Origin of the sequence: Romboutsia timonensis (genome assembly GCF_900106845.1) — a bacterium.
GTDB classification, from domain to species: Bacteria; Bacillota; Clostridia; order Peptostreptococcales; family Peptostreptococcaceae; genus Romboutsia; species Romboutsia timonensis.
In genome coordinates, this window is record NZ_LT629850.1 from 2,275,833 (window position 1) to 2,328,391 (window position 52,559).

Consider the following 52,559-nt stretch of genomic DNA (forward strand, 5'->3'; position numbering starts at 1 on the left):
GAGCTCCAAGTATAGATCCAGTTGTTTTAATAAAAATAGTTTTAATTCAATATTTATTTGGTATACCTTCAATGAGGCAAACAATCAGAGAAATAGAAGTAAATGTAGCGTATAGATGGTTTTTAGGTTACTCATTGACCGAAAAAATTCCTCATTTCTCAACATTTAATAAAAACTACGAAAGACGATTTAAAAATACAGATTTATTTGAATCTATATTTAGAGAAATTCTAGCGAGAGCTACAAAATGTGGATTTGTAGATTCTTCTAATATCTATATAGATTCAACACATATAAAAGCTAGCGCTAATAAGAAAAAATATACTAAAGTAGAGGTAGATATTCAAGCAAAGCATTATCAGGAAAAATTAGAAAAAGAGATAAATGAAGATAGAGTAAAACATGGAAAAAGTCCATTGAGTGAAGCAAAAAACGAAGAGGTAAAAAAAAAGAAAAAATAGAGAGTAATACAGATAAGGATAGTGGAATGTTCTTCAAAAATGAAAAAGAGAAATGCTTCGCATATCTAGCGNAAAAGAAAATTTTAGAGATGATGAAATAAATGTTATATTAGATGGATTGGTTCCTGAAAACCATTTAGTAAGAAAAATAGAAAATGCAATAGATTTTAGTTTTATTTATGATAAAGTAAAAGATTTATACTCTCCGTTAGGAGCTCCAAGTATAGATCCTGTTGTTTTAATAAAAATAGTTTTAATTCAATATTTATTTGGCATACCTTCAATGAGGCAAACAATTAGAGAAATAGAAGTAAATGTAGCGTATAGATGGTTTTTAGGTTACTCATTAACTGAAAAAATTCCTCATTTCTCAACTTTTAATAAAAACTATGAAAGACGATTTAAAAATACAGATTTATTTGAATCAATATTTAAAGAAATTTTAGCGAGAGCTACAAAATGTGGATTTGTAGATTCTTCTAATATCTATATAGATTCAACACATATAAAAGCTAGTGCTAATAAGAAAAAATATACTAAAGTAGAGGTAGATATTCAAGCTAAGCATTATCAAGAAAAACTAGAAAAAGAGATAAATGAAGATAGATTAAAACATGGAAAAAGTCCATTATGTGAAGTGAAAAATGAAGAGGTAAAAAAAAAGGAAAAAATAGAGAGTAATACAGATAAGGATAGTGGCATGTTCTTCAAAAATGAAAAAGAAAAATGCTTCGCATATCTAGCGCATACAGCTTGTGATAACAATAATTTCATATTAGATTTTCATATTACATCTGGTAACATACATGATAGCGTAGCTTTTTCCGATTTATATCAAAAGATAAAAAATAATAGTAAACAACATACAACAGCGATAGCTATAGATGCTGGATATATAACTCCTTATATTTGTAAAACTATTTTAGATGATGGTATAATTCCTGCTATTCCATATAAAAGACCTATGACTAAAAAAGGATTTTTTAAGAAATATGAATATGTATATGATGAGTATTATGACTGTTATATTTGTCCTAATAATAAAATTTTAAAATATTCAACTACCAATAGAGATGGGTATAGAGAGTATAAATCTAATCCAAGTGATTGCAAATCTTGTGAACACTTAAATATTTGCACTAATAGTAAAAATAAACAAAAGTTAGTTACAAGGCATATATGGCAAAATTATTTAGAAGAAGCTGATCATCTTAGACATAAGCCATATGTAAAAAAAGTTTACAGTAAACGTAAAGAAACAATTGAACGAGTTTTTGCAGATGCAAAAGAGAAACATGGTATGAGATATACAAAATTAAGAGGCTTGTCGAAAATTGAGATGGAGGTAAGCCTTATTTTCTCATGCATGAATCTAAAAAAATTAGCCAATTGGATGTGGAAAGATACATCCAATAATCTAAGGCTTTCGCCTATTTTTAGTATATTATCACTAAAAATCTTTATAAAAAAGAAAATAGCCATTTTATATAAGTTGAAAATGGCTATTTTGTCTACAATCTGACATTTAGATATTCATCTAAATTTATATTATATTAATCTATTATGCTAATTCTTTTACTAAATATATTGAAATTACTATTATAAAATTTTTTTACTATGAAAATATAACCTATTATAATCTAATATTTACAATAATTGTAATTAACTAACACAACGAGTTATATTATAATTATTTTAGGACATAATAATATTATTTGAATATTATTTTGTTTAAAAGTATACTCTATGGGTATAAATTTTTTATGTATATCGTTAATTTTTTTAGGAGGACTTATTATGAGTAATGTATTTGAAGTAAAAAAAGATATTTACTTTACAGGTGTTGTTGATAAAGATTTAGAAGTTTTTGATATAATAATGGAAACTGAGTTTGGTACAACTTATAACGCTTATATAATAAAAGATGAAAAGACTGTTTTATTTGATACTGTAAAACCAAACTTTAAAGATGAATTTTTAAATAATATATCTCAAGTTACTGATGTGGCTGATATAGACTATGTAGTAGTACATCACACAGAACCTGACCATGCTGGTAGCTTAAAGTATATATTAGATTTAAATCCAAACATAGAAGTATTTTGTACAAAAGCAGCTAAAATGTACTTAGATGAACAAATAAATAAGCCATTTAAATGTCATGTTATAACTGATGGTGAAGTTTTAAATATAGGTAAAAGAAACCTTAAGTTTATAACTGCTCCTTTCCTACATTGGGCTGATACTATGTTTACTTATGTTGAAGAAGATAAAACATTATTTACTTGTGATGCTTTTGGATGTCATTTTGCAAATGTTGATGCTAATTCTGTTGAAAGTGAAGATTACTTAAAATCAGCTAAGCACTACTATGATTGTATAGTTAAGCCTTTTGCTAAACACGTATTAAATGCTATTAATAAAGTTGTTGAATTAGAATTAGATTTTGACACTATATTAACATCACACGGTCCAATGCTTACTAAAGACCCTATGGCTCAAGTTAAAAGATATTTAGATTGGTCTACAGAAGTAGTTAATACTACTAATCAAAACCAAGTTGCTATATTCTATTTATCTGCATATACTAACACTCTAGTTATGGCTAAAAATATAGAAAAGGGCTTACTTGAAGAAGGATGTAAAGTTACTTTATACGACTTAGAAAATATGAACTTAAAAGAAATGCATGACGCAGTAGTTATGTCTAAAGTAATATTATTAGGTTCTCCAACAATAAATAAAACTATGGTTAAGCCAATGTGGGATTTATTCTCTGTTATAGACCCTATGGCTAATGTAGGTAAAATAGGTGGAGTTTTCGGTTCTTATGGTTGGAGTGGTGAAGGTATAACTATGGCTGAAACTTTAATAAAAGCTATGTCATTCAAAATGCCTGTTCCAACTCTTAAAAAGAAATTCTTCCCTTCAGAAGAAACTCTTCAAGAATGTGTAGACTTTGGTAAAGAATTTGCTAAATTAATAAAATAATTTATAAAAAAAGCATCTGTAATTTCAGAGTCTCAGAGCGTAGACAAAGTCTACGCTCTTTTATTTTTGTCAATACTCTTTATGAGGTGATAAATATGTTAACTATAAGAAAAGAAAATTTTAGAGATGATGAAATAAATGTTATATTAGATGGATTGGTTCCTGAAAACCATTTAGTAAGAAAAATAGAAAATGCAATAGATTTTAGTTTTATTTATGATAAAGTAAAAGATTTATACTCTCCGTTAGGAGCTCCAAGTATAGATCCTGTTGTTTTAATAAAAATAGTTTTAATTCAATATTTATTTGGCATACCTTCAATGAGGCAAACAATTAGAGAAATAGAAGTAAATGTAGCGTATAGATGGTTTTTAGGTTACTCATTAACTGAAAAAATTCCTCATTTCTCAACTTTTAATAAAAACTATGAAAGACGATTTAAAAATACAGATTTATTTGAATCAATATTTAAAGAAATTTTAGCGAGAGCTACAAAATGTGGATTTGTAGATTCTTCTAATATCTATATAGATTCAACACATATAAAAGCTAGTGCTAATAAGAAAAAATATACTAAAGTAGAGGTAGATATTCAAGCTAAGCATTATCAAGAAAAACTAGAAAAAGAGATAAATGAAGATAGATTAAAACATGGAAAAAGTCCATTATGTGAAGTGAAAAATGAAGAGGTAAAAAAAAAGGAAAAAATAGAGAGTAATACAGATAAGGATAGTGGCATGTTCTTCAAAAATGAAAAAGAAAAATGCTTCGCATATCTAGCGCATACAGCTTGTGATAACAATAATTTCATATTAGATTTTCATATTACATCTGGTAACATACATGATAGCGTAGCTTTTTCCGATTTATATCAAAAGATAAAAAATAATAGTAAACAACATACAACAGCGATAGCTATAGATGCTGGATATATAACTCCTTATATTTGTAAAACTATTTTAGATGATGGTATAATTCCTGCTATTCCATATAAAAGACCTATGACTAAAAAAGGATTTTTTAAGAAATATGAATATGTATATGATGAGTATTATGACTGTTATATTTGTCCTAATAATAAAATTTTAAAATATTCAACTACCAATAGAGATGGGTATAGAGAGTATAAATCTAATCCAAGTGATTGCAAATCTTGTGAACACTTAAATATTTGCACTAATAGTAAAAATAAACAAAAGTTAGTTACAAGGCATATATGGCAAAATTATTTAGAAGAAGCTGATCATCTTAGACATAAGCCATATGTAAAAAAAGTTTACAGTAAACGTAAAGAAACAATTGAACGAGTTTTTGCAGATGCAAAAGAGAAACATGGTATGAGATATACAAAATTAAGAGGCTTGTCGAAAATTGAGATGGAGGTGAGTCTTATTTTCTCATGCATGAATCTAAAAAAATTAGCTAATTGGATGTGGAAAGATACATCCAATAATCTAAGGCTCACGCCTATTTTTAGTATATTATCACTAAAAATCTTTATAAAAAAGAAAATAGCCATTTTATATAAGTTAAAAATGGCTATTTTGTCTACAATCTGAGCATCTGTAATTTCAGATGCTTTTTTCTATAATTTTAATCTATATTTTATTAGAGTTAAACTCTTTGGCTAGTAGTTTTTCTAACATCTCTCCATGAAAGCTCTCCTCTATTTAATGCATTAATAAATATTTCAGCTGAAGCTAAATTTGTAGCTATAGGTACATGATATACATCACATAATCTTATAAGTGCTTGTATATCAGGTTCATGGGCTTGAGCAGTATGAGGATCTCTTAAAAATATAACTAAATCTATATCTTGAGACACTATTAAAGCCCCTATTTGTTGATCTCCCCCTAGAGGCCCAGATGCCAATCTATTTACATCTAGAGATGTTTCATCCATTATTCTTTTTCCTGTAGTACCTGTACCATATAAACCATAGTTTTTTAATATTCTTTCATATGCTATACAAAATCCTATCATTGTATCTTTCATTTCATCATGTGCTATTAATGCTATATTCATATTACGCTCCTAATTTAAAAGTTTATTTTTTTTCTTCTCATGCCTACATTTAGTACTAATCCAAGATTAGCTAATGATGTAAGTAAAGAACTACCACCATAGCTTATAAATGGAAGTGTTACTCCAGTTACTGGAATTACAGCAACAGTCATACCTATATTTTGAATAATCTGATAAGCAAACATACTCATAACTCCAATTACGATAAGGGTTCCATAAAAATCTTTCGCTTCTCTTGATAAGATTATCATTCTAAGTAAAAATAATGTGTAAAGCAGTATTACAACTAACATTCCTATTACACCTAATTCTTCCCCTATAACAGCAAATATAAAATCACTTTCTTGTACTGGTAAAAATCCTTCTTGGTTCTGAGTCCCATTATATAATCCCTTACCTGTTAAACCTCCAGAACCTATTGCTATCATAGATTGCATAACTTGATAGTTACCCTTATATGTAGGATCATCTGGATGCAAGAATGCTTCAATTCTTTCTTTTTGATGTGATGCCATCATCATATACATTAGCGGAAGTGATACTATAGCTATAATGATAACTCTTTTTATTAGTTTTATATTAAGTCCTGCAGTAAATAACATACCTGCAATTATACAACAAAATACTATAGCTGTACCTAAATCTGGTTGGGCAAATAATAACCCTATAAAAGGTACTGCATAAATAACAACTGGTATTATCTCTTTTAAAGTATTTAACTTATCTTTTTTAGACTCTACTATTTTAGCATAACTCAATATAAATGTTAGTTTAACTAATTCAGATGTCTGAAAATATAAAGGTCCTAGTTTTAACCAAGAACGAGCTCCTCCCATTTGGGCACCTATACCAGGTATTAAAACAATGCCCAATAAAATTAAACTAATAACATATAAACCTTTATAATATTTGCCTAAAAAATTATAGTCAAACATTAATATTCCTATTATCATTAACATTCCTAAACCAAAAGCAGCACCTTGTTTATAAAGTTGGAAGTAGTTACCTGTCTCATTTGCATGAGTAGCACTACTTAATATTAATAACCCAAAAGAAAATATACAAAGTACTATAATTATAAGCTTCCAATCTAGTTGTTTTATCAATTTAATCATCGATTTACGTTCAGCCATATTTTCACCGTCTTTCTAAAATCAATAAAAACCACAAAGGGGGATAATAATCCCCCTTCACCTTTACATTTTTCTCTCTTTTATATTTTTTAGCGGTATATTTGCAACTAGTGCAGATACCGGCATATCATCATTATCTCCTCTAGACTTTGACATTTTTATTTCAAGTCCGTCTTCTTCTATTTCAGCATAATTAGCTATAACTTTAAGAATATCCGTCTTTATAAGATCTAGAAGCTTAGGAGAACAGTCAACTCTATCATGCACTAAAACTAATTTTAATCTTTCTTTTGCTACAGATTTACTAGTTTTAGATTCATTAGAAAAAACTTTAAATAAATCTAACATAGATATATCCTCCTTTACTATTTAGCCATACCAAATATTTTCTTTATTTTAGTGAAGATATTAGCTTCTTCTTCTAACTCTAACATTGGTACATCATCTCCTAGTATCCTTCTTGCTATATTCTTATATGCTTGTCCAGCAAGAGACTTATTGTCAAGTATAGCAGGCTCTCCTTTGTTAGTTGAAACTATTATACTTTCATCATCAGGTACTAAACCTAACAATTTAATGGCTAGTATCTCTATAATATCCTCTTTATTCATCATGTCGCCACGTCTTACCATGTCGTGTCTTATTCTATTTATTACTAATCTTATATCATTTATTTCATTAGCTTCTAATAGTCCTATTATTCTATCAGCATCTCTGACAGCTGATACTTCTGGATTTGTTACAACTATAGCTCTATCTGCTCCTGCTATAGCATTTTTAAAACCTTGTTCTATACCTGCTGGGCAATCTATTATTATATAATCAAATGATTCTCTAAGTTTATTACATAAATCATTCATTTGTTCAACTGTAACTGCATTTTTATCTCTAGTTTGAGCAGCTGGTAATAGGTATAAATTTTCAAATCTTTTATCTTTTATTAATGCCTGTTTTAGTCTGCATGTACCTTCAACAACATCAACTATATCATAAACTATTCTATTTTCAAGTCCCATAACTACATCTAAGTTTCTAAGACCTATATCTGCATCTACTATAACTGTCTTTTTATTTTCTAAACTTAGTGCAGTTCCTAAGTTAGCCGCGGTAGTAGTTTTTCCAACTCCACCTTTACCTGATGTTATAACTATAACTTCACTCATAACACTACCCCCTGTATAATTAATACTTCTTTATTTTATCGTTTTTGGCAAGTAACTCTCTATAACAATTATATCATTACTTACAAATGCTATTTCTGGTATATTATGTTTATTTTCTTCATAATTTTCATCGTCTGGTGCTTCTGCAATGTTTCCAGCTATCTGCAACACTTTAGGATTTAAATTTCCAGCAACTACATATGCATTTTTATTTCCATGTGCTCCTGCATGTATAAATCCAGATACAGATCCCATAACAATAACATTTCCACTTGCTACAACTCTAGCTCCAGAACTTATATCCCCCATAACTACAACATTGCATGTAGCACTTACCTGTGACCCAGATTTCATATCCGTCATTACAATTATATCTCCATCAAACTCAATATTTTCACCTGATCTTAAATTCGTTACGTATTTAGTTTGGAAATTTGTAATTTCTTTTTTATTGTATTCTTCAATAAACTCTACGTCAAATTTAGATGATATATCATCTTTTAACATCATAATTTGTATATCACTTAAATACTCACAGTTTATAGAACAAATCTTTGCTCCATTAAAAAATCCAATAGATGATTCTAATTTATCTATTATGCTATTTTTTATTTCATCAAAAGTCGCTTTTCTTTTGATGTTTACAATTATACCTTTTTTGCTACCTTTAAATTCTACTAATTCACCTGTTGTAAATTCATTCACAGACATAACAACCTCCAGAATGATATATCATTTTATATATTCTTTAAAAAATCTCTAATTCCTTTTTATTTTTTCATTTGTGATACAAAGTTTATGTTTTCTTTTTCTATTGTACCAGTATTTTCATCATTTTTATTATTTTTTTCGCCCTTATTATTGTCTAAATCAAAATATGACCCTAATACCTCTCTAATAAGTAACATTGCATTACTACTACTTTCTCCTTGAGGAATCATAGCAACTACTGCTATTTCAGGATCATCTGCTGGTGCAACTGCTACTGCCCAAGCAAATGACTTATAACTTTCTTTATATGAATCTATTTTTTCATCAGTTATTTTAGGATTTAGTTCTTTTATTGCTTTTCTTAAATACGAAGCATTTACTTTATCAGTGTCTTCTAATTTAACATTGACACCATCTTTTAACTCTTCTTCTAATGACTTTCGTTCTTCCTCTTTTAAATCTTTTCTTTTTAATTCTTCTTTTATTTCATTTATTCTTTCTTCTGTCAATTCCTTTTCTCTTGCTTTTTTCATTTTTTCAGCAAGTTTAACAGCTTCATCTAAAGATACCCCATATGATGACATATGGCTCTTTAAATATTCAACTTCATTTTCAGTAGGTATTTTACCACTTTTTTCTGCAGTACCAGTTTTAGATGCTACACTTATAGGATAATTAGGTCCAAATATTCCTTTTCCTGAACCTTGTGTAGAAACTCTTTTCATACCTTCAATTAAATCTTTTAATTTTTCAGGATTATTGAAATCTATTTTTTCTACTTTATTTTCATCTATATCTACATTATTATAATCATTTGATATAACTCTATCTACTACTGATAATTCTACTAAATTTCCTCCGTTACCAATAGCTGCAACATATCTTGCCATCTGAGCAGGTGTATATTGATTTTCACCTTGACCTATAGATATATTAAATGTATCTGCAGTACTCCATTTTGCAAAATTTAAATAACTAAATACTATAGAGTCTGCTAAAGTTTCTACCCTATCTTCTTTTACCTTCATTTTAGTAAGTCTTTCCATAGCTTCTACTCTACCTACAGTTTTTGTTTCATCTGCCCAAGAAACTATTTCTTCTATCCTACTTTCATATTCTTTAGGATTTTTAGATTTACTTATATCGGTAAAATCATTTGCCATCTCTTTTGTAAGATAATCTCTTAATAAAGTTTTTGTAGTTTCAAGCTTAGCTGCCATATTAGGGACGCTACCTTTTCTTTCGTCTATTTCTTCATTTAATCCAGTATAATCATCAAGACCAAATTTCTTAGCATATTCTATTATGCCTTTTGCTCCAACTTTAACACTTGGGTCTTTCCCACCTGTATAATTTTTACCTGATCCTATAGTGTAAAAATATATATTACAAGATTCTTGTATTGCTTTATACAAATCTGTATATCCATGATTACTTCTAGACTTATGCCATATTAAATCTGCAAAAGGTCTACTTTTAGGTCCTCCTAATCTTATTACTCCAGTATCTTGTATTGCATAGTTTGGGCTTAAACCATTATCTATAGCTGCCATCCCTGTTACCATTTTAAAGGTTGAACCAGGTTGGAATACACCTTGTGTAGCTAAATTAACTTGTGGATTTGCTGCTAAAACATCATTTTTATTTTTAGGCTGTAATGCTTGATAATCTTCATATGATATCCCATTAACAAATTTATTCGGGTCATAATTTGGATAACTTGCCATAGATAAAACATCACCATTTTTAGCATCTATTGCTATAACTGCACCCGATGCAGCATTTTTAGCTGCACTTGAAAAAGTTTTGTTTCCATATTTACTTTTATATGTTCCTCCAACTCTAAGTGCTTCTAATACTCCTTTTAGTGCATTTTCAGTATCTTCTTGCAAGTCCTTATCTATACTAAGGTATACTGTATCTCCTGACTTTGGCTCTGATACATCTAATTCCCTAGTTATTCTACCTAATGCATCAACTTGTACCTTTTTATATCCATCAACTCCACGTAGTTGTTCTTCATAGCTTTTTTCTATACCAGATATACCTACAGTATCTCCTTTAGAATAAGTTTTACCTTCTTCTCTATTAAGATACTTATCCTCTTGTCCAGATGGCATTTTCCCCATATGTCCTAATATATGAGATGCTAAAGTTGTATTAGGATAATATCTAACTGGTTCTACAGCTACTGATACCCCAGGTAATTCTATAGCACTTTCTTCAAGTTGAGATATAGTCTTTTGACTTATATCTGTTGCTATAGTTATTGGATTATACTGAGAATATCCTTGAGACTTTATAAGATCTCTAACTACTAATATTTTTCTTGCATCTGAATCGCTTAAGTTTTTATCAATCTTATAATTTTTGTTATTTCTTATTTCATAAAATGCTTTTTTTGCAGTTATTTTACTATCTTCTATACCATAACTTTCTAACCAGTCTTGCTTATTTTTTTGTTCTGTAAATAGCCACTTACTAACTAGAATCGGTGGATAGTATCCATTTTCATTTAGTTTCTTTTGAAGTTTGCTTACCTCTAATTTTCTATCATCTTGAGTAAGTACACCTTCAGACACCAATTGGTCAACTAAATAATAAAAACTTTCTTTTGCATCTAGCTCTTGAGGTATATTGTTATTATTCTTATACTCTCTTATGTTTTTATCAAATGTATAGTAATATTTTCCATTTTGAATATATATAGGAAATTCATCTATGTACTCTTCATTATTTTTTTCTAATAAGTTTATAAGTTTTAAACATATATCATTTGCCATAGACTTGCCGTTAGAGTCTTTTCTTTTTATTTCATCGCCTGATACTTGAACAGTAAATAAATTTTTATTTCCTGCAAGTAACCTTCCATATCTATCTTTTATTTCACCTCTAGGTGCTTTTATTAAAAGTTGCTTATACGTTTTATTCTCAGCTAACTCAGTATAATGTTCATATTTAAAAGTTGTCATATATAATATCTTTACTAATATAACTACAAAAGCTACTAATATAAGATTCTTTATTATAGATAATCTATCTACTTTTTTTCTTTCTTCCATTCAATCACCAACTAATCTTCTTTAAGTTTAAGTATCGATGTTTTAAATAGGTTATATAGTAATACACTCAAAGTTGAATTAATCAAAGGTATAGTTAATATACCTTTAGTAACTAAATTTAATATTCCATAAGTATTATAAACAGGTATTACTGCAACTATATTTACCATAGAATCAAATAAACTAGCTATAAATACTAATGCAAATATGGTTATATTGCTTTCTTTATATATTTTATTTTTTAAGAAGCTGATTCCATATCCTATTGTAAATAAGATTAATGCATTAACACCAAATATACCACCTACAGCTATATCTTTTACAAGACCTATTATAGCACCTATTATACTCGCATCTGTCTCGTCTAAGTAAAGTGATATTATCGTTATGTAAATTGTAAGTAAGTTAAAACTCACATTGAATATGTCTATATAGTTAGTAATACTCATTTCAACTAGTACTAGCAAAATTCCTAAAAGACAAAGTAAAACCTTCTTCATAATTATAATCACCTTTACCCTATATTCCTTGGTTCAACAATAGTCACATCATCTATATTTTTGAAGTTTACATATGGTTTAACTACTACAAACTTCATAGATTTATTTTTATCATCTATAACTTTATCAACTTCTCCTATAGGTATTCCCTCAGGGTATAATCCAAGACCAGATGTTGTTACTACATCACCAGGTAATACGTTATACGAACTATCAAACATATATCCATACAGGTAACCTTTGTTTTTATAATTTTCTTTATCATCTAGTGTAGAGTTTTGAGTTATGACTCCCTTAAGATTAGAGTCTTTTAATAACTTAAAACTTACAGATGATTTTGTATCTAATAAAGATATAGCTTTACTATAGTTATCAGAAACTTCATATACAATTCCTACCAAACCATTCCCATTTATAACTATACTGTCGTCTTTAACACCTTGCTTTCTTCCAGCACCTATAACAAATGAATCATACCAATTTCCATCATTCTTTCCAACTACACTTGTTGAAATACTTTTAGCTTGGTATTTTTCATCTATATAATTTAAAGCTTTTTTTAGACTATCAAGAGATTGAACATCATCTAATTTATTATTTAATGCTATTACCTCTTCTTTTAATTTTTCATTTTCATCTTGTAAACTCTCTAACTTCTTAGAGTTACTTTTATAATTTATTATATCTTTAAAGTTGTCTCTTAAAAATATAAAACCACTATTTAAATTCTTTCCTATAGGTTCTATTATATCTAAAACAAACTTATCTCCTATAGGATTATTTCCTCCATATCTCCCTATAGATATTCCTACAATTCCAATTAAAGTGATAGCAACTACACCTGTTGCTATCACTTTAAAATTAATCTTTTTTTCTTTTTTATTCTTATCGAATCTCAAAGATATCACCAACTTTTAATTACTTTCTAGCATTCATCATTAATACTTTTTCAAATATTTCTTGATCTTCAACTGACTTACCTGTTCCTAAAGCAACACAATCTAAAGGATTTTCAGCTATTTGTACTGGCATTCCAGTTTCCTGCTTAACTAATTTGTCTAGACCTCTAAGTAATGCTCCCCCTCCAGTTAACATTATTCCGTTTTCCATTATATCTGATGCTAACTCTGGTGGTGTTTTTTCTAAAGTTGACTTTATCGCATCTACTATTGAGTTTATAGGCTCATTTAATGCATCTCTTACTTCTGCTGAACTTATTTCTATTGTCTTAGGTAATCCTGATATTAAATCTCTACCTCTTATTTGCATGTTTTGTTCTTGATCATCCTTAAAAGTAGATCCTATGCTTATCTTTACATCTTCAGCTGTTCTTTCACCTATAGCTAGGTTATATGTCTTTTTAACATAACTAACTATAGATTCATCAAATTCATCTCCACCGATTCTTATTGATTTAGCTGTAACTATACCACCTAAAGATATTATAGCTATTTCAGTAGTACCTCCACCGATATCTACAACCATATTACCTTCTGGCTCTTCTACTCTAAGACCTGCTCCTATAGCTGCAGCCATTGGCTCTTCTATAAGATAAGCATCTCTCGCACCTGCTGTTCTTGCAGCTTCTTCTATTGCTCTTTTTTCTACTTCTGTAACTCCATAAGGAACACATATAGCTATTCTTGGTGTTACAACACCTTTTTTAGCTGCTGCCTTTTGTATAAAGTATCTAAGCATAGATTCAGTAACATCAAAATCAGCTATAACTCCATCTTTCATAGGTCTTATAGCTACTATATTTCCTGGTGTTCTACCTATCATTTTTTTAGCTTCTTCACCAACTGCTAAAACTTCCTTACTGTCATCTCTTATTGCAACAACAGATGGTTCTCTTACTACTATTCCTTGTCCTTTTATGTAAACTAACGTATTAGCTGTTCCTAAGTCTATCCCCATATCTTTTGTCATTTTTTTGAATCCAAACATAGACATGAATCCTTTTTTTTCTTTTTTATCTTTCTTTTCCTTAGTCATAATTGTGCTCCTTCCTATTTTTCAAATTAAATTATCATATTTTCTTTAAAACTAAAATACATTCCGTCTCCAATTATTATATGATCTATAACTTCTATCCCTATTATTTCTCCACAACTAATAAGCCTTTTAGTTATATTTTTATCCTCTACTGAAGGTTCTATACTTCCAGATGGGTGATTATGTATTAAGATAATTTTATTTGAACTCCTTTTTATTGCTTCTATAAAAACTTCTCTCGGATGTACTAGTGATGAGTTTAACGTTCCTACTGATACATCCACATCCGTTATTATTTCATTTTTTGTATTTAAAAGAACTACCTTAAAAACTTCTTTTTTTAGGTATCTTAAACTATCCATATAATATTTATATATATCCCAAGGGTTTTTAACCTTATACTTATTAGGTTTAAAACTTGCGACTCTTCTTCCTAGCTCTAATGCTGCCTTTATCATAGTTGCTTTTGTTAATCCTACACCATCTATTTCGCATAACTCATCAATAGTTATATCTTGTAGATACCTTATGCCTTGAGAATCTTTATTTATTATATAATTTGCTAGGTCAATTACATTTTTTTGCTTGGTTCCGGTTCTAAGAATAATTGCTAATAACTCTGCATTAGATAAACTCTTTTCACCCTGAGCAAGCATTTTTTCTCTAGGCCTTTCTTCTAATGCCATATCTTTAACTGTCATATTTGCATTAAAAGTTTTATTCAGATACATCGCCCTCCATAAAAAGATTTATGTTAAAATATTTTTTTAATAAGTCACTTAGTCTAGATATAGGTAATCCTACTATATTAAAATAATCACCTTGAATTTCCTCTACTAATAGTGCCCCATATCCTTGTATTCCATAAGCTCCTGCCTTATCTAAAGACTCTTTAGTTCTTATATAATCATTTATATCTTCTTCAGATAAATTTTTAAATTTAACATTGCTAATTACATAATCTATTATCTTTTTATTGTTATCTAAATTTATTAAGCTAATTCCAGTTATAACCTGATGAGTTCTGCCAGATAAACTTGTTATCATTTTCCTAGCTTCTATCTCATCTTTAGGTTTCCCTAATACAGTATTGTCTAATACAACAATAGTATCTGCACTTATAACCAAATCACTTTTTTGTCTAGACGCTATATCTATTCCTTTTTCAAATGCAAGCCTCATCACCATCTGACAAGGAGACTCACCTTCTAATCTTAATTCTTCTATGGAACTTGCCATTATTTTAAATTTAACATTAGTATTTTCTAAAATTTCTTTTCTTCTAGGAGAGGCTGATGCCAAGATTATATTCATTGATTCACCTCATTACAGTACTTAGAATTTGTACTTATTAAGTCTATCATTATATTGTAAAAATTTCAACACAAATGTCGAACGTTTATATATAGTATATATCTAATTTACAATAAAAATTAGTTACATTTTAGTAATATTTGAAATTTGCTAACAACAAAAAAATAAAGGTATGAAAACTCATACCTTTATTCTAACCATATTATATAGTTTTAATAGCTTTTTTAGGACATTTTTGCATACATAAGTGGCAACCTACACATTTAGATTCATCGACAATATGCTTTTGTTTCAATTCACCTTGTATTGCATTAAATTTGCATTGTTTTTTACATATTGTGCATCCAATACAAATATCTTGATCTATTGTTACCTTTTTATTTTTGCTAATATCACCCTTTATTACCTTAGTAGGGCATTTTCTTACACATTCCATACACTCAACACATTTTACATAATTTATCTTAGCAATTTTATTTTCAAATTCAATAGCTCCAAACAAACAAGCTTTTTTGCATAATCCACAACCTATACATCCAACACTACATTTTTCTCTAACAGCTTTACCAAAATCTTCACTGCTACACTCAACTACTACTTCTTTGTTAGCTGGTTTTATATGTATTATAGATTTCGGACAAACCTCTATACATTTACCACACATTACACATTTTTCTTCATCTATTATAGCTAATCCATCTATTACAGAAATAGCATCAAACTTACAATACTCCTTACAAGTTCCAAACCCTAAGCATCCAAATCTACAATCCTTTGGCCCTGAATTTAACATACTTGCAGATCTACAATCTTGTATTCCTTCATATTTATATTTATCTTTAGCGCTTTTGCAATCACCCTTACATAATACTTTTGCTACTTGCTTTTCTTCACTTTCAGAAGATACCCCCATTATATCTCCTATTTTAGTTGCACAAATCTCTCCACCTACAGGACAAGCATTTACTGCAGCTTTTCCTTCTACTATTGCATTTGCAAGACCTCCACAGCCTGGAAATCCACACCCACCACAGTTAGCACCTGGAAGTACTTCAATTATAGATTCTACTCTTTCATCTACATCTACTGCAAATTTTTTAGAAGCATATGCTAAAATTGCTCCAAATATTAGCCCTAAAGCTCCTAGAACTAAAACAGAATTTAGTATCGACACTACATACACCCCCAATTTATAGATTTATGAGACCTGAAAATCCTAAAAAAGCTATTGACATTAAGCTTGCAGCTATCATAGTTGCTGGGAACCCTTTAAAACTTTCTGGTATGTCTGCTAATTCTAATCTTTCTCTTATTCCCGCAAATAAAACTATAGCTAAAGTAAATCCTATTCCTGCTCCAAATCCATTTACCATTGTTTCTACTAAATTATAGTTATTTTGAACGTTAACAAGTGCTATACCTAAAACTGCACAGTTTGTAGTTATAAGAGGTAAAAATACTCCTAACGCTTGATATAACGATGGACTCATTTTTTGTATAACCATCTCAACAAATTGAACTATAGATGCTATTACTAATATAAATGCTATTGTCTGTAAAAATTGATTATTAGTTATTTCTAATAGTTTTTGAACAAAGTATGTTATAAAAGAGGCTAAAGTTAAAACAAATGTAACTGCAGCACCCATTCCTATAGCTGTATCAACTTTTTTAGATACACCTAAAAAAGGACATATCCCCATAAACTGAGAAGTTATAACATTATTTACAAGTACTATACTTAAAAATAAAAGGATTAAATTCATTATTTCTTCCCCCCTATGCCTTTTTATTTCTTAACTTATTAAACCCTGCAAGTAAAAATCCTAATGATAAGAATGCACCTGGAGGTAGTATAAATAATAGGGCTGGTTGGTACGATGCACCAAATAAGCTCATTCCAAATAAAGTCCCATTACCTAATATTTCTCTTACTATACCTAGTGCAGTTAATGCTAATGTAAATCCAAGACCCATTCCGATTCCATCTACTGCTGATTTTATAGGTGTATTCTTAGAGGCAAAACTTTCTGCACGAGCTAATATTAAACAATTAACAACTATTAAAGGTATAAACAAACCTAGGGCATCATCTAACGCTGGTATATATGCCTTAAGTAACATACCTACCATAGTAACAAAGGTTGCTATTACAACTATAAAAGCTGGTATTCTTATTTTATCTGGTATAAATTTTCTCATTAGGGATATTACTATATTCGAACAAATTAAAACTGCAGTTGTAGAAAGTCCCATTCCTAATCCATTTATAGCAGATGTAGTTACACCTAGAGTAGGACACATACCTATTACTTGTACAAGTACTGGGTTTTCATCTACTATTCCATTTTTCAATAATTTCGTAAACTTCATATTCTACCCCTCCATCTTATTAAATAGATTAACAGCTGCATTAACAGCGTTAACTATTGATTTTGATGATATCGTAGCACCAGATACAACTTGTATATCATTTTCTTTTTTACGAGCCTCTGATACTAGTTCAACTTCTTGAGCTTTTATATTTTCAAATTGTTTTTTAAGACCTGTATCAAATGTAGACGCTAAATATTGATTTTTTCTAGTATTTATACCTAGTTCAACACCTTTTATTTGACCATCAGTAGTGATTCCAACTAAAACTTCTGTTTTTTCACTATATCCATCTGTTTCAGTATCAAATATATAACCTATTATTTCATCTCCATTTTTAGCTTCATAAACTCTTAAAACTTCCCCTTCTGCTTTACCTTTTAATTCTGTAAATGAAGCTGATTTAAATATTTTTTCCTTTGGATCTATATTTTCATCATAAGCCATTTCATTATCATTACCTGATAATTTTTCATTATATATTTTCATTGCGGCATTTACACCACTGGTAACTCCATTAGAAGTTATAGTTGCTCCAGATATTGCAGATATTTCATTATCATTATTTGCACTTCCTTTTACTACTAAAAGTGAATTTGATACATCTTTATCTACATATTGATTCTTAAACATAGGTTCTGTAGCTTTTGATCCTAATCCTGGAGTTTCACTATGATTACCTATCTCTACACCTGTTATTTTGCTATCTTTAGATATCCCAACCATTAATTCAATAGCTCCACCATATCCTTTTGATGATGTTTTTATTGTATAACCTATAACTTGTCCATCTTTTATACCTTCATAAACCTCAAGAACTATATCCGAATTCATACCTTCTAATTCTTTAAATTCATCAGCCTCTGGTAGTACAGTTTTACGTGCTTCATTACTTGCTTGAATATTTCTTTCTTCTATAACTGGTGCTGTAATATTATTTGTGACACCTAATACTAATGCTGCAACTGCACATATTGCAAATAAAGTTACCCCTAATTTTAATATATCTTTCATTATTTAGACACCTCCCCAAATACTTTTGTCTTAGTGTACTTGTCTATAAGAGGAGTCATTATATTAACTAGTAGTATTGAGTATGATACTCCCTCTGGATAACCACCATAGAGTCTTATTACCGTTGTAATTAAACCAGCTAAAACTGCATATATAATTTGGCCTTTTTTAGTCATTGGTGAAGTTGTATAATCAGTTAGCATAAAGAATGCACCTAACATTAATCCCCCTGCTAATAACTCATATATTACAAAGGTAAAATTAAATCCACCTAATATAAACATTAAAATAGCTACTGTACATATATAAAATGTTGGTATAACATAATTTATAATACCTTTATACATTAAATATAATCCTCCTAATATAATTAGTACAGCTGATGTTTCTCCTATACATCCACCTATATTTCCTATAAGCATATTACTAATACTTATTCCACTATCTGCTAAAGATGAAACTCCATTTGATCCTGCCTTTAAAAAACTTAACGGTGTTGCTGTTGTATAAGCATCTATATTTCCTGAACTTACCCAATTTACTCCTGTTCTTGTCCACAGTGTCATTGCAACTGGGAAAGAAGCTAATAAAAATGCTCTCGCTGCAAGTGCAGGATTTACAAAATTATTTCCTATTCCACCGAATACCATTTTTACTACTATTATTGCAAATGCTGCCCCTAATAAACACATCCACCATGGAAGTGATGCAGGAACATTAAATGCTAATAATAATCCTGTTACAACTGCTGAAAAATCTCCTATGGTACTTTCTTGTTTAGAAATTTTTTGACATAAAAACTCTGCCCCAACTGAGCCAGTTACACAAAAGAATATTACATTTAGTGCACTTAATCTAAAAAAGAATAGTGCAGCTAATGTAGCAGGAAGAAGTGCTATCACAACTTGCTTCATTATATATGATGTATCTTTATTAGTTCTCACATGAGGAGACGACGATACTATCAGCTTATTTTCCATCATTTTTCCCCCTAATTTAACCTATTTGTTAATAGGTTCCTTTTTTATTTACTATTATTTCTCTTTTTGCATTTCTTATTGATTGAAGTAATGGTCTCCTTGCTGGACATATAAATGAGCATGACCCACATTCAATACAATCTAAAGCTCTATAACTTTCTGCACTTTCATAATCATTTTTCAATGAATAAGCACTTATATATAATGGTTGTAAAAATGCTGGACATACATCTAGACACTTTCCACATCTTAAACAGTTTTGTGGCTTTGGAGTTTTTGATTCCTGCTTATCTAAACATAATATTCCTGACGCACCCTTATTTATAGGAATATTTATAGTATACTGTGCTATCCCCATCATCGGACCACCTATTATAATTTTTCCAACAGTTTTACCTTCTTTGAAACCACCACATTGTTCTATTATTTCAGATACTAAAGTTCCAACTCTAGTTACTAAGTTTTTAGGCTCAGTTATACAGCTGCCTGTTACTGTAGTTATTCTTTCAACTAAAGGCATCCCTGTTTTTATAGTTCTTGCTATTTGAGCTGCGGTTGCAACGTTATTTACAACAACACCTACATCCATAGGAAGACCTCCTGATGGAACTTCTCTTTTTGTACATGCATATATAAGTTGCTTTTCAGCTCCTTGAGGATATTTTATCTCAAGCCTTGAAACTTCAATATTTTCATATTTTTTAACTTCTTTTTCTATAGCTTCTATAGCATCTAATTTATTTACCTCTATACCTATATAACCTTTTTTTACATCTAATGCCTTCATAAGAATATATAATCCATAAACCACATCTTCTGGATTTTCTAACATAAGCCTATGGTCAGCTGTTAAATATGGCTCACATTCAGCTCCATTTAATATAACAGTATCTATATTCTTGCCTTGAGGTGGAGATATCTTAACATGAGTTGGAAATGTAGCTCCACCCATACCTACAATTCCAGCTTCTTTAACTATATTTACTATTTCTTCTTTCGTTAAATTTTCTATATCCTTATTTGGTATAACGCTTTCATGAACCTCATCTTTAAAATCATTTTCAATTATTATACACATACCTCTACCACCAGGTAACTCATGTTCTTCAATTCCTATAACTTTACCTGACACAGATGAATGAACGTTACAAGATACAAAACCTTGTTGCTCCCCTATCTTTTGCCCTAATTTTACTTTCTCCCCAACTTTAACAATTTCCTTTGCTGGCGCACCTATATGTTGTTGAAGAGGTATATATACGACTTTTGGACTTTCTACTTTCTCTATAGCCTTTTTTTCTGAATACTCTTTATTGTATTGAGGATGTACTCCCCCCTTAAAAGTTAAGAGCTTCATTTTCTTACCCCCTTATCTAAAAAATAAATAATTATTCTATTTATTTTTATTATACTATAGTATTATCCAAAATTTAACATAATCATTTTTTATCAGTACTTAAGTTATTTACTTTTAAAACAAAAAAGGTTGTATAAACAACCTTTTAAATTTATTGAATAGAGTTTATAAAAGTTAAATACCCTTGTAAGCTATTTAAAAATATACCTTCGCTTATATTATAATTTTGTTCATTTGCAGACTTAGAAGCTTCTTCTATATTTTTATCTACATTATTTAGATATGTAGTCAAATTAGACTTAAATACCTCTGCTCCTTTATAATCAATTTTACTAACTTCTTTTTCTATGTTTTTAACCATCGTTTTTCTATTAGTTAATATAGTATTATACTCTTCCAAATTTATATTATTCTTATTATCTGTCCATAATTTAGATTCTAATTCAAAGTTATCTATAAGACTACCTAACTGTTCTGATATTGTTTCTAAGTATGAATATTTACTAGTATACTCCAAAGATAAAACAGGCATTTTTACTTCTGCTAAAAATGCATCTGGATATAATACTCTTATACCTTCTAAATGATTTCTTATACTTTCTTTATCAAATGATACATATGTCTGAACTTTATTTACTCCCTCTATATTTATAGTAGAAAAAGGAACTTTTTCTTTACTTAATACCTCTTCTATTTTGCTAATTTCATCTTTATCTTCAACTGAGGCAACTTGTATTGTATATACATTCCAACCTTTTACTTTTGCAACTTTTACATCCTCATTGACCTCATCAGTTTTTGCTTCATTATTCTCTTCTTTAATTTTATCTATTTCTTTAGATATGTCATTATAATCAACAGTTTCTAATCCATTATCATTTGATTTTTTTAAATCAAAAAATGGTGCTTTTAACTCAATAGATGCAACTTTTTCTTTTATACTATTAAACATATTACTATTTTTAAATTGTATATATCCATATCCACATATTAAACATATACTTGCTCCAACTATATATATCTTTATTACCCTATTTTTTCTTCTTTTATTAAATCCTTTGTATATCGATCTTCTTTTATTCATTAGTTAATTCCCCCTTAAAAGTGTTCTTACTAATGTATATTTAACTTGTCTAATATTTATGAATATAAATTTTAGGGTATTATATTTTTATTTTTGCAAATACAGGATAATGATCCGACATATCTTTTATAATAACATCATAATCTATAACTTCTATATTCGATGATACGAATATATAATCTATTCTATCTAATCCCGTTGGAAAAGTTAAAATATTTGATTTTCCTAACTCTTTTGCAACATCTTTTAATATATCTTCCTCTACAGTTACGCCTCCTTGATTAAAATCTCCTACAACTATATAAGGTTCATCTCCTAATTTTTTTATAAAATCTAATAATTCTCTTATTTGTATTCCTCGCTCTTCATCATCTAAGCCTAAATGTATATTTATTATATTTAACTTCCGATAATCAACTTTAACTACAGTATGTAACATACCTCGTTGTTCACGAAAACTACTTAAATATATATGCTCTTCACCCTTAATTGGGTACTTTGAATATGTAACAAGTCCATAATTAAATCCTAAATCTACAACATTTGCTCCAAAATGAGAGTTCATCTTTAACTCTTCTTTGAAGCTACTTACTTGAAATCCCGCTCTAGCAGACTCGTTTACTTCTTGTAAACAAATTATATCTGCATTAGATTGTTTTAAAAAGTCAATTGTATCAAAAAGTGTTGGAAACATATTCTTATTAAGTCCACTATGTATATTGTAACTTATTATATTAATTTCCCTTCTAGGAGGAAATAACTTTATCTCTACCATTAAAGATATAAACATTATAATTATTATCAAACTTACTATGATAAAATTTCTCTTTTTTATAGTATATCAACTCCTTCTGTCTTTTCATTTATATTATATGCGAATAAAAAAATTAAAGACACTTATATAAGCATCTTTAATTTTTGAGTTTTATTTTTTCTTTGTAAGTTTTTCTTTCATAATATAATTTATTACTTTTCGTCTTATATCTTCAGCACTTTCCTCGTCCTCTACATTTATATCTAATAGTCTAGCTATAGATTTCATATCTTTTCTTGTTTTAGATTTATAACTTTCTATCAAATCTAATTTTATCTTCTCCGGCTCTAATATACATTCTTCATCTCCATTTCTATAAAGTACATATTTTTCAGAGTATTCTTTTCTATTTAAATATATATAATTAGATATTCTTTTCAAAGTTTGAGTATATGAACTTTTCGCATTAACATTAATCCCTAAATATCTAGCAAATTTAACTAGTTCATTTTTTGATTTAAACAATTCCTCTGATTTTATTACTCTAGCCACAGATTGAACATTTTCTTGACTAGAACCTCTCTTTAATATTTTTGAATATATTTTATTTACACTTATGTCGTCTAAGTAATTTTTTATATTTTCATTTATAATTTTATCTATATTACCTTCAAAATATTTTTGAACACCCTTTTGAGATGAGTAATTACTAATTTCGTCTTGGGCCATTTCTAGTATCATTCTTTTTAAATTTTCTTTATATACTCTCTCTTCCAAGATACTCCCCCCCTGATTATTTATATTATATTCAATAAATTTTCAAATGTGAGTTAAGCGCTTGAACAACTTTAAATATGCATCAAAAAAATTTATATATTTTTTCATTTTATATGTATATAAAAATCAAACATGGACATAATATTAATGTAAAATCAAACATACTCAATCTCCCCCATTAGACTTCTATTTTCCCCCAATAGAAGTCTTTTTTTATAAAAATAAAGACACCCATTAATTTGGATGTCTTTATCTTTATAATTCTATTATATCTTTTAGTTCAAAATCTAATTCTTCTATAACTTCTTTCAACTTAGTTATATCTATATCATCGTTCATATCAACTACTGCATATTTGTTCTCTAAGCTAATTTCTATAATTTCAACTCCTTTTATATCTTCTGTAAGAGCTGTATTTAAGTGATTAGCACAGTGGTTACAACTCATGCCATCTATTAATAACTTCTTTTTCATATTAATATACCTCCTTATACCCTATATAGGTATATTGTATCATAATATTTATTATATATATATATTAAAGTTAAAAATAGAGGTATTATTTCTAATTTAAATATTATCAATAAAATTTTTAATTGTTGTAAAATAAAAAATAGAATTCTAATGAATTCTATTTCATTGGTTCGGAAAGCGGGACTTGAACCCGCACGAGTACATACTCGCTACCCCCTCAAGATAGTGCGTCTGCCGATTCCGCCATTTCCGCATATTTTACTTATACTATAAGAATAATTAACTTATAATAGTTAGTCAACATTTTTAATATAATATTAATATAAAAGCACCTAATAAAATTATTAGATGCCTTTATATTTATTTAGCTATATCTAAATTAGTAATACCTTCATATATATCAAAACTATTAGGACTTATTTTACCTTCTATTCTTCTATTAGTTACTATATAATCATATCTAATAACTAAACTCATAAATAATGCATTTTCATTTACATATTTTTGAATTGATTTGTATATATCTCTTATTTGAGATTCTGTAGTTGCATTTTTTAACGAATTAATATAATTAGTTAATTTTTCATCTTCATATCCTATACTCTCAAGTATATTAGTTGCATCTGGCACTAAAGATAATTCCCATCCAACTAATGCTAAATCATAATTTTTCTCATTTAAAGCTTTATTCATATCTTCAATTGATAGCTCTTCAATTGTATTTTTGATTCCTATATCTTTTAAATTATCACTTATTATATAAGCTGACTTTTTTCTTTCAGGATTATCTTTATTTACTATTATTTTTAAATTTAATTTTGATATTTGCTCCTTTATTACTTTCTCTTTATCCTCTTTTGTAGTTGTTTCATTATCAGTTATATTATCTTTTTTATTATTTGTTTCTAAATTTGATTTATTAAGATCTTGTACTGTATTTTTATTATTTTTTGTATTCTTATCTATATTATTAATATTTTCATTTGTCTCAAGAGTTACTTCTGATAAATATTTTTTAGCCTTTTCTTTACTATACTCTAAAGTCTTTATATCTTTATCATAATATTTTGACTTAGAATTAAGTGGAAATTTTACTAAAGTAGCATTATTTATATACCCTTCCTCAAGTATCTTATCCTTATTAATCGAGCTTATTATAGCTTTCCTAAAGTTTATATCTTTAAAAAATTCATTATTATAATTAAAAAGCAAGCATTCATAATCTCTACTTTCATATGTAGTTGTTTTAAACTCTTTTTCATAGAATTTACTTAAATCATCTAATGAAATTTTGGCTATATCACTATCTAATGATATAACCATAGATACTTGCGCTTCTTCATCTGGGACAATTTCAACCTCTATATTTTTTGCTGTTGATGGAAGTTGATCATAATAACTATCATTAATAATTAATGATATGTTTTTTCTTTCCTCATAATTTTTTATTTTATATGCTCCATTACCTACTAGATTATTTTTGTAGTTATTTATATTCTTATCCTTCTCTAGTTGTTTTTCTGATACTATAGGAAATATTAATGTATCTATAGAAAAAGCATATTTATCATTAAAATTTATATTAAACTCTTTATCATTAATTATTAATATAGATGATATGTTTTCAACTAATTCATTATATGGACTATCTATATTTTGCTTAATTAAATCTACAGTAAATTTTACGTCACTAGAAGTTAATGTAGTTCCATCATGCCATTTAATATCTTTTAGCTTAATATTTATACTCATACCATCATTTTCTATTTTATATTCTTCTACTAACTGAGGAACTGTATCATAATTTTCGTCTATAGTAAATAAACTATCATATATTAAGTTCATTATATAACCGACTGACTTATTTTTATTAGTTATCGGATTTATAGTTTCAGGTTGCATCATAGTTAAATTTATAGTTTTAGAAGTTATTGCACTAGGTTTATTCTCTAGAACTTCTCCACTTTCTTCCTCCATGCTGCATCCAACTAAGCTAGCTACCATAACTAGAATAATCGTCATAAATTTTATCTTATTCATTGATTTAACCTTCCTTGCTATATAACTTGTTGTACATTTTATAATTCTTAGTTACTTTTTTTACATACATTGAAGTCTCTTCAAACGGTATCAAATCTAGTGATTTTCCATCTTTACTATAGCTATAATCACTTAGCCATTTATTAACATTACCAGAACCTCCATTATATGCTGCTATAACTAAATCCAATCGCCCAAATTCTTTATATAATTTATTTAAATACCAGCAACCTATTTTTATATTAGTCTTAGGATCAAATATATCTATATCTCCTAAATTCATTTCTTCTTTTGCCCATTCTCTTGTTATATCACTTATTTGCATAAGTCCCTTGGCACCTTTGTGAGATACAGCATCTTTTCTAAACTTGCTTTCAACTTTAATAACACTATATACTAAATTTTCATCTAAACCAAATTCCTTCGAATATATTTCAACATATTCTGAATACCTTCTAGGATATAATATTTTATTAATCGTATCCTTTTCTATAAGTAAAGAAGTAAATAGTATTATAATAATAGCTAAAACAAAAAATATTTTTTTCTTAGCCACGCCAATTCTCCTTCATATATAATAAAAATTCTTTTGTTTTCTCTTTAAGTTCTTCTAAGTCTCCAGAATTGTCTAATACATAATCTGCATACTTTACCTTATCTTCTTGACTTATTTGAGAGCTTATCCTGCTTAAAGCTTCTTCTTTGCTGCAATTATCTCTTTTTTGTATTCTTTTTATTTGAATATCCTCATTACAAGTTATAACTAACACTTTATCAACTATCTCTAAATAACCAGCTTCTATTAATAAAGCTGCATCTATTACTATTATATTTTTATTAAATAATTTAACTTTTTCTATTTCACTTAGTATCTTTTCCTTAATTTTTGGATGTGTTAAGTTATTTAGCTCTATAAGTTTATTATCATCATTAAATACGATATTGCCTAAAGCTTTTCTATTTAAACTTCCATCTTCATTTTTTATACTATCACCAAAATGTTCAAATACTGAAGCTAAAAGTTTTTCATCTTCAAAAATTTTTCTAGATATTATATCAGCATCTATTATATTTATATTGTTATCTCTTAATATATTAGATAGGCTACTTTTTCCGCACCCTATACTTCCTGTTAATCCTAATATAATCATAAAACACCTACTTTGTATCGTACCAAGAATCACCTATGTTTAAATCTACATCTAAGTTTACATCTAAACATACTGCATTTTCCATCTCATCTTTAACTATCTTTTTAACTATATCTATTTCACTATCTACAGCCTCTACTATAAGTTCATCGTGAACTTGAAGTATAAGTTTAGATTTTAAATTATTTTCCTCTAATTTTTTATATACATTTATCATAGCTATTTTTATTATATCAGCTGCACTTCCTTGTATAGGTGCATTCATTGCTGCTCTTTTTCCTGCATTTCTTAACATGAAATTGCTTGATTTTATCTCTGGTATATATCTTCTTCTATTTAATATGGTAGTAACATATCCATTACTACTAGCATCCTCTATAATATTATCCATAAATTCCTTTATCTTATTATATTTATTAAAGTAATTTTCTATATACTCTTTTGCTTGCTTTACTGGTATATTTAAGTCTTCCGATAATCCAAAGTCACTTTTACCATAAACTATTCCAAAGTTTACAGCCTTTGCATCGCTTCTTTGTTTACTAGTTACCTCATCCATACTAACATTAAATACCTGAGATGCTGTTTTTGTATGTATATCTTCATTATGTTTAAATGCATCTATCATAGTCTCATCTTGACTCATATGAGCAAGTACTCTAAGTTCAACTTGAGAATAATCTGCATCTACCAACTTACATCCTTTATCTGATATAAATACTTTTCTTATATTTCTTCCCATTTCAAGTTTAACCGGTATATTTTGTAAATTAGGCTCTGTTGAAGAAATTCTTCCTGTTGTAGTTATCGTTTGATTAAATGATGAATGTATTCTTCCATCTATAGGATTTATTATAGATAATAACCCTTCTACATAAGTCGAATTTAATTTTACTATTTGTCTATACTCTATAATTTTATCAATTATTGGACTTTGATCTTTTAATTTATCTAATACTTCTGCATTAGTTGAGTAGCCAGTCTTCGTCTTTTTAATTACTGGTAGACCTAGTTTTTCAAATAATATTACTCCTAATTGTTTAGGAGAATTTATATTAAATTCTTCTCCAGATATTTTATATATTTCACTTTCAAGTTTTTTTATTATTTCTTTAAATTGTGAACCTAGTTCATTTAGTTTTTCCTTATCTACTTTTACTCCTTCATACTCCATATCTGCTAATACTTCAACTAAAGGCATCTCTACATGATATAGTAGTCCATCCATATTGCTTTCTTTTAAGTTTTCTTCCATTATTGGCATGACATTTTTCACAGTGTCAATTATCTGAGATATATGGCTACTTAGTTCTTCAAAGTCTAAATCTTGATATTTTTTAGCTTTTACGCCTTTACCTAATAATTCTTCCTTTGTTTTTACTTTTTTAGTTAAATATTTCATTGCTATTGCACTACATTCATATGATGTCGATGACATAGAATCAATTAAATACTCAGCAATAGTTATATCAAAATATATGTTTTCTAATTTTATACCATATGGTTTAAGTGATATGTAATCATCTTTTAGATTATATCCTAATTTCTTTATTTCATTACTTGTAAATATGTATTCTAACTTATATATGCTATCTTCTTCTACATAATATATTTTTTTACCATCCACACTTAAAAATATATATTTTATCCTTTTATCTAATATGTTACCTTCTCTTGTTACTGTCTTTATTATTAATTCATTATTTTCTTTTACCTTATTTATAAATTCATCTATATCCTCTAACTTGGATATTTCTACATTAGCTTCATTAACTATGTCTTCGCTCTCATCTAAACTTCCTATTCTTGGAATTAAGCTCGTAAATCCTAAATATTTAAATACATCTAAAATATCCTTTGTATTATAATTTCCATACTCCAGTTCTTCTAAATTAAATTCTACAGGAACATCTCTTATAATAGTTGCTAATTTTTTACTCATTATTGCTAGTTCTTTATTTTCTTCTAGCTTCTTCTTTGTACTTCCTTTTATACTATCTATATTATCAAATATACCTTCTATACTAGAAAACTCTTTTATAAGCTTTATACCTGTTTTTTCTCCTATTCCTGGAACACCAGGTATATTATCTGATTTATCTCCCATAAGACCTTTTAAATCTATAAATTGAGTAGGCGTCATTTCATATCTTTCAATAACCGAATCATAATCATATTCTTCAACTTCCCCAACTCCCTTTTTAGTTATTAAAGTAGTTGTTTTATTAGATGCAAGTTGTATAGCATCTTTATCTCCTGTAACTATATATACTTTAAACCCATTATCTTCCGCTATTTTAGAAACTGTTCCTATTATATCATCAGCTTCATATCCATCAATTTCTAGCCTATGTATATTAAATTTGTCTAGTAAATCTTTTAACGGTTCAAATTGCTCTCTTAATTCATCTGGCATTTTCTTTCTTCCTGCTTTATATTCCTTAAATTCTATATGCCTAAATGTAGGAGCTTTTCTATCAAAAGCAACACTTATGTGTGTAGGATTATATGTATCTATTATTTTAAGAAGCATATTAGTAAAGCCATATATAGCATTAGTTTTTAATCCTTCTTTATTACTCATTTCTGGTAAAGCATAAAATGCTCTGTTTATTATCGAATTTCCATCTATTATAACTAATGTTTTATTCAAATTTATCACTCCTATTGTTTATATAATTTAATTATAGCTATTATATACCAATGTCTATTATTTAATATTACCATAACATATTGTGAATATTAAGACTAATATATATTGCTAGTAATTTATCAAAGTGCTATAATATTTATATAGCACATGCCGGATTGGTGGAATGGCAGACGCGACGGACTCAAAATCCGTTTCTAATTATAGAGTGTGGGTTCGAGTCCCACATCCGGCACCACTATAAACACTATCTGTTATAGATAGTGTTTATTTGCTTTTTAATGTAATTTCAACTATTTCTGGTTTACAGTTCACCCTAGGTAACACTTTTGATCCACCTAATCCCTTACTTAATATCATGGTAGATTTACCCATATTATACTCTCCTAAATCATACTTAGGAAAGAACTCTCTATTTGGAGAAAGTAATCCTCCTTTAATTGGAAGCCTAATTATTCCTCCATGTACATGACCTGCTAATACTAAGTCTGCCCCCCATTTTGAGTATCCATCAAAGAAAAATGGTGTATGTACCAATAATATGTTATATTCTCTATTATCTATTTTTCCTAATCTTTTTTCTACATCATATTTATTAAAATCTAAGCTCTTATTTTTATAATTTCTATTAAATAGATATGGATAGTACTTATATGGAATCACTAAACCATATATGTTTATACATTTACTATCTCTTTCTATTTTAACCATTTCATTCTCTAAATTAATAATATTTTTGGTATTTAGTTGTTTGAAATATTCCTTATACAATTCTTTATATTTATTGAACATTACCTTTTGTTCATGGTTTCCAATTATATGATATACTTGGTATTTTCTACTTAACTCATCTATTAATTTTAGTGCAATGCTAAAATCTTCATTTGCACCATCAATCAAATCTCCAGTTATACATACTATATCTGGCTTTAATTTATCTATTTTTTCTAATAAAATACTATTGTCTATTCCAAAACTTCTATTGTGTAAATCACTTATCTGAACTATTTTAAATTTATCAAATACTTTAGGTATTTTTCTACTTTTTACTTCATAACTTACACACTCTATATCTTCTGATTTATGCATATAATATCTATATCCACTAAGTAGCACAATAGCTCCACTTATAAGTAATTCTTTAAACATTATACTCCCTACCTTTTAAGAACTATATTTAACTAATATAAATCTTAAACTAATTATTTATAATTATATCAGTTTCTTAAAGTATATTAATATTATAATTAAAAAGAGACTATACTTGAAATAGTATAATCTCTTTTTTTACTATTAATCATCTTTTTTTACTTTATGATAAAGCTTTTGTGTCTTTGTTTTATTAGATCCACTATCTTTAGCTCCTATGTGTAAACCATTTTCTATTCCTAACTCAGAACCATGTTCAAAGTACATTTTTCTCATCTCTGCTTTTGATTTAGGTCTATCTTTAAGTCTATTTTTATTATTATCCATGATAAAATTAATCCTCCTCTAAGTCTTTCTTAAGATTAATTTATCCAAAGTTTTAATTCATATTCTTTTTTCAATATTACATTATTTTCTATTAATAGAATACTATAAACATTATTTTAAATTTATTTAAAGAATGAAAAGTCATTTAATAAATTTAAACCTTCACTTATTTCCACTATCTTAATATTTTCTATCTTATTAGAATTGTTATATACTAACATAATTTCATTATTTGAAGAATTTATTTTATTTAATAAATATACTTTTATATTTTTTTCTCTTTTATTATCATAAATCTCAAAATTTGCTGTGATATATTCTATGTCTTTTAAAAAGATTTCTATATCTTCTCCTATATATTTATCTAATTTTATATTTTCAAATTTATCTGGTAATAAATTAGTTTTCTCGCTATATCTATCTACCACTATATCTACACTTGATTTAATATTTTCTTTTTCATCTTTAGATAAAAGTTCATAAGTTTGAACATCCTTTACTATATTATTATCAAGTTGTATATATAAAGCACTACTTTTTGACTTGTCCACATTAGTTTCTTTTGGATATATCAATCTAATATTTTCTATATTATTAAGTTCTTCTATATTACTTATATCTTTCACTTTATCCATATCAATATAATAAGTAGTGCAGTATGGACGACCCATATTCTCTAATACATATTTATAATCTTTTCCAATTATTTCATTTACATTATTTTGTACTTTAGTCATAGTTTTTTGACAAGTAGCTTCATCTGCTATTTGTTGTACAGAATCTATACCTTTACTACTACATCCAGTAACTAAAAAAGCAAATGAAATAAAGCTAATCATTAATGCTTTTCTTATATTCATCATCTGCCCTTTCTTATTAATTATTTTAAAATTTAATTTACCTTTAATTCATTTTATTACTATATAATAGATTATATACTATTTTTTTTAATCTTATAAATACATACTTACTATTTGTAATGTTTTTGTAATAAGATGTAATATTAACTGAAATTATAAATTTAATTATATATATAAATAATTTAAAGGAGGTATTACTAATGGATGTTAAACAACTTGAAGCCTTTGTAGCTGTTGCTAAATACAAAAGTTTTTCAAAAGCTGCTCGAGAACTATTTTTAACACAACCTACAGTAAGTGCTCATATACAAAATTTAGAAAAAGAGTTGGACGCAGTTTTATTTAATAGAAATAACAAATGTATAACATTAACTAAGTCCGGAGAAATACTCTTAGAAAATGCAGTTTCTATATTGAATAATTGTAAAAAAGCTATATATGATATAAAAGAATATTCTGGTAAAATAGAAGGTTTGATCGATATTGCATCTAGTTCAATACCTGAAACCTATATCCTTCCTGATTTTATTAAGTCATTTTCTAGTAAATATCCAGATGTGAAGTTTAGTATAAGTCATTATGACTCTCAATATGCTCTATCTGAAATTTTAAATGGAAGAATAAGCTTTGGATTTGTGGGTTCAAAAACTTCTAATCCTCAAATAAAATATTTTGATTTAATAAATGATGAATTAGTTCTTATAGCTCCAATTGATTTAAATATAGATAATGATAATGGATATATAGATATAGATGAACTAAATAAACTTAAATTTATAATGAGAAAAGAAGGTTCTGGAACTAGAAATTTAACTTTTAATATACTAAAAGAACACAATTTTAATATTAATAATTTAAATATACTTGCTTATGTTGAATCTAATGAAACCATAAAAGAGATGGTTAAGATAGGTCTTGGTGTTTCTTTTATATCATACAAATCTGCTAAAGACTATATAAAAAATAATAAATTAAAATTCTATAGAGTAAAAAATATTAATTTTGCTAGAAAGTTTTATTTTATTTATTCTAAGAAAAAGGCATTTAGTCCTCTAGAAAATAAGTTTTTAAGCAGCTTATGTGAATATTTTGATATAAAAAGAGAAATAGACTAAAAAAGTCTACTTCTCTTTTTATATTATAAATTTATATTAAAAAATGCTTTATATCCCTTATACATTTCATACATATCTACCTTTGAAACTATTTCATAAGGTGAGTGCATATTTAATACTCCTATACCACAGTCTATAACCTCTGCACCGTAGTTAGCTAATATATATGCTATTGTTCCACCACCACCTTGGTCAACTTTTCCAAGTTCAGCAGTTTGCCATACTACATTACCTTGATTAAATATTCTTCTTACTTCAGCCATAAATTCAGCATTAGCATCATTACAACCACCTTTACCTCTAGAACCTGTATACTTACTTAAAACTAATCCATGTCCCATATATGCAGAATTTCTTTTGTCATATACTTCAGAATAATTTGGATCATATCCTGCTGAAACATCAGCAGATAATACTTTCGAATTTGCCATAGCTCTTCTTACTTTTAATTCAGAGTAATTTCCTTCTAATTCTATAAGTTCAGCTACTGTATTTTCAAAAAACTTTGAATGCATTCCCGTATTTCCTTGAGATCCAACTTCTTCTTTATCTACACATAAAGCAACAGCACAATATTCAGGGTCTTTAGTATCTATTAAAGCCTTTACTGCACCATATGAACAAACTCTATCATCATGTCCATAAGCTAATACCATAGATCTATCAAGGCCTAAATCACGAGCCTTTCCAGCTGGTACTATTTCTATTTCAGCACTTAATAAATCTTCTTCTATAATTCCGTATTTACTATTTAGTATTTTTAATATATTTTCCTCTATAGCCTCTTTTTCTGAACCTTCTAATGGTATACTACCAATTAGTAGGTTAAGTTGCTCTCCTGTTATACCATCTGCAAGCTTCTTTTGCATTTGATCCTGTGCTAAGTGTGGTAATAAATCAGTTATACAAAATACTGGATCATTTTCATCTTCTCCAATACAAATGTCTACTTTTTGTCCATCGTTTAATATTATTAAACCATGTATAGCAAGTGGTATTGTAGACCATTGATATTTTTTTATTCCACCATAGTAATGTGTCTTAAAAAATCCTAAATTTGCTTCTTGATATAGTGGGTGTGGTTTTAAATCTATTCTTGGAGAATCTATATGTCCTCCTATTATTTTCATACCATTTTCTAATTTATTTTTACCCATTATAAATAAAGCAACTGCTTTATCTTTATTAACTGCATAAATTTTATCTCCTGGATTTACCTTTCCATTGTTCATAGCTTCATCTATTGATATATATCCATTTTCTTTAGCCATTCTTACAATTTCTCTAGCTGATGTTCTCTCTGTTTTTCCAACATCTAAAAAGTGCATATATCCTTTTGAGTAGTTCATTACATCTTCTAGTTTATTATTTTCTCTTTCAAATTCCCAAGCATTTTTTGCTTCGTACTTTAATCTCATATTATTTACCCCTCCTGATTTTATTTTTAATTCTTTTTATTCTTCATTTCTTGTTCATATTCCTCTGGAGAAACCACTTTAATGTTCTCTAATCTTGATTTAAAATGAGATCTAAAATGTGCTAAGTACTCTTTTCTTAAAACTTCTCTTTCTGCTAATTCCTCAGCACTTAAACCCTCTGCTTTATTTTTCTTTGCTAATTCGTTTATTCTGTCTAGTTTCTTTTGATCAAACATGTATTAATTATACCCAAACTAATTTGAGTATTCTCCTTTCTTTGGTTATTTAGTAAAATAATATATTACTTTTATCATTTAGTTTATATTTGTATTTTTCTAAGAAATCATCTATATTATCACTTATTATAGATATTCCCTTTTCTATTTCTTGTATACTAGGGTTGGCTATATTTATTCTAAAAAATCTGTCATCTATCAAATTATCAAAAAAATAAGTTCCTGGCAATACAGCCACACCTTTATTTAACATATATCTAGCAAATTCATGAGAAGAATATCCTCTTGGTAATTCTAGAAAGAAATTCATTCCTCCGTCTAAAGATTTCATTTTTAACTTATTGCATAACTTATTACTTATTAATTCTTTTGCAAATAAATATTTTTTAGTATATACTTCCTCTACACTTTTTAAATATTTTTCTAAGCTAAAGTTTTCTAAATAATAGTACATAGATTTTTGTATTAGACCTGGAGTAGATATATCCGATGAGTGCTTTGCCCTTAAAACAACCTCTAATAATTCATTAGGTATTTCAACTATACCCATCCTAAGTCCTGGCATAAATATTTTAGAAAAACTTTTTATATATATTACTCTATTTTTATCATCATAACTTCTAAGAGGTCTATTATCTTTAGATTCAAATTTAAAATCACTTATAAAATCATCTTCTAGTATATAAAAATCATATTCTTGCGCTAACTCTATCAATTTTTTCTTCTTATATGTAGAATACGATATTCCTGTTGGGTTTTGAAAATTGGGCATAATATACATTAATCTAGGTTTAATTTTTTCAAGTTTTAACTTAAGTATACCAATGTCTATCCCATCATCTAGCATAGGAATAGATACCACTTTAGCACCTCTACTTTTAAAAACTTGTATCGCTCCATTATATGTAGGTTCTTCTATAAACACAACATCAGAATAATTTATAAGTCCTTTGCATACTATATCAATACCTTGCTGTGCTCCTGATATTATTTGTATATTTTCTTTATTTGTATATATTGAGCTAGACTTCAAATATTCTACCATCTTGACTCTTAGTTTTTCAAATCCAAGACCATCTTCATATTCAAACATGGATGAATCTTCTTTATTTAAAGCTATATTTATAGCATTTTTAAAATCTTGTATTGGAAAAATATCAGTTGAAGGATTTCCATTATCAAAATGTATTATTCCATCTTTTTTAATTTTAATATCCTCATTTTTATTTCTTGATGATACAAATGTTCCACTACCAATAACCTTATATATATATCCTTCATTTTCTAAAAGTTCATATGCCTTTACTACAGTAGTATTGTTTACTCCAATAAATTCAGATAATTTTCTTATAGGCTGTAGTTTTTCATGAGCTTTAAGCTCTTTTTTTAATATCATATCTTTTATATGATTATATATTTGCAGGTATTTTTTAGTATTATCATTAAACTTTATATTATATCTTTCCACTTTATCACCACTTACGTATACATTAATTTATTGATGGTTATATTTATATTTGTTAATATGTAGTATGTATATATAATACCAAAATTTCTATAAAAAGGGGAAATATTTATGTTTTATGATTACCACATGCATTCTAACTTTTCTAATGATAGTAAGGCAGATATGGAAGATATGATAAAAAGATCTATAGATCTTGGTCTTAAAGAAATTTGCTTTACAGATCATGTTGATTACGACCTTGATTCAGATGATAGCTTTGGAATAGATTATAATAAATACTTCGATAAAATACAGTCTCTTCAAAATAAATATAAAGATAATATTTCTATAAAAAAAGGAATTGAGATAGGATTACAAAAACAAATAATTGATAAATGTAATAATGATATAAATAAATATCCTTTTGATTTTGTAATATGCTCTCAACATGCTATAAACCGTTCAGAGTTATACTTTGGAAATTTCTTTTTAGATAAAACTCAACATGAAGCATATGAATATTATTATAAAGAATTATATGATATTATAAAGGTTTATAAAAATTATTCTGTATTAGGACATTTAGACTTAGTAAAACGATATGGTAACTATGGTAAAGTACTCGATGATAAACCATTTGATGATATAATCGAAGCAATATTAAAGCAAGCTATATATGATGGTAAAGGAATAGAAGTTAATACGTCTTGTTATAGGTACAATTTACCTGATTTAACACCTTCTAGACATATATTAAATATGTATAAAGACCTAGGTGGTGAAATTATAACTACTGGTTCTGATTCCCATAATCCTGCTCAAATAGCGTATAATTTTGATTATATTTATTCTTATCTACAAAGCATTGGATTTAAATATGTATGCTCATTTGATAAAATGAATCCACAATTTATAAAGATATAATTATTTTTTCACCCCCTTATGAATATATTTAAACATAAGGGGGTGATTTATTGAGAGTTCCTAATCTCATATTATCTACCATTATATTATTTGTATCTAACTTTATAGTCAGGATTCTTGGATTTATATATAAAATATTTCTTTCTAGAGTAATTGGTGAATCTGGGTTGGGTATTTATCACGTATTATTTAACTTTCTAATGGTGTCTATTGCATTAACTACCACCGGTATCCCCACTACATTAAGTTGTCTTGTAGCTAGCAAAAATGCTACTAAAGATAAACATAGTAAAAATGTGTTATTTATATCAACATTGTATGTAGCCTTCTTTATCGCTTTAATTATCTCTTTAATTATTTCTTTTAATGCTAAGTATTTATCTATTAAGCTTTTAAAAGATATTAATTTGTATTTACTAGTTTTAGGAATATGTCCAGCTGTAGTAGTAATAACTATCTCTAATGTACTAAGAGGATATTACTATGGTTTAAAAGATGCTACAGTTCCTGCTATAGGTCAAGTTATAGAACAACTAGTTAGAATCTTATTTGTATATATCATCATTAATTGCATAAAGAAAGATTATTTGAATTGCTATATAGCTTTATTAGGAATATCAATAGGTGAAGTTGCTAACATATTCTTTATAACTTGTTGTTTATATAAAAATTCAAATCTATCTAATAGATATACAATAAGTATTAAAGATTTCTATAACTCATCTATAGAAACATTAAAAATGTCAGTTCCAATAACTTGTAATCGTATGTCAAACATATTTATTAATTCTATCAGCTCTATGATAGTGCCATCAAGATTAGCATTATCTGGACTTAGTTATTATAAATCTTTAAGTATATACGGAGTAATAAGTGGAATGGTTATGCCTTTTATATATCTACCATTTACACTAGGATCGGCTTTAGTTGTTAATCTAATTCCTAGTATTTCACAAGAAGTCACTTTAAAAAATTATAAAACTATAAAGTTAAAAACTACCTATGCCATATTGTTAACTTTATTTGTCGGTGGATTATGTTCAATTATTTTTTATTTCTTCGGTGATAAATTATGTTTATTAGTATTTAAGAATAAATCAGCTGGCATATATTTAAAATCAATGTTTTTATTGCCTTTATTTACTTCTTTAAATCAAACTTTATCTGGAATACTTCATGCACTTAGAAAGGAAGTTCAAGCTAGCTTAATTACAATATCTACTATGCTAATTCAATTAGCTTGCTTATATATACTTCTTCCTATACCAAGCATAAATATAAATGGATACATCTATTCTACAACTTTAACAGCAATATTAGCATCTTTATTACATACTATAGTGCTTTATAGAGCTTTTAAATTCCCAAATATTAGGAGGTTAAAATGAATACTAATATTAAACCTTTTTATATATACACAGATAGAAATTCTTTATATATAAAAAATATAAACGAAAGTGCAGAAAGATTAGCTAGCAATATTTATGCTTACTCAGCTAATATTGATAAGGATAACAATATTCATATATTAGCTATTGATAGTATTGGTAGAGTTATTCATTTTTTCAATAATGATGGTGTATGGAAAAGAAAGATAATACGTAAGTGCTTTAATAGTGCTAGAAATATTAAAGATATGAGACTTTATATATTAAATGATTATTTTAATGTTTTTGTGGTTGAAAAATATCCTTTAGATGATAATTTATATAAAATTTCACACCTAAATTTTAATATTTCAAACTATAATATGTTTAGACATACAATTGATAAAGTTTTTAAAGATAGCTCATCTATATATAAATTAAATATAGATGAATTATCAAATATAATATTCCAATATAAAACCATAGATATTTTATCTAGAGATATATGTGATAATGTTATAATTTTTAATAATATATCTAGAAAATGGATAACAAGCACCCCATTGCTTCGTAGCAATCAAATATCCCTAAATGAAAAAAATATTTCATCTAATATAAAAAGCGATATCTTTGAGTACTGCTATAGCATAAAATATAAGTTATAATCAATCAAAAAGAGGCTATATAAAATAGCCTCTTTTATCTATATATTTATCTGATACAATTGCATCCTTTTCTCTTTCCATTATTATCATTATCGTTATTTCCTGTATTATTTGTAAAGTCACAAACCTTAGCAAAAGTATCTACTACCCTTGGATCTACTGCATTTGGAGATGCTAATACTACTATTTGTTCACTTACTAAAATACTAACTGTTTCTTCTAAACAAAGTATTAAGTCTATTCCATTTGGAATACAGAAATCATAGTAGCATTCACAACAATTTTCATCTACTAATTTTAATAATGTTTTACCTATACAATCAACAGTTAATGCAGTTTGGAAATTTTGTCTTAGTGTAAATGATGTTCCATTTGCTGGTACACACATAGGTGCTGCTAAAGTATTAAAATTAAATACTACTTTATTAACTAACTCTAAATCACCATTACTTGTTCTTCTTGCTGGATATGCAAGCACTGTAACTTCTGTACATCCACATGTTCCTCTTAATTCTAAGACTAAATTTTTAACTATAACTTTTAATCCCTTTTCTTTATATACTGATCTTTCGCCTTTTCCTTGATCAGAGCATTCTCTATTTTTATTTCCACATACATTATATTCAAAAGAAGTTTTGCAGAATTCTCCATCTATATCTCCAAATTCTGGACAAAGATTTTCTTGCTCATAAGGTTCTTTTTCAACTTCTTTTATAGGTCTTACTACATGATCTTCTAAAGTTGTAGTCCCAGGTTTTATTACTACGTCTGTATAGTTCATACATACTTTATCTATGTTTACATTTACAACACCTGATCTTGGTATAGGACCATTAACTGATACAACTTCATATTCAAAGAATAAGTCTTCTCCATTAGGAGCATCTGCATCTGTAAATACTTGGAATTTTATACTATCAAATACTCTATTTGTTTCTATAGCAAGTGGTACACTATTTGCTGTTGAAAATTTAGGTGATGATAAAGGATTGCAGCATTCTTCACCACATACATTATCTACACATTCATCAGATTCTACTTCACAAGGTTCACACTCATCATCATGTTTATGATTGTGGTTATGTTTTGGTTTGCATACACAATCGCACTCAAGCTCACACTCATCATCATGTTTATTACAGTTACATCCTTTTGATTTACAAGATCTAGCTATATCTTCTTGTAGTTCTTCATTTAAGCTTTCTTTAGCTTCATGTTGTAAAGTTGATTGATTAATTCTTCTTTTATTTTTTTTAAGGTCTTGCATTTTTCATTGTCCTCCCCTTAAATGAATTCTAAAACCAAGTGGCTTTTGTTGCCTACTTAATAATATGCATATAAATTAATATTTGTTACTTAAACAAGTAGTCTACTGATATAACTAGAATAAAAATTTTTATCTTCAATATATATTTATTATAAAAACTTTTATAAGGAGGACTTTTATGAGTTTCATTAATAAGTGTTCTACAATTATAAGGAGATCTGATAAAGAAATTTTCAAATTCTACATCGACAATATTATAAAGATCGATCATTATGATAAAGATAATAATTTAATTTCAAGTAATAGCTTTGATAAGCTAAATGGAATGGACTTTACAAATTGTTCCTTTTGTCTAAATAATAATGATATATATGGTATATATAAAAATGATAGTCTAAAGATGATTCATATTCCTAGAGGGTCTTCTATTATCTCTAAAAAAGATATTTTGACTTATGACTCTAAAAAATTTGATATTATATTTCCGTATATAAACGTAATAAATAATTCTATACATATTCTTTACTATGTTTATAACAATAATTCAACAAATACTTGTGCTTTATTCCACCATTATTATAATAATGGTGTTTGGATAGAAAATAAAATCGACTTTATTAATCATATAGTATTAGATAATTTTACAGTTTTATGGATTCAAAACTCTCCTATAGTATTTTATTTCAATCTGGTAAACGGGTGTGAAGAAGTATTCTTTTCTAGATTTAACTCTAGCACTTTATCATGGTCTAATCCTTGTCAAATTACTAACTCTAATAAAAACAAATTATATTTATCTGTTCTAAAAGACAGTATGAACTTTTATCATTTAACATTCTGTGAGTGTATAGATAATGGATATGCTGTAAAGTATATGAATGGCTACCTAAATGAAAATAAGTTAGATATAGGTACTTCTATTTATGTATCTGGACCATCCACTTGTATATATCCTAGTCTAGTTAAGCAAAAATCAACTATTTACTTGATGTGGGTAAATTATAACAAACTTTATACATCTATATCAAATGATTTAGGAAAAACATGGAGTGAACATGAAATAGATGAAACTAGTATAGATGAGGATTTTTGTAGAGCTAGGTTTTTATCAAACTACTCTGGTGACTTATCATATAATTTAACATCCATCTTTACTGTTAATGATGATATAACTATAATAGGATTTTAAATAATTAGTGTTGCAATATTTGCAACACTAAAAAATCCCAAAACACCGGTGGCTCAATAAATTCATACCCGAGATACTCCCAGGTGGGTGACCTACTACTAACCTTTAACTTCCTATATAAATACAGGCATGTTATATTTTAGTAGACACAGTCTCCCGTTCAACATTTGTCGGTTGAATTTAAATAAGCCGTATCGAATGCTTCAGGATTTTATATTCTTATTATATAATAAAAAACAATATTTTTAAAGTAGTTTTGTATGACAATTAATGCAATTTTATTATTTTTTCCCATTTTTTTCACTCTCTTTATCTATGTATTTACAATAGCTGTCGTTTTATTCATCATCTTCTTCGTATTCATCTTCATAATCATCATATTCATCATAGTATTCTTCATCGTCATACTCTTCATACTCTTCATACTCTTCATCATCATAATCATATTCTTCATATTTTTTATCATCATCTGTTCTTAATAGACTTCCTAGTAACTTAAGATTATTCATACTTCCTAAATTATTTATATTTACTAGTGAACTTAAACTAAATCCACCATCTCCGAAATCATCTGGTAAAAATAGTTCTGCAAATAAATCTATTTTCTTCTTCAGATCAATAGCCTTATCAAGAGATTCTCTTCTCTTTTCTGGAAATACTTCTAAAATTTCTTTTATCATCATATTTTTTTTATCTTCTTCATCCATACTTCTAAAAAAGTTTGTTTCTTCATAGTCATCAAAATCAATACTGCTAAGTTTTTTTATCCCCTTTACTAAATCTAATAAACTTTCAACTTTTATTAATATTTTTCTTTCTTCTGGTGACATATATTTTTTAGTCCTTGTTATTATTTCCATACCTCGTTCTAAATCTTCATCGCTTAAATCCATCATTTTCATACCCCTATTTATATCATTCATATTAAATTTAAACAAATCACTTCCATTATTATTTGAAATTTTTTTCTTTACTTTTTTTCTTATATTATCTCTTGTTTTTCGTTCCCTAGACCGTTTATTCTCGATATTTTCTCCTTTAGAATTTTTTTTATTATCAAATAAAGGTAAATTACCTAAAGATATATTTCCATTACTCAATGCAATCATTCCTATTATCAATAGTAGATTATTCAAGCATAGTCACCCCTTAAATTATCTTCTCCCTCATATATAAGTATGTTTTATTTAATCTTAGTGTTACTTTTTTTTTAACTAAGTGCATATACATTATCTATAAGAAATTTAATTAAATTATCTTTCACCACTTCAAAATTATTTCTATATATAAATAATATGAATAAAATTTAATTTATATTATAAGAAAGGGGTAAATTTATGAAAAAAGTAGATACAGAAATTTTAGAAAAAATGGCTAAAGAAAAAAATATAGACAAAGACAAAATAGAAAAAATAGCAGATGGATATAAAGGCAAATCTGAAGGAGAATTAATGGATGAGCTTGTTAAAATAGGTAAAACTCTTGAAGGAAAAGAACAAGTCGTTTCTAAATTAAAGGCTTTTTTAAACGACGAGCAAAAAAAGAAACTAGATGCTGTTATGGATAAAATATATGATGCCGAAGTTAAAGATAAAATAGAACACAAGAAAAGTAAATCTAAAAAGCACAATCCATCAAATGATTCAAATGCACCTTCTTCTAATACAAAAAAAGTTAAGAAAACTAAGCCAACAAAACATGTTCAACCTGCACCTAATGATAGTTCCAATGAAACAAATCCACATAAGAAAACAAAAAAAGTTGTTAAAAAGGTAAAAAAAGTTCCTAAAGGTGAATAATAAAAAAAGCTAGAGTACATACTCTAGCTTTTTTATTACAGTATATATAATAAAATATGCTCTTATATCGCATTATTTCATCTTTATATATATTCATATTCTTGTAATAATTGTTAAAACCATATAAGGTACATATTCTAAGTCTATATAAAAATTATATAGTTTGTCTTTTTTATTTATTTTCTAGGTATTACACTTTCTCTTTCTATGATTTTATATGGTAATTCTATTTTTTTACTTTCTAAATGTTCTTTATTTATTAATTTTATAACCATTCTTATTGCAACAGCTCCCATATCGTATAGTGGTTGATATACTGTTGTTAACTTAGGTCTATACATTTTAGCTATTTTTACATCATTGAACCCTGCAACTGATATATCTTCAGGAACCTTATATCCTTTATCACAAGCTGCATTTATAGCTCCTATTGCTGCTTCATCTCCAGTTACAAATGCAGCTTGAGGCACTATTCCTTCTTCTAATAGTTCTTTCATACTTTCATAACCTGCTTCATATGTAGTACCACCATACTTTATCAGACTTTCGTCTAATTTTATGTTACTTTCATTTAATGCTTGTTCATATCCTGAAAGTCTTTCTCTTTCTAAAACAGTGTCATCTTTACTTGTCATTATAAATGCAATTTCTTCATGACCTTTATCAATAAGATATTTAGTCATATCATACGTTGCCTCTTTATTACTTGTACTTACAGTATATATATCATAATCTCTTGCAGTTTTACTTATATATGTTGCTGGTATTCCACAGTTTTGAATATAGTTTATATGATCTTCTTCTACCTTCCAGCATACCATAACAATACCTTCTACTTGCTTTGCTCTAAGCAAGTTTATACTTTTTAATTCTTGTTCTTTATCTGAATAAGTATTTGCTAATAATATTTCATAATCATACATCTTAGCTACTTCTTCTATTCCATTTAATACCTCATTTACAAAAGAATCTGAAACTTCCGGTACTATAACTCCAATTAATTGACTTCTTTTAGTTACTAAACTTCTTGCTAATGGATTTGGTATATATCCTGTTTCCTTTATTACATCTAAAACTTTTTGTTTTACTTCATCTGTTACGGGTTTTGAATCATTTATTACTCTCGATACTGTAGATATAGATACCCCTGCTTTTTTTGCTACATCTTTTATAGTTATCGTACTTTTCATCTTTACACCATCCTTGCGTAATACTATTTATTTTCAATTCGATATTTTCCATTTAAATCTTAATTATACTATTCTTATATAATTATGTAAACACACTTATCTCTATTTTTAAAATCTTCTTTAACTTAATTATTCATTTTATTATATAAATTTATACAATATAAATAAAAAGTACTGGTATAAAACCAGTACTTCTTACGATAGCTAATTATTTTTAGCAGCATCCATCATCAAATAATCCACCACAAGAACAAGTTATTAATAATAATATTAAGAATGGTATCCATGCCATTATATCTATATCTACCCAAGTGTCTCCAAATGCTAAGAATAAGAAGAATAATATTATTATCCACCATCCTGTACCAAAGAATCCATCACATCCACCAAATAATCTATCTAGCATGATAAAAATCCCCCTTTATTTATCTTATAAATTTTAAGACTATATAAAACTTTTATGATTTTAATGTTTTTAGTGTTACACTAAAATTTAATTTCTAGTCAAAGAATCCTCCACAACTGCAAAGTATTAATAATACTATTAAGAATGGTATCCATGCCATTATATCTATGTCTACCCAACTATCTCCAAATGCTAAGAATAAGAAGAATAATACTATTATCCACCATGCTCCTGCTCCAAAGAATCCATCATTTCCAAATAATCTTTCTAACATTTTGCTACCTCCTGATGATATTTTATATTGAGCTTGCGCTCTTAACATATAATATGCAACTAAGGTAATTTGTGATATTAAATTTATTTAGTTTTTATTTTTTATAGAGTAAGAATTGTATAGTATAAAGAAAAAGGATGCACAATTGCATCCTTCTTCTTTATATACTAATTGTTATTAGCAGTCATAACCATTATCTAAGCATCCACAATCTCCATCAATGCCTCCGCATGAGCATACAATTAGTAATAATATTAAGAATGGTATCCAGTCAGTTATACATATTTCACTCCAACATTCTTGGAAAGCTAAGAATAAGAAGAATAATACTATTATCCACCATGCTCCTCCACCAAAGAATCCATCGCATCCACCGAATATTCTACTTAATTTACTACTCACAAAGATCCCCTCCTTGAATATATATACAAGTTAGATAGTACCTAGCTGTCAATAGGGTTTTTCACCCTTCTAATTATATACTATGTAAATCTTTATAAAGTGTTATTACTTTTTTTAAAATTTTTTATTTTTTTAAAGAGGCTAAAATTAGCCTCTTTAAATTTGTTTATATTAACAGCAACCACCATCAAATCCAAAGTTAGTTAAAAGTAAAATTAATAATACTATCCATATTAGAGCCATATCATCACAGAATAACCATTCTAGTAAATCATCTCCTAGTAAAAGTATAGCTCCTATTATTAATAATATTATTAATCCACCTCCTCCAAATCCACATCCACATCCACCAAAGAAACGTTGAATTCCTTGTTGTTCTGACATCTTTATGCCCCCTTTTTTATTTATAGGCAACTGTTTTTATTACCTATTTAATAAATAATATGTATTTATGCATTAAATTGTTACATTTTATTATTTTTTTAGAGCAAATATTTTTGCATAAAAAAAGAAACCATATAGATTTCTTTTCAGATTAGATTAATAGCAGCTATCATCAAAATTAAATAGTAATAGAATTATTAATATTACCCAAATCCACATACTATCATCTTCAAAAAAATTATCTAGTATATCTGTACATAAAACCAAAAAAACTAAAACTACTATTATTAATAATCTATTACCAAATATACCATCATTTCCTCCAAAAAATCGGGATATCGTATCTTCTAGCTTTGCCATGACATTCCCTCCCTTGAACTTGCTCATAAATTAAGTATATGTATTAATTGGTAAATAAGTTACCTCAATTAAGCTCTTATTAAGAATTTTATCTAATTCTTTCTCTGATAAATTATTGTACTTTTCAACCTCTTCTAAATATTTTAAATCAGATTCTGAAATACTTTTTATCAACCCTTCTATAGACTTTATCTTATACTCTTTATAGTCTTTTACTAAAAATGAGGTTTTAGAATTTTTTATTCCTTTTTTTAAATTGATTAATCTCGTTATATACTCATCTTTTTTCTCCATTACCTGTTCTTCTTTTTTAACTATATCTTCTAAAATTATATTACTTTCTACAATATAGTCTTTTATCTTTTGCATATCTAATGTTATAGAATTATAATAAAAATTTGTTAATATAACTAAGAATACTACAACAGATGATACTAATAATCCTACGTATTTCATAAAATTTCCTCCTAAGTTATAGTTTGTATATTAAATTTATATTCATATTTTATAACTTTATTACTTTTTATTTAAATGTATATTGAAAAATTGTCAAACTTATATTAAACTACAATTAAAATTATCAATTTATTTATAGGAGGATAATATGTTTGAAAAAATAAGATCAATAATTTCAGAACAATTATCTATAGATGATGTAGATACTATAACTTTAGATACTTCTTTAACAGAAGATTTAGAAGCTGATTCTTTAGATGCCGTTGAAGTTATAATGGCTCTTGAAGATGAATTTGGAATAGAAATACCAGATGAAGAAGCTGAGCACTTCAAAACTATAGGCGATATATGTAAATTCATAGAAAATAATAAATAAAAACCGAGAATTAATCTCGGTTTTTATTTATTATTAACAGTAGCAATCATCATTGTTATTATTAAATAAAAATAATATAAATACTATTGCTATAATCCAAATTAGTGAATTGTTTTGCTCAAAAAAACATGCTAAATCTCCGTTACTAAGTATTAATAAAACAACAAGCCCTAATATAAGAAATACTAATGTAGGATTATCGTTAAAGAAATCAAATCCTCTAAACATATCCCTTAATTGATCCATATACACTCCCCCTTGGTATGTAGACAGTTTATCTATTAATAATATATATGAACAAACCTATATTTTAGTGCTTGTATAAAAAAATTCACTTCGCTTTAGCTACGTGTCGGCGAAACACTTCATTTTACCAATGATATATCCTTGCTACTACTAGGTATACATCTATTACTCAAAATAATCATTGAATTACAAATTATATAAAGCATGTATATTTTATAATATAAAAATAAGCACCAATATCTAAATATTAATGCTTACTTTTATAATTATTTTTCTTCATAGAATCTTACATTTTTTATAACTATGTCTATACTTCCATCTGGATTTTGCCTTACACTGTATTTCATTGGATCTTCAAAATCTGTTAAGTCTGCTTTTATATCAAATCCATTATCTGTTTTGATACCTCTTTTTTTAAGTTTTTTCTCAACCCATTTCTTATCTATATTAAAACTTTCATCTAAGCCTTTATCTTCCATATGTTCTTTAAAGCTTTCTTTAAGTTCATCACTTTTTATAGAGTTTTCTACAAATTCATTTAAGTCAATTTCATGTTTTTCTTTTAATGTATAGTTTAATATACTTCTTACTTCTTCTGCTTGCTTTATATCCTCACTTAAAGCATTTGTTATCCAATTTTCAGCTGTATTTTTAAATACTTTTGTCTTATATTTATCATCATCAACTCTTTCTGCATTTAAAAATTCTGTTATAAACTTAGACTCTGTTTCTGCTTTTTCTGCATCTTTATCTAAAAGTCTTAATTGATATTCATCATTCATTCCACTTACACCAATCAATGCACATTGCTTTTGTCTTCCAGTCTCTGGTATACCTATTTCATTAGCAACCATTTGTATATTAAATTTTTCATCTACGAATTCTATAGAGTGAGTATATAATTTTTTATAATCTAGCTTTAATATAGCTACATACTTTTCATCCTTTACTGTATATAAACAAATAGCTAAATCACAAGATTCCAACTCTGAATTTATTTTCATAATATCAAATAAGTATGCTGCTATCTCTTTTGAATTTTCTAAAAATGTATTTTCATCATATATAATTTGTTCACAACAATTTCTAACTACATTGTCATTATAATTTTTAAAAACACCTTTTCTTAAATCATCATCTTTTGTAACTCTTTTTATAATTTTTTGAAAAAACTTATCTACTTCTGGATTAATTTTTCCTTCAAAATCATTTAATATAGGTACATCACTATTCTTATCTAAAACATGTACAATAAATTTGTGTATTATCATAATTCCCACCTCAAATTAATTATTTTTTCTTAGTTTTTCAATTAGATTTTTTATATCATTTGGCAACTCTGCTTTAAACTCTAAATTTTCCTTAGTTCTTGGTTGATTAAATGATAAACTATATGCATGTAAAGCTTGTCTATTTATAAGATTTTCATCTACATATCCATATAACTCATCTCCAATTATACCATGTCCAATATGTGACATATGTACTCTTATTTGATGTGTTCTTCCAGTTTCTAGTTTTACTTCTACCACAGTCGCATCATTTAACCTCTCTAAAACTTTATAATGTGTTATTGATGCTTGTCCTTTTTCATCAACTATTCTCTTTATACTATCTTCAGTTGGCCTATATATAGGTTCATTTATAGTTCCTTCATCATTTTCTACTATACCTTTAACTACTGTTATATATTTTTTTTCAACAGCATCATTTCCCATATCAACAGATAGTGTATGATGTGCATAAGCATTCTTAGCAACTATAACAAGTCCTGAAGTATTCATATCTAATCTATTCACAAATCTTACTTTTACCTTTTCATTTTTTTCCTTTATATAGTATGTAATTCCATTTGCTATTGTATTATCAAAATGACTTTTAGTTGGATGTACTACCATAAAAGGAGGTTTATTAACCATTATTATATCAAAATCATCATATAATATATTTAAGTTTAAATTTTGCGGCTCAAAGTTTGCCATTTCCTCTTCTATCTTTACTTCTATTAAATCACCTTTTTTAAGCTTTGTACTTGGCTTTTTAAAAACTCCATTTACAAATACACTCTGCTCTCGTTTCATCTTCGATATTGACCTTACAGAAAAATTTAATTTATCCAATAAAACTTCCTTTAGAGTTAATTCTTCTTCATTTGTATATGATATAAGGTTGTATTTTTGGTCTTCTTTTTTAAACAAATTTACACCATCCTTCATTAATAATAACATTATCTATTTTATACTATTTTTTTAAAATAGATAAGGATTTTTTGTAGCTATAAAAATTATATTTATATAATAGTACATATTTTAATTATAAAGTAACTAATTAACTTTCCAAATTATGCTATAATACAAAGTATAAAGGGGTGTAGAGATGAGAAGAATTATAACTATAAATTCAAATCAAGTAAATAAATCTGTTGAGACAAAAAAAATACTAACAGAAAAACTAACCAATGCTGGATTTGAAGTAACATATGAGTTTTGTCAAGATGCCGAACTTATAATATCAATTGGTGGAGATGGTTCTTTTTTAAAGACCGTTCATGATTTTGACTTTACTAAAACTCCTATAATAGGAATAAATACAGGTCATCTTGGTTTTTTCCCAGAAATATCACCTAACCATATAGATAGTTTTATTAAATCTTATAAGAATAATGATTTTTTAGTGCAAGATATATCCTTACTCAAAGCCAATATATGCACTAATAATTGTAACTCTCATATGTATGCCATAAATGAGGTTGTAGTAAAAGGGGATAAATCTAGAACTATACACCTTAGTTTAGATGTTAATGGTAAGCATATACAAAATTTTAGTGGCGATGGAATGATTATATCTACTCCGACTGGCTCTACAGCTTATAATTATGCTGCTGGTGGAAGTATAGTAGACCCTGGATTAAACCTTATGCAACTTACACCACTTTATCCTATAAACACAAATGCATATAGATGCTTTACATCTAGCATAATTTTTTCTAGTGAGTCTATAATAAAAATAATACCTGAATATAGATTTGAAGATTCTATTCTAATCGTAATAGATGGAGTTGAATATAGATTTAATCATATGTCTAATATAGAGGTATCTATCTCTGATTTAAAAATAAAACTACTTAGAATGTTAGATTATGAATTTTGGAGTAGAGTTTCAGAAAAATTTTTATAATATCTTGGAGGAAATACATATGAAAATTGGAGTAATGAGTGATACTCATGGAAGTTTAACTTATTTTGAAAAAGCATTAGATGTATTATCTGATTGTGATGTTTTAATCCACGGTGGAGATATACTTTATCATGGTCCTAGAAATGATATACCTGAAGGGTATAATCCAAAAGGTTTAATTTCTAAAATAAATTCTTTAGATAATATAATCATAGCTAGAGGTAACTGCGATGCTGATGTAGATCAAATGGTAATAAATCATCCTATACAAAGTCCTTATGTTATGAGCCAATTTGGTGAAACTAGAATAGTTACCACTCATGGTTATACAGATTCTAAAGAAGATACAATTAATAAGGCTAAGAGTATGGGAGCTGATATACTTATCCTTGGCCATACACATGTTAAAGAATTATATCTTGACGAAAATTTAGTAGTTCTAAACCCTGGAAGTACTTCTATACCTAAGGATGGTACTCATTCTGTAGCTATAATAGATATTATTCAAAGTGAAGACGAAATTGATATGAATTTTAATTTAATAGATATTAATACTAAAAATATAATAAACCTTGACTAATATATAAAAATTTTAAGGAGTGGTATACTTACCACTCCTTATTTTATTATTAATCATCTGAAGTTTTTATATCATGGACACTCTTACTCTCTTTGCTACTTTTACTATCACTAATGCTCTTACTATTATTTACTGGTTTATGTTTAATTACTTTCTTTTTATCTTTAGCAGGCTTATTAATATGAGAATGTTTACTATCATTTGAACTTTTACTATTGTGCGAATGATTTGTTTGTTTCATAGTATTTGTGCTCCTTTAATATATTATTAATCGTCGTCTTCTTCATCTTCTTCGTCACAGTCTCCATTCATATCATCTATTCTACATTTATGTTTCTTACCACAGCAACCGCAAGTAACATAAATATTTATAGGAGTATGAACAGTTATTGGTCCAATGTTATTAGTTGCATTTGATTGGTTATCGTTATTAGCATTTGATGTAGCTGTTGCATCTGCATCTGCATCTGTATCTACATCAGTGTCTACATCTGTGTCTGCTTCGGCTTCTACTTCTACATCTGTATCAGCTTCTGCATCAGCTTCTGCATCAGCATCTGCATCTGCGTCTGCTTCTGCTTCTGCTTCTGCTTCTGCTTCTGCTTCTGCTTCGGCTTCTGCTTCTGCTTCGGCTTCAGCGTCTGCTTCTGCTTCTGCTTCTGCATCTGCGTCAGCTTCTGCTTCTGCGTCGGCATCAGCTTCTACTTCTGCTTCTGCTTCGGCGTCTGCGTCTGCTTCTGCTTCTGCTTCTGCTTCTGCATCTGCATCTGCGTCGGCATCTGCATCTGCTTCTGCTTCTGCTTCTGCTTCTGCATCTGCTTCGGCGTCTGCTTCAGCGTCTGCGTCTGCTTCTGCATCTGCTTCTGCGTCTGCGTCAGCTTCTGCGTCTGCTTCTGCTTCTGCTTCTGCTTCTGCTTCTGCTTCTGCTTCTGC

Annotated in this window: 57 protein-coding genes, 1 tRNA gene, 1 other RNA gene and 1 pseudogene; 14 read left to right on the forward strand and 46 right to left on the reverse strand. The window is 27.6% G+C overall.

The genetic code is table 11. From position 1 onward, the window contains the following. The 4 genes and pseudogenes from BN7997_RS13480 to BN7997_RS13495 form a co-directional block, all read left to right on the forward strand. Nucleotides 1-526: pseudogene (locus BN7997_RS13480) on the forward strand (transposase); the annotation flags it as partial. Beyond that, nucleotides 514-1,983, forward strand: a complete 1,470-nt coding sequence (locus tag BN7997_RS13485; protein WP_143023216.1) for an IS1182 family transposase — start codon at nucleotides 514-516, stop codon at nucleotides 1,981-1,983. The pseudogene BN7997_RS13480 and the gene BN7997_RS13485, both read left to right, overlap by 13 nt. A 275-nt stretch (nucleotides 1,984-2,258) precedes the next feature. Continuing rightward, nucleotides 2,259-3,452 carry an FprA family A-type flavoprotein gene (locus tag BN7997_RS13490; protein WP_071121263.1) on the forward strand — a complete coding sequence of 398 codons (1,194 nt, stop codon included), beginning with the start codon at nucleotides 2,259-2,261 and terminating at the stop codon, nucleotides 3,450-3,452. A 95-nt stretch (nucleotides 3,453-3,547) separates the two neighbouring features. Then, nucleotides 3,548-5,011 carry an IS1182 family transposase gene (locus BN7997_RS13495; protein WP_071119372.1) on the forward strand — a complete coding sequence of 488 codons (1,464 nt, stop codon included), beginning with the start codon at nucleotides 3,548-3,550 and terminating at the stop codon, nucleotides 5,009-5,011. A 55-nt stretch (nucleotides 5,012-5,066) separates the two neighbouring features. On the opposite strand, the gene BN7997_RS13500 is transcribed toward BN7997_RS13495, so the two are convergent. The 25 genes from BN7997_RS13500 to polA all read right to left on the reverse strand — a co-directional run bounded on the left by BN7997_RS13500 (nucleotide 5,067) and on the right by polA (nucleotide 30,015). Further along, nucleotides 5,067-5,480 (reverse strand): methylglyoxal synthase, encoded by a 414-nt coding sequence (locus BN7997_RS13500; protein WP_071121264.1) that lies wholly within the window; start codon nucleotides 5,478-5,480, stop codon nucleotides 5,067-5,069. Nucleotides 5,481-5,494: 14 nt separating this feature from the next. Continuing rightward, nucleotides 5,495-6,613 (reverse strand): rod shape-determining protein RodA, encoded by a 1,119-nt coding sequence (rodA, locus tag BN7997_RS13505; RefSeq protein WP_071121265.1) that lies wholly within the window; start codon nucleotides 6,611-6,613, stop codon nucleotides 5,495-5,497. A gap of 63 nt (nucleotides 6,614-6,676) precedes the next feature. Further along, nucleotides 6,677-6,961, reverse strand: a complete 285-nt coding sequence (gene minE, locus BN7997_RS13510) for a cell division topological specificity factor MinE (protein ID WP_071121266.1) — start codon at nucleotides 6,959-6,961, stop codon at nucleotides 6,677-6,679. A gap of 17 nt (nucleotides 6,962-6,978) precedes the next feature. Further along, complete coding sequence (gene minD / locus BN7997_RS13515; protein WP_071121267.1) at nucleotides 6,979-7,776, reverse strand: septum site-determining protein MinD; 798 nt, start codon at nucleotides 7,774-7,776, stop codon at nucleotides 6,979-6,981. 30 nt (nucleotides 7,777-7,806) lie between these two features. Then, the gene (locus tag BN7997_RS13520; protein ID WP_071121268.1) at nucleotides 7,807-8,487 is read right to left on the reverse strand and encodes a septum site-determining protein MinC; all 681 of its coding nucleotides are present in this window, start codon (nucleotides 8,485-8,487) and stop codon (nucleotides 7,807-7,809) included. A 59-nt stretch (nucleotides 8,488-8,546) separates the two neighbouring features. Beyond that, complete coding sequence (locus BN7997_RS13525; protein ID WP_071121269.1) at nucleotides 8,547-11,549, reverse strand: penicillin-binding transpeptidase domain-containing protein; 3,003 nt, start codon at nucleotides 11,547-11,549, stop codon at nucleotides 8,547-8,549. An 11-nt stretch (nucleotides 11,550-11,560) separates the two neighbouring features. Further along, nucleotides 11,561-12,049, reverse strand: coding sequence for a rod shape-determining protein MreD (mreD, locus tag BN7997_RS13530; RefSeq protein WP_071121270.1), 489 nt, complete (start codon nucleotides 12,047-12,049; stop codon nucleotides 11,561-11,563). 14 nt (nucleotides 12,050-12,063) lie between these two features. Next, nucleotides 12,064-12,957, reverse strand: coding sequence for a rod shape-determining protein MreC (mreC, locus tag BN7997_RS13535; protein WP_242873423.1), 894 nt, complete (start codon nucleotides 12,955-12,957; stop codon nucleotides 12,064-12,066). A 10-nt stretch (nucleotides 12,958-12,967) separates the two neighbouring features. Continuing rightward, a complete protein-coding gene (locus tag BN7997_RS13540; protein WP_071121272.1) occupies nucleotides 12,968-14,044 on the reverse strand; it encodes a rod shape-determining protein in 1,077 nt (358 codons plus the stop codon). A gap of 26 nt (nucleotides 14,045-14,070) precedes the next feature. Then, a complete protein-coding gene (gene radC, locus BN7997_RS13545) occupies nucleotides 14,071-14,730 on the reverse strand; it encodes a RadC family protein (protein ID WP_071121444.1) in 660 nt (219 codons plus the stop codon). A gap of 31 nt (nucleotides 14,731-14,761) precedes the next feature. Next, the gene (locus tag BN7997_RS13550; RefSeq protein WP_071121273.1) at nucleotides 14,762-15,358 is read right to left on the reverse strand and encodes a Maf family protein; all 597 of its coding nucleotides are present in this window, start codon (nucleotides 15,356-15,358) and stop codon (nucleotides 14,762-14,764) included. Between the two features lie 202 nt (nucleotides 15,359-15,560). Then, nucleotides 15,561-16,532 (reverse strand): RnfABCDGE type electron transport complex subunit B, encoded by a 972-nt coding sequence (locus BN7997_RS13555; RefSeq protein WP_071121274.1) that lies wholly within the window; start codon nucleotides 16,530-16,532, stop codon nucleotides 15,561-15,563. 16 nt (nucleotides 16,533-16,548) lie between these two features. Then, entirely contained in the window at nucleotides 16,549-17,124 is a 576-nt protein-coding gene (gene rsxA, locus BN7997_RS13560; RefSeq protein ID WP_071121275.1) for an electron transport complex subunit RsxA, read from the reverse strand. Between the two features lie 13 nt (nucleotides 17,125-17,137). After that, nucleotides 17,138-17,731 carry an electron transport complex subunit RsxE gene (rsxE, locus tag BN7997_RS13565; protein ID WP_071121276.1) on the reverse strand — a complete coding sequence of 198 codons (594 nt, stop codon included), beginning with the start codon at nucleotides 17,729-17,731 and terminating at the stop codon, nucleotides 17,138-17,140. A 3-nt stretch (nucleotides 17,732-17,734) separates the two neighbouring features. After that, nucleotides 17,735-18,745, reverse strand: a complete 1,011-nt coding sequence (locus BN7997_RS16350; RefSeq protein ID WP_071121277.1) for an RnfABCDGE type electron transport complex subunit G — start codon at nucleotides 18,743-18,745, stop codon at nucleotides 17,735-17,737. Beyond that, a complete protein-coding gene (locus BN7997_RS13575; protein ID WP_071121278.1) occupies nucleotides 18,745-19,725 on the reverse strand; it encodes an RnfABCDGE type electron transport complex subunit D in 981 nt (326 codons plus the stop codon). The genes BN7997_RS16350 and BN7997_RS13575 overlap by 1 nt, the downstream gene beginning before the upstream one ends. A gap of 28 nt (nucleotides 19,726-19,753) precedes the next feature. Beyond that, on the reverse strand, nucleotides 19,754-21,082 hold the full coding sequence (gene rsxC, locus BN7997_RS13580) for an electron transport complex subunit RsxC (RefSeq protein WP_071121279.1): 1,329 nt from the start codon (nucleotides 21,080-21,082) through the stop codon (nucleotides 19,754-19,756). Between the two features lie 151 nt (nucleotides 21,083-21,233). Next, nucleotides 21,234-22,166, reverse strand: coding sequence for a TroA family protein (locus BN7997_RS13585; protein WP_071121280.1), 933 nt, complete (start codon nucleotides 22,164-22,166; stop codon nucleotides 21,234-21,236). Between the two features lie 79 nt (nucleotides 22,167-22,245). Further along, nucleotides 22,246-22,971, reverse strand: a complete 726-nt coding sequence (locus BN7997_RS13590; protein WP_242873424.1) for an endonuclease/exonuclease/phosphatase family protein — start codon at nucleotides 22,969-22,971, stop codon at nucleotides 22,246-22,248. A gap of 120 nt (nucleotides 22,972-23,091) precedes the next feature. Beyond that, nucleotides 23,092-23,697, reverse strand: coding sequence for a hypothetical protein (locus tag BN7997_RS13595; protein ID WP_071121281.1), 606 nt, complete (start codon nucleotides 23,695-23,697; stop codon nucleotides 23,092-23,094). Nucleotides 23,698-23,952: 255 nt separating this feature from the next. Beyond that, a complete protein-coding gene (locus tag BN7997_RS13600; protein ID WP_071121282.1) occupies nucleotides 23,953-24,171 on the reverse strand; it encodes a heavy-metal-associated domain-containing protein in 219 nt (72 codons plus the stop codon). Between the two features lie 360 nt (nucleotides 24,172-24,531). Then, the gene (locus tag BN7997_RS13610; RefSeq protein ID WP_071121283.1) at nucleotides 24,532-26,211 is read right to left on the reverse strand and encodes an ABC transporter substrate-binding protein; all 1,680 of its coding nucleotides are present in this window, start codon (nucleotides 26,209-26,211) and stop codon (nucleotides 24,532-24,534) included. A 4-nt stretch (nucleotides 26,212-26,215) separates the two neighbouring features. Then, nucleotides 26,216-26,773: a lytic transglycosylase domain-containing protein gene (locus tag BN7997_RS13615; RefSeq protein WP_071121284.1), complete on the reverse strand. Its 558-nt coding sequence runs from the start codon at nucleotides 26,771-26,773 to the stop codon at nucleotides 26,216-26,218. After that, nucleotides 26,760-27,362, reverse strand: coding sequence for a dephospho-CoA kinase (gene coaE / locus BN7997_RS13620; RefSeq protein ID WP_071121285.1), 603 nt, complete (start codon nucleotides 27,360-27,362; stop codon nucleotides 26,760-26,762). The genes BN7997_RS13615 and coaE overlap by 14 nt, the downstream gene beginning before the upstream one ends. Nucleotides 27,363-27,369: 7 nt before the next feature. Then, nucleotides 27,370-30,015, reverse strand: a complete 2,646-nt coding sequence (gene polA / locus BN7997_RS13625) for a DNA polymerase I (RefSeq protein WP_071121286.1) — start codon at nucleotides 30,013-30,015, stop codon at nucleotides 27,370-27,372. Between the two features lie 149 nt (nucleotides 30,016-30,164). On the opposite strand from polA, the gene BN7997_RS13630 reads away from it, so the two are divergent. After that, nucleotides 30,165-30,250, forward strand: a tRNA-Leu gene (locus tag BN7997_RS13630). Nucleotides 30,251-30,279: 29 nt separating this feature from the next. On the opposite strand, the gene BN7997_RS13635 is transcribed toward BN7997_RS13630, so the two are convergent. The 3 genes from BN7997_RS13635 to BN7997_RS13645 form a co-directional block, all read right to left on the reverse strand. After that, the gene (locus tag BN7997_RS13635) at nucleotides 30,280-31,161 is read right to left on the reverse strand and encodes a metallophosphoesterase (RefSeq protein ID WP_071121287.1); all 882 of its coding nucleotides are present in this window, start codon (nucleotides 31,159-31,161) and stop codon (nucleotides 30,280-30,282) included. 144 nt (nucleotides 31,162-31,305) lie between these two features. Next, complete coding sequence (locus tag BN7997_RS13640; protein WP_071121288.1) at nucleotides 31,306-31,488, reverse strand: hypothetical protein; 183 nt, start codon at nucleotides 31,486-31,488, stop codon at nucleotides 31,306-31,308. Between the two features lie 122 nt (nucleotides 31,489-31,610). After that, a complete protein-coding gene (locus tag BN7997_RS13645) occupies nucleotides 31,611-32,348 on the reverse strand; it encodes a hypothetical protein (RefSeq protein ID WP_071121289.1) in 738 nt (245 codons plus the stop codon). Between the two features lie 200 nt (nucleotides 32,349-32,548). Between BN7997_RS13645 and BN7997_RS13650 the strand changes: the two genes are divergently transcribed. Next, nucleotides 32,549-33,463 (forward strand): selenium metabolism-associated LysR family transcriptional regulator, encoded by a 915-nt coding sequence (locus BN7997_RS13650; RefSeq protein ID WP_071121290.1) that lies wholly within the window; start codon nucleotides 32,549-32,551, stop codon nucleotides 33,461-33,463. A 23-nt stretch (nucleotides 33,464-33,486) separates the two neighbouring features. Here the strand turns inward: BN7997_RS13650 and BN7997_RS13655 are convergent, their stop codons facing one another. Genes BN7997_RS13655 through pdxR form a run of 3 tightly spaced genes read right to left on the reverse strand, consistent with a single transcriptional unit; the run spans nucleotide 33,487 to nucleotide 36,585 of the window. Further along, a complete protein-coding gene (locus BN7997_RS13655) occupies nucleotides 33,487-34,881 on the reverse strand; it encodes an aminopeptidase (RefSeq protein WP_071121291.1) in 1,395 nt (464 codons plus the stop codon). 26 nt (nucleotides 34,882-34,907) lie between these two features. Further along, nucleotides 34,908-35,117 carry a DUF896 domain-containing protein gene (locus tag BN7997_RS13660; RefSeq protein WP_071121292.1) on the reverse strand — a complete coding sequence of 70 codons (210 nt, stop codon included), beginning with the start codon at nucleotides 35,115-35,117 and terminating at the stop codon, nucleotides 34,908-34,910. A gap of 49 nt (nucleotides 35,118-35,166) precedes the next feature. Next, on the reverse strand, nucleotides 35,167-36,585 hold the full coding sequence (gene pdxR, locus BN7997_RS13665) for a MocR-like pyridoxine biosynthesis transcription factor PdxR (RefSeq protein ID WP_071121293.1): 1,419 nt from the start codon (nucleotides 36,583-36,585) through the stop codon (nucleotides 35,167-35,169). Between the two features lie 108 nt (nucleotides 36,586-36,693). On the opposite strand from pdxR, the gene BN7997_RS13670 reads away from it, so the two are divergent. Genes BN7997_RS13670 through BN7997_RS13680 form a run of 3 tightly spaced genes read left to right on the forward strand, consistent with a single transcriptional unit; the run spans nucleotide 36,694 to nucleotide 39,520 of the window. Beyond that, nucleotides 36,694-37,488, forward strand: coding sequence for a histidinol-phosphatase HisJ family protein (locus BN7997_RS13670; RefSeq protein ID WP_071121294.1), 795 nt, complete (start codon nucleotides 36,694-36,696; stop codon nucleotides 37,486-37,488). Nucleotides 37,489-37,538: 50 nt separating this feature from the next. Beyond that, complete coding sequence (locus BN7997_RS13675) at nucleotides 37,539-38,876, forward strand: polysaccharide biosynthesis protein (RefSeq protein ID WP_071121295.1); 1,338 nt, start codon at nucleotides 37,539-37,541, stop codon at nucleotides 38,874-38,876. Further along, nucleotides 38,873-39,520 carry a hypothetical protein gene (locus tag BN7997_RS13680; RefSeq protein ID WP_071121296.1) on the forward strand — a complete coding sequence of 216 codons (648 nt, stop codon included), beginning with the start codon at nucleotides 38,873-38,875 and terminating at the stop codon, nucleotides 39,518-39,520. The genes BN7997_RS13675 and BN7997_RS13680 overlap by 4 nt, the downstream gene beginning before the upstream one ends. Nucleotides 39,521-39,566: 46 nt before the next feature. Here the strand turns inward: BN7997_RS13680 and BN7997_RS13685 are convergent, their stop codons facing one another. Then, entirely contained in the window at nucleotides 39,567-40,787 is a 1,221-nt protein-coding gene (locus BN7997_RS13685; protein ID WP_071121297.1) for an exosporium morphogenetic protein CdeC, read from the reverse strand. A 178-nt stretch (nucleotides 40,788-40,965) separates the two neighbouring features. Here BN7997_RS13685 and BN7997_RS13690 point away from each other — a divergent pair, with 178 nt between their 5' ends. Continuing rightward, nucleotides 40,966-41,976 carry a hypothetical protein gene (locus BN7997_RS13690; RefSeq protein WP_071121298.1) on the forward strand — a complete coding sequence of 337 codons (1,011 nt, stop codon included), beginning with the start codon at nucleotides 40,966-40,968 and terminating at the stop codon, nucleotides 41,974-41,976. 30 nt (nucleotides 41,977-42,006) lie between these two features. Here BN7997_RS13690 and ssrS read toward each other — a convergent pair. Further along, nucleotides 42,007-42,189: non-coding RNA, 6S RNA (gene ssrS, locus BN7997_RS13695), on the reverse strand. 125 nt (nucleotides 42,190-42,314) lie between these two features. Then, nucleotides 42,315-43,112, reverse strand: a complete 798-nt coding sequence (locus BN7997_RS13700; protein ID WP_071121299.1) for a hypothetical protein — start codon at nucleotides 43,110-43,112, stop codon at nucleotides 42,315-42,317. Nucleotides 43,113-43,313: 201 nt separating this feature from the next. On the opposite strand from BN7997_RS13700, the gene BN7997_RS16110 reads away from it, so the two are divergent. Next, nucleotides 43,314-43,775: a hypothetical protein gene (locus BN7997_RS16110; protein ID WP_071121300.1), complete on the forward strand. Its 462-nt coding sequence runs from the start codon at nucleotides 43,314-43,316 to the stop codon at nucleotides 43,773-43,775. 176 nt (nucleotides 43,776-43,951) lie between these two features. Here BN7997_RS16110 and BN7997_RS13710 read toward each other — a convergent pair whose 3' ends face one another. From BN7997_RS13710 to BN7997_RS13740, 7 genes are all read right to left on the reverse strand, one after another. Further along, nucleotides 43,952-44,965: a LacI family DNA-binding transcriptional regulator gene (locus BN7997_RS13710; protein WP_071121301.1), complete on the reverse strand. Its 1,014-nt coding sequence runs from the start codon at nucleotides 44,963-44,965 to the stop codon at nucleotides 43,952-43,954. A 214-nt stretch (nucleotides 44,966-45,179) separates the two neighbouring features. After that, nucleotides 45,180-45,371 carry a hypothetical protein gene (locus tag BN7997_RS13715; protein WP_071121302.1) on the reverse strand — a complete coding sequence of 64 codons (192 nt, stop codon included), beginning with the start codon at nucleotides 45,369-45,371 and terminating at the stop codon, nucleotides 45,180-45,182. Between the two features lie 94 nt (nucleotides 45,372-45,465). Further along, nucleotides 45,466-45,645 (reverse strand): hypothetical protein, encoded by a 180-nt coding sequence (locus BN7997_RS13720; protein ID WP_071121303.1) that lies wholly within the window; start codon nucleotides 45,643-45,645, stop codon nucleotides 45,466-45,468. Nucleotides 45,646-45,822: 177 nt separating this feature from the next. Then, nucleotides 45,823-46,047 carry a hypothetical protein gene (locus BN7997_RS13725; RefSeq protein WP_071121304.1) on the reverse strand — a complete coding sequence of 75 codons (225 nt, stop codon included), beginning with the start codon at nucleotides 46,045-46,047 and terminating at the stop codon, nucleotides 45,823-45,825. Between the two features lie 171 nt (nucleotides 46,048-46,218). After that, nucleotides 46,219-46,431, reverse strand: a complete 213-nt coding sequence (locus BN7997_RS13730) for a hypothetical protein (RefSeq protein ID WP_071121305.1) — start codon at nucleotides 46,429-46,431, stop codon at nucleotides 46,219-46,221. 156 nt (nucleotides 46,432-46,587) lie between these two features. Then, nucleotides 46,588-46,791, reverse strand: a complete 204-nt coding sequence (locus BN7997_RS13735) for a hypothetical protein (protein WP_071121306.1) — start codon at nucleotides 46,789-46,791, stop codon at nucleotides 46,588-46,590. Nucleotides 46,792-46,821: 30 nt separating this feature from the next. Next, nucleotides 46,822-47,247, reverse strand: coding sequence for a hypothetical protein (locus BN7997_RS13740; protein ID WP_071121307.1), 426 nt, complete (start codon nucleotides 47,245-47,247; stop codon nucleotides 46,822-46,824). 148 nt (nucleotides 47,248-47,395) lie between these two features. Between BN7997_RS13740 and acpP the strand changes: the two genes are divergently transcribed. Beyond that, on the forward strand, nucleotides 47,396-47,623 hold the full coding sequence (gene acpP, locus BN7997_RS13745; RefSeq protein WP_071121308.1) for an acyl carrier protein: 228 nt from the start codon (nucleotides 47,396-47,398) through the stop codon (nucleotides 47,621-47,623). A 33-nt stretch (nucleotides 47,624-47,656) separates the two neighbouring features. On the opposite strand, the gene BN7997_RS13750 is transcribed toward acpP, so the two are convergent. The 3 genes from BN7997_RS13750 to BN7997_RS13760 form a co-directional block, all read right to left on the reverse strand. Then, nucleotides 47,657-47,869, reverse strand: coding sequence for a hypothetical protein (locus tag BN7997_RS13750; RefSeq protein WP_071121309.1), 213 nt, complete (start codon nucleotides 47,867-47,869; stop codon nucleotides 47,657-47,659). Nucleotides 47,870-48,135: 266 nt separating this feature from the next. Further along, complete coding sequence (locus tag BN7997_RS13755) at nucleotides 48,136-49,140, reverse strand: nucleoid-associated protein (protein WP_071121310.1); 1,005 nt, start codon at nucleotides 49,138-49,140, stop codon at nucleotides 48,136-48,138. A gap of 15 nt (nucleotides 49,141-49,155) precedes the next feature. Then, nucleotides 49,156-50,067 (reverse strand): RluA family pseudouridine synthase, encoded by a 912-nt coding sequence (locus BN7997_RS13760; RefSeq protein ID WP_071121311.1) that lies wholly within the window; start codon nucleotides 50,065-50,067, stop codon nucleotides 49,156-49,158. Between the two features lie 178 nt (nucleotides 50,068-50,245). On the opposite strand from BN7997_RS13760, the gene BN7997_RS13765 reads away from it, so the two are divergent. Beyond that, on the forward strand, nucleotides 50,246-51,046 hold the full coding sequence (locus BN7997_RS13765) for an NAD(+)/NADH kinase (protein ID WP_071121312.1): 801 nt from the start codon (nucleotides 50,246-50,248) through the stop codon (nucleotides 51,044-51,046). Nucleotides 51,047-51,065: 19 nt separating this feature from the next. After that, nucleotides 51,066-51,626: a phosphodiesterase gene (yfcE, locus tag BN7997_RS13770; RefSeq protein ID WP_071121313.1), complete on the forward strand. Its 561-nt coding sequence runs from the start codon at nucleotides 51,066-51,068 to the stop codon at nucleotides 51,624-51,626. Nucleotides 51,627-51,675: 49 nt separating this feature from the next. On the opposite strand, the gene BN7997_RS13775 is transcribed toward yfcE, so the two are convergent. Beyond that, entirely contained in the window at nucleotides 51,676-51,867 is a 192-nt protein-coding gene (locus BN7997_RS13775) for a hypothetical protein (protein ID WP_071121314.1), read from the reverse strand. Between the two features lie 26 nt (nucleotides 51,868-51,893). Further along, a partial coding sequence (locus tag BN7997_RS15855) for a hypothetical protein (protein ID WP_195906827.1) occupies nucleotides 51,894-52,559 on the reverse strand: 666 nt, incomplete at its 5' end.

What these genes read in the sequence shown, in the direction of transcription:
- BN7997_RS13490 (WP_071121263.1), top strand. Translation starts at nt 2,259, where the DNA reads ATGAGTAATGTATTTGAAGTAAAAAAAGATATTTACTTTACAGGTGTT.
- BN7997_RS13495 (WP_071119372.1), top strand. Translation starts at nt 3,548, where the DNA reads ATGTTAACTATAAGAAAAGAAAATTTTAGAGATGATGAAATAAATGTT.
- BN7997_RS13500 (WP_071121264.1), bottom strand. Translation starts at nt 5,480, where the DNA reads ATGAATATAGCATTAATAGCACATGATGAAATGAAAGATACAATGATA.
- rodA (WP_071121265.1), bottom strand. Translation starts at nt 6,613, where the DNA reads ATGGCTGAACGTAAATCGATGATTAAATTGATAAAACAACTAGATTGG.
- minE (WP_071121266.1), bottom strand. Translation starts at nt 6,961, where the DNA reads ATGTTAGATTTATTTAAAGTTTTTTCTAATGAATCTAAAACTAGTAAA.
- minD (WP_071121267.1), bottom strand. Translation starts at nt 7,776, where the DNA reads ATGAGTGAAGTTATAGTTATAACATCAGGTAAAGGTGGAGTTGGAAAA.
- BN7997_RS13520 (WP_071121268.1), bottom strand. Translation starts at nt 8,487, where the DNA reads ATGTCTGTGAATGAATTTACAACAGGTGAATTAGTAGAATTTAAAGGT.
- BN7997_RS13525 (WP_071121269.1), bottom strand. Translation starts at nt 11,549, where the DNA reads ATGGAAGAAAGAAAAAAAGTAGATAGATTATCTATAATAAAGAATCTT.
- mreD (WP_071121270.1), bottom strand. Translation starts at nt 12,049, where the DNA reads ATGAAGAAGGTTTTACTTTGTCTTTTAGGAATTTTGCTAGTACTAGTT.
- BN7997_RS13540 (WP_071121272.1), bottom strand. Translation starts at nt 14,044, where the DNA reads ATGACTAAGGAAAAGAAAGATAAAAAAGAAAAAAAAGGATTCATGTCT.
- radC (WP_071121444.1), bottom strand. Translation starts at nt 14,730, where the DNA reads ATGGCATTAGAAGAAAGGCCTAGAGAAAAAATGCTTGCTCAGGGTGAA.
- BN7997_RS13550 (WP_071121273.1), bottom strand. Translation starts at nt 15,358, where the DNA reads ATGAATATAATCTTGGCATCAGCCTCTCCTAGAAGAAAAGAAATTTTA.
- rsxA (WP_071121275.1), bottom strand. Translation starts at nt 17,124, where the DNA reads ATGAATTTAATCCTTTTATTTTTAAGTATAGTACTTGTAAATAATGTT.
- rsxE (WP_071121276.1), bottom strand. Translation starts at nt 17,731, where the DNA reads ATGAAGTTTACGAAATTATTGAAAAATGGAATAGTAGATGAAAACCCA.
- BN7997_RS16350 (WP_071121277.1), bottom strand. Translation starts at nt 18,745, where the DNA reads ATGAAAGATATATTAAAATTAGGGGTAACTTTATTTGCAATATGTGCA.
- BN7997_RS13575 (WP_071121278.1), bottom strand. Translation starts at nt 19,725, where the DNA reads ATGGAAAATAAGCTGATAGTATCGTCGTCTCCTCATGTGAGAACTAAT.
- rsxC (WP_071121279.1), bottom strand. Translation starts at nt 21,082, where the DNA reads ATGAAGCTCTTAACTTTTAAGGGGGGAGTACATCCTCAATACAATAAA.
- BN7997_RS13585 (WP_071121280.1), bottom strand. Translation starts at nt 22,166, where the DNA reads ATGAATAAAAGAAGATCGATATACAAAGGATTTAATAAAAGAAGAAAA.
- BN7997_RS13600 (WP_071121282.1), bottom strand. Translation starts at nt 24,171, where the DNA reads ATGAAAAAGAAGTTATTAATAGATGGCATGAGTTGTAACCACTGTGCT.
- BN7997_RS13610 (WP_071121283.1), bottom strand. Translation starts at nt 26,211, where the DNA reads ATGAATAAGATAAAATTTATGACGATTATTCTAGTTATGGTAGCTAGC.
- coaE (WP_071121285.1), bottom strand. Translation starts at nt 27,362, where the DNA reads ATGATTATATTAGGATTAACAGGAAGTATAGGGTGCGGAAAAAGTAGC.
- BN7997_RS13635 (WP_071121287.1), bottom strand. Translation starts at nt 31,161, where the DNA reads ATGTTTAAAGAATTACTTATAAGTGGAGCTATTGTGCTACTTAGTGGA.
- BN7997_RS13640 (WP_071121288.1), bottom strand. Translation starts at nt 31,488, where the DNA reads ATGGATAATAATAAAAATAGACTTAAAGATAGACCTAAATCAAAAGCA.
- BN7997_RS13645 (WP_071121289.1), bottom strand. Translation starts at nt 32,348, where the DNA reads ATGAATATAAGAAAAGCATTAATGATTAGCTTTATTTCATTTGCTTTT.
- BN7997_RS13650 (WP_071121290.1), top strand. Translation starts at nt 32,549, where the DNA reads ATGGATGTTAAACAACTTGAAGCCTTTGTAGCTGTTGCTAAATACAAA.
- BN7997_RS13655 (WP_071121291.1), bottom strand. Translation starts at nt 34,881, where the DNA reads ATGAGATTAAAGTACGAAGCAAAAAATGCTTGGGAATTTGAAAGAGAA.
- BN7997_RS13660 (WP_071121292.1), bottom strand. Translation starts at nt 35,117, where the DNA reads ATGTTTGATCAAAAGAAACTAGACAGAATAAACGAATTAGCAAAGAAA.
- BN7997_RS13670 (WP_071121294.1), top strand. Translation starts at nt 36,694, where the DNA reads ATGTTTTATGATTACCACATGCATTCTAACTTTTCTAATGATAGTAAG.
- BN7997_RS13680 (WP_071121296.1), top strand. Translation starts at nt 38,873, where the DNA reads ATGAATACTAATATTAAACCTTTTTATATATACACAGATAGAAATTCT.
- BN7997_RS13685 (WP_071121297.1), bottom strand. Translation starts at nt 40,787, where the DNA reads ATGCAAGACCTTAAAAAAAATAAAAGAAGAATTAATCAATCAACTTTA.
- BN7997_RS13690 (WP_071121298.1), top strand. Translation starts at nt 40,966, where the DNA reads ATGAGTTTCATTAATAAGTGTTCTACAATTATAAGGAGATCTGATAAA.
- BN7997_RS16110 (WP_071121300.1), top strand. Translation starts at nt 43,314, where the DNA reads ATGAAAAAAGTAGATACAGAAATTTTAGAAAAAATGGCTAAAGAAAAA.
- BN7997_RS13710 (WP_071121301.1), bottom strand. Translation starts at nt 44,965, where the DNA reads ATGAAAAGTACGATAACTATAAAAGATGTAGCAAAAAAAGCAGGGGTA.
- BN7997_RS13715 (WP_071121302.1), bottom strand. Translation starts at nt 45,371, where the DNA reads ATGCTAGATAGATTATTTGGTGGATGTGATGGATTCTTTGGTACAGGA.
- BN7997_RS13720 (WP_071121303.1), bottom strand. Translation starts at nt 45,645, where the DNA reads ATGTTAGAAAGATTATTTGGAAATGATGGATTCTTTGGAGCAGGAGCA.
- BN7997_RS13730 (WP_071121305.1), bottom strand. Translation starts at nt 46,431, where the DNA reads ATGTCAGAACAACAAGGAATTCAACGTTTCTTTGGTGGATGTGGATGT.
- BN7997_RS13735 (WP_071121306.1), bottom strand. Translation starts at nt 46,791, where the DNA reads ATGGCAAAGCTAGAAGATACGATATCCCGATTTTTTGGAGGAAATGAT.
- BN7997_RS13740 (WP_071121307.1), bottom strand. Translation starts at nt 47,247, where the DNA reads ATGAAATACGTAGGATTATTAGTATCATCTGTTGTAGTATTCTTAGTT.
- acpP (WP_071121308.1), top strand. Translation starts at nt 47,396, where the DNA reads ATGTTTGAAAAAATAAGATCAATAATTTCAGAACAATTATCTATAGAT.
- BN7997_RS13750 (WP_071121309.1), bottom strand. Translation starts at nt 47,869, where the DNA reads ATGGATCAATTAAGGGATATGTTTAGAGGATTTGATTTCTTTAACGAT.
- BN7997_RS13755 (WP_071121310.1), bottom strand. Translation starts at nt 49,140, where the DNA reads ATGATAATACACAAATTTATTGTACATGTTTTAGATAAGAATAGTGAT.
- BN7997_RS13765 (WP_071121312.1), top strand. Translation starts at nt 50,246, where the DNA reads ATGAGAAGAATTATAACTATAAATTCAAATCAAGTAAATAAATCTGTT.
- yfcE (WP_071121313.1), top strand. Translation starts at nt 51,066, where the DNA reads ATGAAAATTGGAGTAATGAGTGATACTCATGGAAGTTTAACTTATTTT.
- BN7997_RS13775 (WP_071121314.1), bottom strand. Translation starts at nt 51,867, where the DNA reads ATGAAACAAACAAATCATTCGCACAATAGTAAAAGTTCAAATGATAGT.